This is a genomic window from Paraconexibacter antarcticus (assembly GCF_024220175.1).
In the GTDB taxonomy this organism is placed as follows: domain Bacteria; phylum Actinomycetota; class Thermoleophilia; order Solirubrobacterales; family Solirubrobacteraceae; genus Paraconexibacter; species Paraconexibacter antarcticus.
In genome coordinates this window covers 3,459,487-3,514,149 of sequence record NZ_CP098502.1, presented here as the reverse complement: position 1 = coordinate 3,514,149, position 54,663 = coordinate 3,459,487, and the positions used below count along the sequence as shown (strand labels likewise).

Here is a 54,663-nt window from a genome sequence, read left to right as displayed (position 1 = left end):
GCGAGTTCAGCCAGGCCCTCGGCAACATCGGCGGCGCGGTCGCGAAGGCCGTGACGCCTCCGCCGGCACCACCGGCGCCTCCGCCGGCACCACCGGCGCCACCGGCGGCGCCCGCACCGCCGGCCGTCGGGCCGCCGGCGCCGGCGGACGGCCAGGCACCGGACGCGCACGCCGTAGACTGACCGTCCGATGTTCGACGCCCTCTCCGAGAAGCTCCAGGCGACCCTGGCCGACGTCCGTGGCCGCGGCACGCTGACCGAGGACGACATCAAGAAGGCCATGCGGGAGATCCGCCTCGCCCTCCTGGAGGCGGACGTCAACTTCAAGGTCGTCAAGGAGTTCACGAACACCGTCCGCGAGCGGTGCATGGGCGCCGACATCGTCGGCCAGCTGAACCCCGGCCAGCAGGTCGTGAAGATCGTCCACGAGGAGCTCGAGGCCCTCATGGGCGGCCAGAGCGGGGACATCGTCTTCTCGCCCCGCCCGCCGACGGTCATCCTCATGGCCGGCCTGCAGGGCTCGGGCAAGACGACCGCCACCGCGAAGCTCGCGAAGTTCCTCCAGAAGGAGCACGGCTCGTCCGTCGGCGTCGCGGCCTGCGACGTCTACCGGCCGGCCGCGGTCGACCAGCTCGTCAAGGTCGGCGGCCAGGTCGGCGCGACCGTCTACGAGCAGGGCACCGACCGCGACCCCGTCGACATCGCGCGCTGGGCGCTCGACCAGGCCAAGCAGGACGGCAAGGACGTCCTCATCGTCGACACCTCGGGCCGCCTGCACGTCGACGAGAAGCTCATGGAGGAGCTGAAGAACATCCGCACCGCGGTGCGGCCGCACAACATCCTCCTCGTCGTCGACGCGATGACCGGTCAGGACGCGGTGAATGTCGCCGAGCAGTTCGGCGCCGCCGTGAACTTCGACGGCGTCATCATGTCCAAGCTCGACGGCGACGCCCGCGGCGGCGCGGCGCTGAGCGTCAAGGCGGTCACGGGCAAGCCGATCCTCTTCGCGTCGACGGGCGAGAAGCTCGACCAGTTCGAGCGGTTCCACCCCGACCGCATGGCCCAGCGGATCCTCGGCATGGGGGACGTCCTCTCGTTCATCGAGAAGGCGGGCGAGCAGTTCGACGCCGACCAGGCCGCCGAGATGGAGCGCAAGCTCCGCCAGAACGACTTCACGCTCGAGGACTTCCTCCAGCAGCTGAAGATGATCCGCAAGATGGGCCCGCTGACGTCGCTGCTCGGGATGATCCCGGGCTTCGCCGGGCAGCAGCTGAAGGGGATGAAGGTCGACGAGCGCGAGATGGACCGCGTCGAGGCGATCATCCTCTCGATGACGAGGGAGGAGCGCCGCCGGCCCGAGCTCATCAAGGGCTCGCGGCGTCTGCGGATCGCGAAGGGCTCCGGCGTCAGCGTCCAGCAGGTCAACCAGCTCGTGAAGCAGTTCGCGCAGATGCGCAAGGTCATGAAGCAGGTCGGCAAGGGCAAGATGCCCGACATGGCGGCGCTCATGCGGCAGGGCCGCTAGGCGCTCCGGCGCGCGGCCCGCTACCCTCCCTGGTCGGTTTTCGTAGGTCATTCGCAGTCTTCGAGAGGAAACACGTGGCAGTTCGACTTCGCCTCACCCGCGTGGGTGGGCACAAGGATCCCGTTTGGCGCGTCGTCGTCTGCGACGGGCGCTCCCCGCGCGACGGGCGCATCATCGAGACGGTCGGGCAGTACAACGCCCAGACCGAGCCGTCGACGATCGTCCTCAAGGAGGACCGCATCCGCGAGTGGATCGCCAAGGGCGCCCAGCCGTCCAACTCCGTGCGCAAGCTCATGCGCACCCAGGGCATCTCCTAGCCCCATCCCCATGGAGGAGCTGCTCGAACACCTGGCCCGCCAGCTCGTGGACGATCCCGAGCAGGTGGCCGTCGAGCGCTTCGACGAGGAGGACGGCACGATCGTCCTCGAGCTGTCCGTCGGCCCGGACGACTACGGCCGGGTCATCGGCCGCGGCGGCCGCACCGCGAACGCGCTGCGCACCGTCCTCAAGGCGTCGGCCGTTCCCCAGCAGCGCCGCGTGCTCGTCGACATCGTCGACTGACGACCCGGTGAGCACCCCCGCATCCGAGTGGCTCGAGGCCGGGCGCGTCGGGCGCCCCCACGGCCTCGACGGCTCCTTCTATGTCACGGGGCCACGCCCGGCGCTCCTGCGCGCCGGCGAGGTCGTGCGCGTGGGGACGGGGGAGGACGAGGCGGAGATCGTCCGCCGCTCCGGCACCGACGCGAAGCCGATCCTGCGCCTCGCCGGCGTCTCCGACCGCGAGGCCGTCGAGGCGATCCGCGGGCAGGCGCTGCTCGTGCCGCGGGCCGCGGCCGCCCCGCTCGCCGAGGACGAGTGGTACGCGACCGACCTCGTCGGCTGCGCCGTCGTCGACCTCGAGGCCGGCGTGGAGGTCGGGCACGTCAACGAGCTGCTCGGCCTGCCCTCCTGCGAGGCGCTCGTCGTCCCGCGCACCGACGGCGGGCCCGACCGGCTCATCCCGCTCGTGAAGGACTGCGTGCGCAGCGTCGACGTCGCGAGCAGCCGCATCGACATCAACCTGGCGTTCCTCGGCGAGGACTGAAGACGTGAAGCAGCTCGATGTCGTGACCCTGTTCCCCGAATGGTTCGACTGGTTCCGCACCCAGCGGCACGTCGGCAACGCCATGCGCGACGGCCTGGAGCTGCGCTGCATGAACCCGCGCGAGCACACACCGCTCACCGGCGGCCAGGTCGACGACACGCCCTTCGGCGGCGGCGCCGGGATGGTCCTGCGCGTCGACGTCATGGACGCCGCCCTGCGGGCCTTCTACAACATGGATCCCGTCGACCTGAAGCTTCAGCGGCGGGTCATCGCGCTCACGCCGGGCGGCCGGGTCCTCGACGACGCCTACGTCGACGAGCTCGCTGCCGAGCCCGCGATCACCCTGCTCTGCGGTCGGTACGAGGGCTTCGACGAGCGGATCGTCCAGCACTACGCCTCCGACACGCTCTCGGTCGGGCGCTACGTCCTCAGCGGGGGCGAGCTCGCCGCGATGACCGTCGCGGACGCCGTCATCCGGAAGCTGCCGGGCGCCCTCGGCCACGCCGACTCGGCCGTCGAGGAGTCCTTCAGCGCCGCGCTCGGCGGCAACCCCGAGTACCCGCACTACACGCGGCCGGCGGACTACCGCGGCTGGTCGGTCCCCGACGTGCTGCTCTCCGGGCACCACGAGGAGATCCGCAACTGGCGGCGGGCGCGGAGCGCCGAGCGCGGGGAGTCCCGCCCGGGGGACTCGACTCCCTAGCGAGTTCCTCGGCTGCGCCGCGGAACGTCACGGTGACCGTGAGGCCGGCGGTCACCAGGGGTCGCGGCGCGCCGGCCGAGGTCGGTCCGCTACCATCACCAGTCCGCGCGCCGGCCCAGTGCGACCCCGCACGCCCGCGCTAAACGCCTTCCCCTTCTCCTCCTTATGAGCACTGTCATTGAGTCCCTCGAGCGCGCGCAGCTGCGCCGCGTCCCCGTGTTCCAGCCGGGTGACCGCGTCAAGGTCCACTTCCAGGTGATCGAGGGCACGCGCAAGCGGACCCAGGTCTTCGAGGGGATCGTCATCAAGCGCCAGGGCCACGGCGCCCGCGAGACGTTCACCGTCCGCAAGCAGTCGTTCGGCGTCGGCGTGGAGCGCACGTTCCCGCTGCACTCGCCGAAGATCGAGAAGATCGAGGTCGCCGCCCGCGGTGACGTCCGCCGCGCGAAGCTCTACTACCTGCGCGATCGCGTCGGCAAGAGCGCCCGCGTCCGCGAGCGTCGCTACACCGGGCCCGAGCAGGTCGTCGTCCCGGGTCTCATCCACGACCCGGCCGCCGAGGCCGCGGCCGCGGAGGCCGCCGCCGAGGCGCAGGCCGCCGAGGCTGCGGAGGCCCAGGCCGCCGCGGACGCCGCTGCCGCCGAGGCCGAAGTCGCCGAGGCGCCCGCCGCCGAGGCCGACGCGCCGGCCACGGACGCTCCCGCCGAAGACGCTCCCGCGGGTGAGCCGGTGGCCGAGGCCGAGGGCGATGCCCCGGCCGACGGTAACGCCGAGGCGTGACCAAGGGCGAGAAGTCCACGACGAGCTCGCTGGTCGAGCTCGTCGTCATCGTCGCCGTGGCGCTGGGCCTCGCGCTCGGCATCCAGGCGTTCCTCGTCAAGCCGTACCGGATCCCCAGCGAGTCGATGGTCCCGACCCTGACGGTCGGTCAGCGGGTCCTCGTCAACCGCATCGGCAACCGGTTCTCCGATCCGGAGATCGGCGAGATCGTCGTCTTCCACCCGCCCGTCGGCGCGTCCACGCAGACCTGCGGCGCCAAGATCCGGGTCGCCGGCCAGGCCTGCGACCAGGAGACGCCGAAGAAGGACTCGGTGAACTTCATCAAGCGCGTCGTCGCCGGTCCCGGCGACACGATCGCGATCGTCGACGGGCACGTCATCCGCAACGGCAAGCGCGCGAAGGAGCCCTTCATCAACCCCTGCACGGGGACCGATGAGTGCAACTTCCCCAAGCCGATCAAGATTCCCGCCGGGCACTACTTCATGATGGGCGACAATCGTGGCCAGTCCGACGACAGTCGCTTCTGGGGCCCTGTTCCCCGCGGATGGATCATCGGTGGCGCCTTCGCCACCTACTGGCCCCCGAAGCGCATCGGCATCTTCTAGCGACGTGACGCCCGCGGGCGCCGTCGTCCCCGGCAAGGCCCGCCGCGCGCCGAAGCCGAAGGGCCGCCGCAAGCGCCCGGCGGGCCGCCGGCTCTTCCAGCACGACCGCCGCCTCGGCGTCCGGTACGTCGCCGGAGCCGACGAGGCCGGCCGCGGCTGCCTGGCCGGGCCGCTCGTCGCCGCCGGCGTCCTCTTCGACCTCCACGCCCTCGGCGTCCGCGAGGTCCGCGCCCTCTCGCTGCTGAACGACTCCAAGCAGCACACGCCCGAGGCCCGCGAGCGGCTGTACCCGCTCGTCCTCCGCTGCGCGATGCGGTCGGTCGTCGTGTCCCGCAGCGCCGAGTCGATCGACGCGCGCGGCCTGCACCGGACGAACCTCGACGCCCTCCGCGACGCCCTCGAGCGCGTGAGCGACGGCATCCCCGCGGGCAGCGTCCTCTGCCTCGTCGACGGCTTCCGGGTCCCCGACTTCGGGCGCGAGCAGCGCGCCATCGTCGACGGCGACGCGACGAGCGCGGCCATCGCCGCCGCCTCGATCCTCGCCAAGGTCTCGCGCGACCGGTTCATGGTCCGCGCCGACGCGCTCCACCCGGGCTGGCACTTCGCCGAGCACATGGGCTACTCAACGCCCGTCCACCGCGACGCGATCCAGCGCCACGGCGTCTCGCCGCTGCACCGCATGAGCTTCCAGTCGACGGCGTACCAGCAGCTCGCCCTCTGAGCAGCGCGCCGGGCGGCCGGGGAGCGCGGCCCGGCGGCCGGAGAGCGCGGCCCGGCGGCCGCCGCGGTGGTCCCTCGTGCTTCGCGACGCTCCGGCACCCCGGCCGCGTCCCGCCGCCCGCCGGCATCAGAACGCGCCCTCGAGGTGGTCGAGCCGGCAGAGGCGGCCCTGCGGGTCGATGACGATGCCGATCGCGTCGAAGCGGATCTCGCGGGCGGCCGGGCGGTCGGTCACCTCGCTGAGGTAGGCCGCGGCCATCCGTCTCACCTGCGCCCGCTTGCGCTCGTGGAGCGCGTCCCACGGCGACCCGTGCCGGCTCTCGCGGCGCGTCTTCACCTCCACGAACACGAGCGTGCCGCCGACGCTCGTCACGAGGTCGAGCTCGCCGAAACGGGTGCGGTGGTTGCGCGCGACGATGACGTGGCCGAGCCGCTCGAGGTGGGCGGCGGCGAGGTCCTCGCCATGGGCTCCGAGGGTGCGGCGCAGATCGGTGGACATGCGTCGATGGTGCGGCGGACACCTGCGACAGCGCTACCCCGTTCCTGTTCGGAGACTGCGCGCCCGCACGCACGAAGAGCGCACAGGTGTGTGGTTGAGACGTCACAGCGGCCGGACCTAGCGTCCCCGCCGTGCTCACCCGCATCACGACCTTCGCCCTCATCGGCATCGATCCCCGTCGCGTCGACGTCGAGGTCGACATCCGGCCCGGGCTGCCGTCGTTCACGATCGTCGGTCTCGGCGACCGGTCCGTCCGCGAGGCCCGCGAACGGGTGGCGGCCGCCGTCGCCAACTCCGGCTTCGAGTTCCCGCAGAAGCGCATCACGGTGAACCTCGCGCCGGCCGGGCTGCAGAAGAGCGGCCCCGGGTTCGACCTCGCGATCGCCTGCGGCGTCCTCGCGTGCATCGGGTGCATCGCGCCCGACGCCCTCGCGGACATCGCGGTCCACGGCGAGCTGCGCCTCGGCGGCGAGGTCCGGGCCGCCCGGGGCACGCTCGTCGTCGCCGAGGGTGCCCGTGACGCGGGCCTGCGGCGGCTGCTCGTCGCGCCGGACCGGGTGGGGGAGGCAAGCCTCCTCGAAGGCGTCGACGGGGTCGGGGCCGCCAACCTGCGCGCCGTCGTCGAGATCCTCGCCGGCCGCGCCGCGCCGTCCCGTGCCGGTGAGGACGGGGACCGGGCCCGCGTCGTCGAGCTGCTCCCCGACCTCGCCGACGTCCGCGGTCACGCCGAGTCGCTGGAGGCCGTGACGATCGCCGCGGCCGGCGGGCACAACCTGCTGTTCAGCGGGCCACCCGGCACCGGCAAGACGATGCTCGCCCGCAGACTTCCGTCGATCCTGCCGCCGCTCGGGCCGCAGGAGGCCCTCGAGGTCACCCGCATCGCGTCGATCGCGGGCGTCGGCGTGACCGACGAGCTCCTGTGCACGCGGCCGTTCCGGGCGCCGCACCACTCGATCTCGATGGCCGGCCTCGTCGGCGGCGGGTCGATCCCGAGGCCCGGCGAGGTGACGCTCGCCCACCACGGCGTCCTCTTCCTCGACGAGCTCTCGGAGTTCCCGCGTGGCGCCCTGGAGGCGCTGCGCCAGCCGCTCGAGGACGGTCGGGTGCTCGTCGTCCGCGGCCAGCAGAGCGTCCTCTTCCCGTGCCGGACGATGCTCGTCGCGGCCACGAACCCGTGCCCGTGCGGCTTCGGCGGCACCCCGCGGTGCCGCTGCAGCGTCGCGGAGCACGACCGTCACACGCGCCGGCTCAGCGGTCCGCTCCTGGATCGGATCGACCTCGCCGTCCGCGTGGACCGGCCGACCGCCGGCGAGCTGCAGGCGCCGTCGCTGCGGACGTCGGCCTCCGAGCGCGACCGCGTCGCCGCCGCGCGCGAGCGGCAGGCGGTCCGGCTCGCGGGCACCGGCGTCGCCTGCAACGCCCACATGGACGCGCGCCTGCTCCGCCGGCACCTGCGGCTGGACGACGGCGCCGACCGGCTGCTCGCGCGGGTCTACGAGCGCGGGCTGCTGTCCGCGCGAGGACGCCATCGGGTGCTGCGCGTCGCCCGCACGGTCGCGGACCTCGCCGGCGCCGAGACCGTCGACGAGGCGCATCTGCTCTCCGCTCTCGCCCTGCGCGGGGACGCCGGCGCCGAGACGGAGGCGGCGGCATGAGCGCGCTCGAGCCCGTCACGACCCTGCCCTGCGACCCGTGCGCCCGCCGGGCCTGGCTCATCGCCGCACTGGCCGGCAACCTCGAGTACGCCTGGCGCTCGCGCCGCCCGCTCCGCGACGTCCTCGCCCTGCCCGACGAGACGCTCATCGCGTCGCTCGGCGGGGAAGGCGCCTCGAGCCTGCGCGAACGCCGGGAGGGCGTCGACACAGCAGGGCTCCGGGCCCGCTGGGCGGCGGCGGGCGTCGCGGCCGTCTGTCGTCATGACCCGCGCTACCCCGAGCGGCTGCGGACCGGTCCCGACGCGCCGGCGGTCCTCTTCGCCTCCGGCGACCCGTCGCTGCTCACCGGGCTCGCCGGCTCCGTGGAGGGCGGGCCGCCGGCCGTCGCGATCGTCGGCACCCGGCGACCGCTCCCGGAGGCCGAGGCCTTCTCCCGCTTCCTCGGCCGCGGGATGGCCGCCGCCGGCGTGACCGTCGTCAGCGGGATGGCGATGGGCATCGACGCGGCCGCGCATCGCGGCGCCCTGGAGGCGGGCGGCCCGACGGTCGCCGTGCTCGCCTGCGGTCCCGAGCGGGCGTACCCGTTGAGCGTCGCGGCCGTCCACCGCCGGCTCGTGGCGGAGCAGCTCGTCGTCTCCGAGCTGCCCCCGGGCACGACCCCGTGGCGCTGGGCCTTCCCGGCGAGGAACCGGATCATCGCCGCGCTCGGCCGTGCGACGGTCGTCGTGGAGGCGGCCGAGCGCTCCGGGTCGCTCATCACCGCCGACTTCGCGGCCGACCTCGGACGCGACATCGGCGCGGTCCCCGGCCGGGCGGGGAGCCCGCGCACGCGCGGGTCCAACCAGCTGCTCGCCCAGGGCGCTGCGGTGATCCTCGAGCCCGCCGACGCCCTGGACCTCGTCCTCGGCGAAGGGCGCGCCCCGCTGCCGGCCGTCCCGCCGCGCCTCGAGCCGCGGCTGCAGGCCCTGCTCGCCGCGGTCCTCGACGGGGAGAGCCCCGCGGCGAGCGCGCCGACGCCGGAGGCGGCGGACGCGGCGCGGGTCGGACTGCTCGAGCTCGAGCTCCTCGGACTCGTCCGGCGGGCCCCCGGCGGCGGCCACGTGGCGGCATCATGAGCCACCGGACGCGGACCACTACCCTGCGGCTCGTGCCCGACCTGCCGCCCCGCGTTCCCGTCTGCCTCACGATCGCGGGGTCGGACTCCGGGGGCGGCGCCGGGATCCAGGCGGACCTGAAGGCCTTCGCCGCGTGCGGCGTGCATGGGGCGAGCGCGATCACCGCGATCACCGCCCAGAACACGCTGGCGGTGACGGGCGTCTGGCCGGTGCCGCCCGACGCGATCGTCGCCCAGATCGCCGCGGTCGTCGACGACCTCGACGTGGCCGCGGTGAAGATCGGCATGCTCGGCAGCGCCGAGAGCACCGCAGCCGTCGCGCGCGGCCTCGCGCTGCTCGATCCGGGCGTCCCGGTCGTCGTCGACCCGGTGATGGTCGCGGAGTCCGGCGCGCGGCTGCTGGACGAGGGCGCGGTCACGGCGCTCGTCGAGCTCATCCTGCCGCGGGCGACCGTCGTCACGCCGAACCTGCCGGAGGCCCGGGTCCTCGCCGGGCACCCGCGCGCCGGCGACCCACGCGCGGACCACTCGCACGCAGACCACCCGCGCGCGGACCGGGAGGGCGCCGAGGAGGGCACCCGCCGCCCCGCCGCGGCGATCCCCGCCGCAGCGACCCCCACCGCAGCGACCCCCGAGGCGGAGGCCGCGGAGGCGGAGGAGCTCGCGCGCGCGATCCACCGGCTCGGCCCGAGCGTCGTCGTCGTCACCGGCGGTCATCGGACCGAGGCGATCGACACGGTCTTCGACGGTACGACGGTCACGCGCATCCGCGGCGAGCGCCACGCCGACGGGGCCGCGCACGGCTCCGGCTGCACGCACGCCTCGGTGCTGGCGGCGCAGCTCGCGCTCGGCCTCGGGCCGGTGCCGGCGGCCCGGGAGGCGAAGGCCCGGGCGTCCGCCGCGGTCCGCGACGGGCTCCGCGGGGTCGGGGCCGGCGCCGGTCCCGTCGACGTCCTCGGCCTGGCCGCGCGGCGGGGCGCGCCCGCTCGGCCCGGCGACCTGGCGTCGTAGCGCTCCCCTGGGGCCGCCCGGCGCCCGAGCGGGCGCAGAACCGGTGGGCGGGGGCGGTGCCCTTTGCCATACTCGATCGGGTGAGGTTCCTGCGGATGAAGCCCGGGCATGGTGAGGTCGTCCTCGCGGAAGGCGACCTGGATGTCGCCGCGGACGAGCAGCGTCTCGTGGACGAGTTCCGCGCGCAGCTCGACCAGGGCATGTGGGCCGCGGTGCCGCAGACCGCTGCCTCCGGACGCCGCGAGGCGCGGATGGTCAAGGCCTTCGACGAGATCCCGCGCGACGCCGAGCGAGTCATCTTCTTCCCGCGCGCCGCCGGAGGCGCGTAAGCTCGAGACCCGCCCGTTACGCCCGCCGCCGCGTCGCCCGTGCTCCTCGCCTTCAGCGCCACCCTGATCGTCATCGTCGCCCTCCTCTGGGAGGTCGCGTGGCCGCAGACGCGGGAAGCCCTCGACCGGCGCCGCGCCCGTCGACAGATCGTCCCGGACGACGGCTTCGACCCCGGCCGCGAGCGCCGCGCCGAGCAGCGCGCCCGGCAGCTGCTGCGCTCGTGCGTCAACGAGGAGGAGTGGGCGATGTACCGCGACCTCGGGTTCATCCGCGTGTGGGGCCGCCTCGCCGAGGGCCCCGAGCCCGGTGCGAGCACCCAGACGGACGCGGGCGCGCCGTACGCCTACCTCGTCTACCCGCACAAGCCGATCGTCGCCTTCCTGCCCCAGACCCGGCACCTGCTGAACGAGTACTGCGTGGAGTTCCCGGACGAGACGCGCCCCTACGGCAGCCCGCGGCTGCCCGACAGCGACGACGTGCTCGCGAAGTGGATGGCCCTCACCGGGGACGAGCGGCGTCTCATCGACAGCGCGAACATGCACCTTCCCGGCCGCCAGGTCGACCCGAAGCAGGCCCGCCGCGACCTGTGGCGCCTGAGCGAGTGGGAACGCGCGCGCCTGGCTCGCGAGCGCCGCAGCGCGAGCGGCACGAGCGCCGCCTAGATGAGTGATTCCACGCCTGGGTTGGGGGCGTGGGTTTGGAGGGGACATAAGCAGGCAGGTCGAAGTCGGCGGTGCTCACAACACCCATCGCCGACCCTGGGGGCCTCGATTGGACGCCGACCTCGACCTGCTGCTCATCACAGTGTTCTGCATCGCCGACGATCTCCTTCCTGAGAAGGCGGCGAACGCCAGGCGCAGGCTCAGCGACGCGGAGGTCATCACGTTGCTCGTCGCACAGTCGATGATGGGCATCACCTCCGACCGGCGGTTCTTGCGCGCCGCCGGCCGGCAGCTCACCGGCTTGTTTCCGTCGTTGATCGGCCAGTCGGGCTGGCACAAACGCCGCGCCCGGCTGGTCGATGAGCTGGAACACGTCCTCTCCGTGCTCGCCCGCGAGTGCCCGGGGTACTGGGATGACGTCGTCGTCATCGACTCAACCCCGGTGGAAACCGCGCGCTCGCGCGAGACCGTCAAGCGCGCCGGCGCGGGCCGCCTCGGTGATGCGATCGCCGACGCTGCCGCCTACGGCTACTGCCCCAGCCACTCCCGCTGGTTCTTCGGCATGCGCCTGCACGGCGTCTTCGGCCTGGACGGCACGCCCAGAGCGCTACGGCTGCTCGGGGCCGACCGGCCCGAACGCGACGTCGCCCTCTCGATGCTCCCCGGCGCGCTCCGTGGCGGCGAGACGATCATCGGCGACAAGAACTACTCCGGCCGCGACTTCGCCGCCGCGATCGGGCAGATGGGAGCCCTGCTACTACGGCCCCCACGCAAAGACGAACCCCAGACCGCGCCACGGCTGGCCAAGGTCCGCCAACGCGTGGAGTCGATCTTCTGGACCTGCAAAGACCTGCTCAGCCTCGAACGCCATGGCGCCCGGACCCTGCACAACCTCCGCGGCCGCGTCCTGCAACGCATGCTCGCCCTCACCGCCGGCATCTACCTCAACAGCCACCTCGGCCGCCCGACCCGCGCCCTGGCCAACTACACCAGCTGACCAGACCGCGGAATCAATCATCTAGGCCCGGAGGCGCACGAAACGCACGGATGACGTGGTGTTCGTGCGGGTCGGGCCCCCAAGGAGGAACCGTCCGCGCCGGCGGCCGGGATACGCCATCCGACGGGTAAGGTCCCCGGACGATGAGCACCAACGGCTTCGATCCCAAGCACCGCTCCCGCGCCCTCACCGAGGGTCCCCAGCGCGCGGCGGCCCGCTCCTACTTCCAGGCCATCGGCTTCGACGACGAGGCGATGTCGAAGCCGATCATCGGCGTCGCGTCGACGTGGATCGAGACGATGCCGTGCAACTACCACCTGCGTGCGCTCGCCAAGCAGGTCAAGGACGGCATCCGCGCCGCCGGCGCCACGCCGATGGAGTTCAACACGATCGCGATCTCCGACGGGATCACGATGGGCACGAGCGGGATGAAGACGTCGCTCGTCTCCCGCGAGGTCATCGCCGACTCGATCGAGCTCACGGCCCGCGGCTACCTCTTCGACGGCGTCATCGGCCTCGCCGGCTGCGACAAGACGCTCCCGGGCGTCGTCATGGCGCTCTGCCGCCTCGACATCCCGAGCATGATGTTCTACGGCGGCTCGATCCTCCCCGGCACCTACCAGGGCGAGGAGATCACGATCCTCAAGGTCTTCGAGGCGGTCGGCGCGCACGCGGCGGGCAAGATCACCGACGAGGAGCTCAAGGCGATCGAGATCGCCGCGAGCCCCGGCCCGGGGGCCTGCGGCGGCCAGTTCACGGCGAACACGATGGCGATGGCCTTCGAGGCGCTCGGCATCTCGCCGATCGGCTCGGCGATGGTCCCCGCCGTCGACGCGACGAAGGCGAAGGTCGCCTACGCGTGCGGCGAGCTCATGGTCGACCTCCTCAGCCGCGGGCTGAAGCCGTCGGACATCATCACCCGCGAGTCGCTCGAGAACGCGATCGCGACCGTCGCGACCGGCGGCGGCTCGACCAACGCCGTCCTGCACCTCCTGGCCGTCGCCCGCGAGATGGGCGTCCCGCTCGACATCGACGACTTCTCGGACGTCCTGAACCGCGTCCCGCTGCTCTGCGACCTCAGCCCCGGCGGGCGCTTCAACGCCGTCGACCTCCACAAGGCGGGCGGCATCGAGCTGACCCTCCAGCGCCTGAACGAGGCCGGCCATCTGCACGCCGACGCGATCACGGTGAGCGGCAAGACCGTCGGCGAGCACGCCGACGCCGCGGTCGAGACCCCGGGCCAGCAGGTCGTCCGGCCGCTCGACAATCCGATCAAGCCCCACGGCGGCATGGCGGTCCTGCGCGGCAACCTCGCGCCCGGCGGCTGCGTCGTGAAGCTCGCCGGTCACGACCGCCGCCTCTACACCGGGCCTGCCCGCGTGTTCGAGGGCGAGGAGGCCGCGATGGCCGCGGTCGCCGACGGCACGATCAAGGCCGGCGACGCGGTCGTCATCCGCAACGAGGGCCCGGTCGGCGGTCCCGGCATGCGCGAGATGCTCGCCGTCACCGCCGCGATCAACGGCGCCGGCCTCGGCGAGGACGTCATCCTCATCACCGACGGCCGCTTCTCCGGCGCGACCCACGGCTTCATGTGCGGCCACGTCGCGCCCGAGGCCGTCAAGGGCGGCCCGATCGCCGCCGTCGCGGACGGGGACATGGTCACGATGGACGTCGACGCCGGGCGCCTCGACGTCGACCTCACCGACGAGGTCATCGCCGAGCGCGTCGCGGCCTACGTCGCGCCCGAGGCCGTCGACTGCACCGGCGTGCTCGCGAAATACGCGAAGCTCGTGTCGAGCGCCAGCGAGGGCGCCGTCACGCTGGTCTGACGCGCGGGCGGGCGCGCACGCCCGCCTTCGCGAGCAGGCTCGGGCCGATGCCGCTCCCGCCGCCGATCCCGGCGAGGAACTCCGCCACGCCGGGATTGAAGTGCGACGGGCGCTCGAGCATCGCCATGTGGCCCGTCTCGTCGAGGACGACCACGTGGGCGCCCGGGATGAGCTCGCCGAAGCGCGCGGCGTCCCGCACGGGCACGAGCCGGTCCTCGGTCCCCCAGTAGACGAGCGTCGGGCAGCTGATCTGCCCGAGGCGGTCCTCGATGTCGTGGTCGGTGAGGGCGTCGAGCGCGTCGACGAACCCCGGTTTGCCGTTGCCCTGACGGATCTGCTCCGCCATCAGGGCGTTCGGCAGCCGCTCGGGATGGAGGACCGCGAGGTGCATGAACAGCCGTCGCAGCCGGGCCCGCCGGGCGACCCAGTCCGCGTGGGTGGCGACCATCGTGCCGCCGGCGACGACGAGCCGCTCGGCCCGGCGCAGGACGCCGAGGAACCGGTCGTTGCGGAAGGACCGGGCGTCGAGGCCGGCGGGGGAGACGAGGACGAGCGCCGCGACGCGTTCCGGTGCGCTCATCGCCATCTCGAGGGCCGCGAAGCCGCCCATCGAGTTGCCGACGACGCAGGCGCGGTCGAGGCCGAGCTCGTCGAGCAGGCCGACGAGGGTCGCCGCGTAGCCCGGGATCGAGATGCGGCCGGGGGTGCCGCCGGGGGCGGGGGAGGGGCTCGCGCCGAATCCGGGGAGGTCGACCGCGACGACGCGGTGGTGCCCGGCGAAGAACGGGAGGTTCTCCAGCCAGTTCTGCCACGACCCGGAGAGTCCGTGCACGAACAGCATCGGGAGGGCCTCCGGTGGCCGCTTCTCCACGGCGAACGGGCCGGGAACGGGGGCGCCGGGACCGAGATCCACGACGTTGACGGGCTCTCCGGCGACGTTCACCCAGCGCTGGTGCAGACGCCAGTCCACGTCGAGCCACGGCGAGCGTCCGTCCGGCCCGTATGCGCCGGGATCGGGGACCGGCGCTCCCGGGGCCACACTCGCCATGGCCTCTACGATAGTGCCCGGCATGCGCATCGCGATCGACATCGACTCGACCCTGCACCACTACTGGGACGTCCTCTCGGAGGCCGCCCAGAAGCGCTTCGGCATCGAGCTCCCCTACGAGGAGCAGTTCACGTGGGGCATCACGCGCCTGAAGCCCGAGCAGCTCGAGGTCTGCATCGCCGAGACCCACTGCGAGAAGAGCATCTTCAAGTCCAAGCCGTACGCCGGCGCGGTCGACACGATCAACCGCTGGCACGAGGCCGGTCACTTCATCCACATCACGACCCACCGGTCCGCGGACGCGCACGAGCCGACCGCCCGCTGGCTCGAGCACCACGGCCTCTCCTACGACGAGCTGTACTGCAGCGACGACAAGGTCGCCCGCTGCGTCGAGATCGGCATCGACCTCCTCATCGACGACAGCCCGGAGAACCTCCTGCGCGCCGTCGACTCCGGGATCGCCGCCGCGACGATCCTGCACCCGTGGAACCGTGACGTCGTCGAGGAGGAGGGCATCCTCGCCGCCGCCGACTGGCCCGCCCTCACCGTCGCCCTGGAGACGCGGCTCGAGCCGCTGCGGCGGCGCGCCGTCTCCTGACGCAGCTCCGCGGCGCTCGTGCGTGCGTTCCCGCGCCGGTCGCCGAGCGTGCGGTCGGCCCGCCGAACCGCCGGAATCGGCCGCAGAAGTGTGAATCCTGACGCACTTCCCGCCGGACCGGGCGTCCCGGCGTTGGTGGGACCCCGCGCCGATCCCTACGCTGTGCGGGGGATTTCACCATGCGGACGCGGACATTCATCATCGTCGGGCTCACGCTCGCCATCCTCCTCGGCGGCGCGGGCGCGATCTACGCGTACGACAACTCGCGCGGGGACACGATCGCGAAGGGCGTCACGGTCGGCGGCCTGGACATCGGCGGGCTGAGCGTCGCCCAGGCGCACCGGCGCCTGGAGACCCAGTACCTCGCCGCGCTCCGTCGCCCGATCGTCATCCACCACGACACCTCGACGTGGACGCTCGGCGCCCGCGAGGCCCGCATCGAGGCGAACATCGACGAGGTCCTCTCCGAGGCGCTGACCCGCAGCGGCCAGGGCAACATCCTCAGCCGCACCTGGCGGCGGCTCACCGGCGGCACCGTCGACACGACGCTCGACCCGCAGGTGACCTACTCCGACGCGGCGGTCCTGCGGATGCTCGACAAGGTCCGCCGGGCCATCGACCGCAAGCCGACGGACGCGAGCCTGTCGATCTCGCTCGCCGGCTTCAAGAAGGTCGACAGCCGCGACGGCCTGGAGGTCGACCGCCACACGCTCCACCAGCAGATCGACGCGGCGATCGTCTCGACGACGGCGAAGCGGACGTTCGTCGCGAAGACGATCCACCACAAGCCGAAGGTCACCACCGGCCGGCTCGCGAAGCAGTCCGGGACGATCCTCATCGTGAACAAGAGCACGTTCAGCGTGAAGATCTACAAGAACCTGAAGTTCGAGAAGGCCTACCCGATCGCGATCGGCGCGCCCGGGCACGACACGCCCGAGGGGACGTTCCACATCCAGGGCAAGCAGATCGACCCGGTCTGGTCGGTCCCGAACAGCCCGTGGGCGGGCGAGCTCGCCGGCACGACGGTCGAGGGCGGGACGGCGGCGAACCCGCTGAAGGCCCGCTGGCTGGGCGTCACCGACGGCGTCGGCTTCCACGGCACGAGCGACGACGCGTCGATCGGCTCGGCCGCGTCGCACGGCTGCATGCGGATGCACGTGTCCGACGTCATCGACATGTACCCGCGCGTGCCGGTCGGCGCGACGGTGTACATCTCCCACTGACGGCGCCGCGTGCGCGTCGCCGGCACGGCCGCCCCGGGTCAGGGCAGGGGCACGGTGGCCCGGATCTCCTCGACGGCGATCTCCTCCCACCCGCGCTCCAGGAGCAGGGAGTGGTGGGGGCTGTGGCGAAAGACGAGCGAGCCGATGAAGATGCCCTTCTCCTTGCGCCGCATCACCGCGTACCACATGGTCGTGGCGTCGCCCGTGCCCTGGATGCGGAACCACGGCCGCGACGGGATGCCGTCCTCGGGGGCCACGCCAGCCTCCACGAGCTGGTGCTGCGTCGCCACCTGACCGGTCGCCGTGTCGATGAAGAACAAGGCCATCCCGAGCGAGAATAGTGCGCCCCCGGCTCCGGGCGGCCTCTCCCCGGTCTGGAGCGAGGCCCTCCGCCTGTTCGACGCCGACCTGCGCCGCCGCGGGATGGCGGAGAAGACCCGCCGCGCGTACGGCACCGACGTCGGGCAGTTCGCCGCCTGGGCGGACGCCCACGGCCTCGAGCCGCAGACGGTCGTCCTGCGCACGCTCCGCCGGTACGCCCAGCATCTCTCCGAGGCGGGGATCCAGGCCGCGAGCGTGTCCCGCAAGCTCGCGGCCCTGCGCGCCCTCTTCCGCGTCCTGCGCGAGCACGGTCAGATCGCCGCGAACCCCGCCGACCTCATGGCGTCGCCGAAGGGCGAGAAGAAGCTCCCGCGGGTCCTGAAGCCCGCCGAGCTCGCCGCCCTGCTCGACCGCATCCCCGTGTCCACGCCGCTCGAGCTCCGCGACCGGGCCCTGCTCGAGGTCGCCTACGGCGCCGGGCTGCGCGCGGAGGAGCTCGTCGACCTGCAGGTCGCCGCCGTCGACTTCGACGGTGAGCAGCTCCGGGTCGAGGGCAAGGGCGGCAAGACGCGCTTCGTGCCGCTCGGCGAGCACGCCGCGGAGGCCATCACGCGCTACCTCGGCCGCGCCCGCCCGGCGCTCAGCCGCCAGGACGGGGAGAGGGCGCTGTTCCTCTCCAAGAGCGGCCGGCCGCTGTCGACGTCCGACGTGCGCCGGCGCCTGCGGGTGTGGACGCGGCAGGCGCAGCTGCAGGGCGGCGTCTCCCCGCACGCGCTGCGGCACTCGTTCGCGACCCATCTGCTCGACGGCGGCGCCGACCTCCGATCGATCCAGGAGCTCCTCGGGCACAGCAGCATCAGTACGACTCAGATCTACACACGTGTAGAGTCCGCGAGGCTGCGTTCGGCGTACGCCTCTGCCCATCCAAGGGCCTGATCGCAGCAGGAGAGCACACTTCGTGGAGACCAACGTCAAGGCCATCGAACTCAAGGACATGTGGCGTCGCTACAAGTCCTCGGGGGACGAGCGCGCGCGCGAGCGTCTCGTCGTGGCGTACTCGCCTCTCGTGAAGTACGTCTCGGGACGGATGGCGTCGGGGCTCCCGGCGCACGTCGACGAGGCCGACCTCATCTCCTACGGTCTCGTCGGGCTCATCAACGCGATCGAGCGGTTCGAGCTCGAGCGCGAGATCAAGTTCGAGACGTACGCCATCACGCGCATCAAGGGCGCGATCATCGACGAGCTGCGGTCGCTCGACTGGGTGCCGCGGTCCGTCCGCGCGAAGGCCCGCGAGATCGAGCGCGCCAACGCGAAGCTCGAGCACCGGCTGCAGCGGGCACCGACCGACGAGGAGATGGCCGCCGAGCTCGGCATAGAGGTCCAGGACTTCCTCGCGTCGCTCCTGCAGATCTCGAACTCGACGATCGCCGCGCTCGACGAGCTGTGGACCGTCGGCGACGCGTCGGGCGACCAGGTCTCGCTCCTCGACACGCTCCAGGACCCCGGCGCGCCGGACCCCGCGGCGGTCATGGACCAGACCGAGCTGAAGGACCGCGTGGCCGACGCGATCGCGCGTCTGCCCGAGCGCGAGAAGCTCGTCGTCGCCCTCTACTACTACGAGAACCTGACGCTCCGCGAGATCGGCGAGGTCCTCGGCGTGACGGAGTCCCGGATTTCGCAGCTGCACACGAAGGCCGTGCTGCGCCTGCGCTCACGGCTCACCGACGACGATCGCTGATCGCCGCCCCGCAGGGGCAAAAACGCGCCCGGATCCCGGCCGGTCCGGTGCTAGTCTCAGCCCCTCTGTGACCCGCAAGACCATCGTCACCAACATGGCCGTCATCGGCTGCGACGTGTGCGGCCGGACGCTCCTGCGTGGCGAGAACGCGGACGTCTTCCTCCACGGCGGCTCCCGCCGGACGGTGTGCGAGCTGTGCACGACGCGGGCGATGCACGAGGGCTGGATCCGCGAGGGCGTCGACGACGCGCTCTCGGGCCGGCGCAGCGGCGAGCGCACCTCCGCCCGGTCGCTGCTCGGCCGCCTGCGCTCCCGTGCGCGCGCCGACCGCGCGGGCGACGACCCGGTGCCGGAGGCCACGCCGGTCTACGACCCGGCGTCCTACGACCCCGATCACTACACCCCGGCCCACGGCGCCGGTGAGATGCCCGCCCCCGTCGCCGCGCCCGCGCCCGCGCCCGCGCCCGCGCCGGTCGCCCACGCGCCGATCACCGCCTCGCACGCGCCCGCCGCGCCCGCCCAGTGGCCGGCCGACGACGCCCCGCGGGACCGCGGCATCAGCGCCGTCCCGACGAACGCCGAGCGCAAGGTCGCCCGCGCGCTGGAGGTCTTCAACCTCGGGCCGCACACCCGCACCGTCTCCGGCGTCTCCCGCTCGCTCGGCGCGCCGATGGTCGCCTCGCGGCCGTCCGCGACCGAGGGCAGCGTCGTGACGATCGTCGTCGCCTGGGAGCTCAGCTGGTACCGCTACGAGGTCGACCTCGGGGACGAGGCCTCGGGCGCGCGCGTCACGGGGCAGGGCACCGAGCTCGCGGAGCTGCCCGCCGAGGACCGCGTCGCGAACGTCCGCGCGGACGAGGGCGGCTTCCTCCACCCGGCCGCCGAGCTCGCGTAGGATCCTGACCGAGATGCCCGGAGCCACCCGATGATCTACTGCGTCGTCCCCTCCCCCCTCGAAGACGAGCTGTACGACAAGCTCGTCGCGTACTACGCCGACGACCCGAACGTCGAGGTCATCGTCGACCGCCGCGAGAGCGAGCGGCGCACGAAGGGCGCGAAGGCGCCCGAGGGCACGCAGCGGACGGTCCGCGACCGGCGCCGGCCACGCGTGGCGGGGGAGTTCCCTCCCACCACCACGGCCTGAGCGTCGCGCTCAGCCCGCGGCGGGCGGCAGGCACGCCGGCGCGTCGCGGAGCGCCGCGCCGAGCGACCAGCGCGCCGCGATCCGCACCGGCCCCGGGCCGGCCGCGTCGACCGCGGTCCAGCCCCCGTGCGTCGGGGCGACGCAGGCCCGGCCCGCCGTGACGGTCCAGTACGGCGTGTACCGCAGCCGGACGACGAAGCGTCCCGCGCGCCGGGCGCGCAGCGCGAAGCGGTCGCGTCCGAGGGACGTCACGCGGCCCGGACCCCAGACGAGCGGGGCGTGGCCGCGGACGGCGTAGATGCGCCAGTGGCGGGTGCGGAGCACGGGGGTGAGGAACGGCAGCCCGTGGCGGACGAGCGCCGCCTCGAGGCGGCCCGTGCCGTCGAGCGGCACGTCCGGCAGCGCGACGTACGCGACCCCGGTCGTCGCGAGCCAGCGGTGGTACGCCGCGGCGGTGAGCGGCCCGTCGAAGAGGCCGTCGTACTTCACGTCGAGCTGGCGCTCCCAGCCGCGGGCGAGGAGGTAGCGGCGCCCGAGGAAGACGCTCTCCCAGTGCGCGCGCGTGAACGGCACCTCGACCCGGACGGGGGTGCTGTGGCGGGCGGCGAGGAAGCGCTCCACCGGGAGGTAGTACGCGGCCCGGACCGACGGGTCGTCGTCGGCCCGCAGCGACTGCACGACCGGCCCGGTGATCGTCCAGGCGGCGAGGCCCGCCCCTGCGACGGCGAGCGCGGCGACGAGGCGACGGTCGCGCAGCCGGGCCCGGCCGGGGCCGGCGAGCGCGCAGAGCAGCAGCGGCCCGGTGAACATGACCCCGAGGCGCACGACGTTGCTGCCCATCGGCGTAAGCGGCAGCAGCGATGCCAGGACCGCGAGGGCGTAGAGGACGCCGCCGGTGCGCAGCACCCGTTCCTGGCGGGGGAGGAGCACGACGAACGCCACCGTCGCCCCGGCCGCCGCGAGGAAGGACGTGAGCGCGAACGGCTGCACCCCGCCCTCCGGGAAGAGCACCGCGAGGGCGCCGACGAGGAGCAGCGGCGGCACGACGAGCGCCACGCTGCGCGCGCACGGCCGCCGCGCGGCGACCGCGAGGGCGACGCCGGCGAGGGCGAGGAAGAGGCCGGCGACGGGGCTCGTCGCCGCGCATGCTGCGGCGAGCAGCGCGGCGAGGCGCGGGCGGTGGCGGGCGGCGGCGAGCGCGGCGGCCAGCCCGGCGGTGACGCCGAGCGCGAACGTCAGCCGCCCGATCCAGAGGTCGCCCGACGCGGCGACGGCGAACCAGGCGGTCGCGAAGCGCGTCTGCGGGCCGAAGCGCCCGCGGACGAGGCCGGCGAAGAGGACGGTCGACGTGATGACGGCGAGCGCCCCGAGCGGCCGCAGGCCGACGAGCGCGGCCATCGCCGGGAACGTCAGGCTGTAGCCGGGGAGGTGGTGGCCCGCGTACCAGTTGTTGTCCCAGACCGCGAAGCCCGCGTGCCGGAAGAGGTCGACGCGGTAGACCTGGGCGGCGAGGTCCGGTGAGCGCGGGTCCACGAGCAGCCAGGCGACCGCGATGAGCGCGGCGAGCAGCGGCGCGCCGTCGAGGCCGACGGGCCACAGGCCGGTCGCACGCCGGGGCAGGGTGGGGGCGGCGACCATGCGAGGCAATCTACGCACGGCGGCGCCCGCCGCCGGTGAGCATTCAGGGAACCGTCATGGCTTGTTCAGGAACCGCGCCACGCCGTCCTCGGTCGCGCGCCGTAGCCTTGCGCGCGTGGACACGACCTTCACCCCGGCCCACCGCGGCGGCGCCGGCAGCCCGCTCGTCTGCCTGCACGGCTTCACCGACACGTGGCGCACGTGGGAGCTCGTCCTGCCGGCGCTCGAGCGCCGGCACGACGTCCTCGCGCCGACGCTCGCCGGGCACGCGGGCGGGCCGCTGCTCGGGGCGGGGCCGCTCGACGTCGCGCTCGTCGACGCGGTCGAGGCGGCGATGGACGACGCCGGCTTCGACACCGCGCACATCGTCGGCAACTCGCTCGGCGGCTACCTCGCCTTCGCCCTCGCGGCTCGCGGCCGGGCCCGGTCGGTCGTCGCGCTCGCGCCCGCGGGCGGGTGGGCGAAGGGGGACGGCACGGTCGGCGCGACGCTCGCGCACTTCACGACGATGCAGGACCTGCTGAGGCTCGCCGCGCCGCGGGCGGAGGAGATCGTCGCCACGCCCGAGGGCCGCCGCCGCGCGACGACCTTCACCGCCGAGCGTTGGGAGCACATCCCGGCCGCGCTGCTCGCCCACCAGATGCGCGGGGTCGCCGCCTGCGAGGCCGTCGGGCCGCTCGTCGCCTTCGCGAGCGAGACCGGGTGGCACGTCGACGCCGAGGCCGTGCGCTGCCCGGTCCGCGTCGTGTGGGGGACGGAGGACAAGCTCCTCGCCTGGCCGTCGGCGGCCGCCCGCTTCCGCGAGGAGTGGGTGCCGCACGCGGACTGGGTCGTCCTCGACGGCGTCGGGCACTGCCCGCAGCTCGACGTCCCGCTCGAGACCGCGGAGCTCATCGGCGGCTTCACCGCGGCATAGCGTCGCACTCAGGAAACCGTCAGGCGGGCGCTGGCAGCCTGCGGCGCATGAGCACTGCCACGCGCACGACGCCTGCCACGGGAACCGGCCTGTTCGGCCGCAACGTGCTGAACAAGGTTCCCGAGGTGACGATCTACTTCTGGATCATCAAGATCCTCTGCACGACGGTCGGCGAGACGGGGGCGGACAACCTCTCAAGCAGGTACAACCTCAGCGACGCGACGCTTGCGTATTACACGGGCGCGATCCTCGTCGCCGTCCTCGTCTTCGTCTTCGCCTTCAACAAGTACATCCCGCTCTTCTACTGGGCCGGGATCGTCCTCATCAGCGTCGTCGGCACGCTCATCACCGACAACCTCGTCGACAACCACGGGGTCGCGCTGCATACGACGACGATCATCTTCTCGATCGCCACGATCGCGAGCTTCGCGATCTGGTACGGCGTGGAGCGGACGCTGTCGATCCACTCGATCGTCACCCTCCGCCGCGAGGTCTTCTACTGGGTGACCGTCCTGTTCACCTTCGCGCTGGGCACCGCCGCCGGCGACTACATCGCCGAGACGAGCGGCCTGGGGTACTGGAAGTCGATCATCCTCTTCGGCGGCTCGATCGCGGTCATCACCGTCGCGCACCTGAAGTTCGGCCTCAACGCGATCTTCGCCTTCTGGGCCGCGTACGTCCTGACCCGGCCGCTCGGCGCGTCGATCGGCGACTACATGTCCCAGGCCAAGGCCGACGGCGGCCTCGCGCTGGGGACGAACACGACGAGCTACATCTTCCTCGGGACGATCCTCGCGCTCGTCGTCTACCTCAGCATCACGCGCGTCGACCAGACGCCGCCCGAAGCCGAGGCGCTCCCCGCCTGACCCGCCGGGTCAGCGGCCGGTCTCCGCGCCGACGGCCGCCAGGCGCCGCTCCAGATGGCGGCGCTCGGCGTCGTCGTGCGCGAGCTCCAGCGCGCGGACGTACGCGTCGCGCGCCTCGGTCGTGCGCCCGAGGCGGGCCAGCAGCTCACCCCGCGTAGCGTGGAGATAGTGGTACGCCTCGAGCCCGAGCCCGTCGGCGATCGCGAGGCCGGCGGCGGGGCCTTCGGCCTCCGCGACCGCCACGGCGCGGCTCAGCTCGACGACGGGCGAGGCCGTGACGCGGGCGAGCTCGCCGTAGAGCGCGGCGATCTGCGGCCAGTCGCGTGGCGTCTGCGCGTGGAGGGAGGCGATGGCGGCCTGGAGGACGTAGGGGCCGCGGCCGCGGAGGGCGAGCGCCCGGTCGAGCGCCGTCCGGCCCGCGGCGATGCCCGCGGCGTCCCAGCGCCCCGGGTCCTGATCGGCGAGGAGGACGAGGTCCGCGCCGTCGAACCGGGCGTCCCGCCGCGCGTGGTGCAGGAGCATGAGCGCCAGCAGTCCGTGGACCTCCGACTCGTCGGGCATGAGCTCCGCGAGCGCGCGGCCGAGGGCGAGCGCCTCACCGGTGAGGTCGGCGCGGCCCCCGTAGCCCTCGTTGAAGATGAGGTAGACGACCGCGAGCACCGTCGCGAGCCGGTCGGGCAGCAGGTGCGCGGGCGGGACGCGGAACGGAATGCCGGCCGCCTTGATCTTCCGCTTCGCGCGGACGAGCCGCTGGGCCATCGTCGCCTCGGGGACGAGGAACGCGCGGGCGATCTCGGGTGTCGTCAGCCCGCCGAGCGTCCGGAGCGTCAGCGCGACCTGCGCCGGCCGGTCGAGGGCCGGGTGGCAGCAGGTGAAGAGCAGCTCGAGCCGCTCGTCGCCGAACCGCGTCTCGTCGAACGGGTCCACGTCGTCCTCCACGGCCTCGGGGACGTCGAGCAGCTTCGTCTTCGCCGCGAGCGTCCGCTCGCGCCGCAGGCGGTCGATCGCCCGGTTGCGCGCGGTGGCCACGAGCCACGGCCCCGGGGCGGCGGGGACGCCCTCACGCGGCCAGCGCTCGGCGGCGATCGCGAACGCCTCCTGCGTGGCCTCCTCGGCGAGGTCGAAGTCGCCGAGGAAGCCGATGAGGGCCGCGAGCACGCGGCCCCACTGCTCGCGGAAGGTCTGCTCGAGCTCCGTCACCGCTCCGCGAGCGGACGGACCTCGATCGCGCCGCCCATGCTCGCCGCCGGGATGCGCGCCGCGAGCTCGATGGCCGCGTCGAGGTCGTCCGCCTCGAAGAAGCAGTAGCCGCCGATCGCCTCCTTCAGCTCGGCGAACGGGCCGTCCGTCACGAGCGTCGAGCCGTCCTGCACGCGGACGGTCGTCGCCATCTCCGGCGGCTGCATCCGGACGCCCGGCGTCACCCCCGGCGTCTCGTTCAGCGCCTGGTACGCCGCCAGCACGCCGCCCTGCTGCTCGGGGGTGAGGGCGTTCCACTCGGGGCTGCCGGGGAGCGGGGTGGTGCCCTGGTGGATCAACAGCATGTACTTCATTCGAGGCCTCCTCGGTGGTTGGTCGCCTCAGAGACGAACGGGGAGCGGCGTGATCGACACCTCGCCGGAAATTTCTCGGGTGAGGCGGATGAGAGCAGATCTCCAGGCCCTCCGCCGGGGGTGGTTCAATCGTGAGGTGCACGAGACGGCGGACGACCTCGCGGCGCTCCAGGCGCTCATCGACCGCAGCTACGCCGCTGCGGGCGAGCACCTGCTGAGCATCCGCACCCCAGAGCGCAGGCTGACCGCCGCGCAGGTGAGCGTGCGGCTGCAGGGCATGTGCCTGCTCGCGCTGGCGACCGTGACGGCGACGGGCGAGCCGCGCATCGGCCCGGTCGACGGCATCTTCCTCCGCGGGGCCTTCCACTTCGGCTCGGCGCCGCACTCGGCCCGCTTCCGCCACCTCGGCGCGCGCCCCGCGGTGAGCGCGACGTACCTGCCCGGCGAGGAGCTCGCCATCACCGTCCACGGCCGCGCGGTCCCGGTCGACGTCAGGTCCCCGCGGGAGTTCGCGTGCCCTGCTCGACATCTACGTCCCGCGGTACGGGCCGGAGTGGGAGGACTTCCTCGACTCGGGCCCGGTCTACGCGCGGATCGAGGCCGAGCGGATGTTCACCTACTCGATGCCGCCCGGGGGTTGAGGGCCGTGCCGCCGCCGCGGAGCCGGACCCCGCCGTGAGCCCGCACCGGCGCCACGCCGCCACGGGGAGCCACCGCCTCTTCGTCGCGGCCGATCCGTCCGCTCCGGTCGCCGCGCAGCTCACCGCCTGGGGCCGGTCACAGCGCACGCGGGGCGGCGGGCTGCGGGTCCTCGCGGCGTCGTCGATCCACCTGACCCTGGCCTTCCTGGGCGCGCGCCCGGCGGCCGACGTCGGGCCGGTGTCCGCGGCGGTCGCGGGCTCGGTCGCCGAGTGGACGGCGGCCGGGGGAGGCGGGGCGATCGGCCTCGAGCTCGCCGCGCCGGTGTGGCTTCCGCCCCGGCATCCACGGGTGCTCGCCGTCGAGGTGGGGGACCCCGACGGCGCGCTCGCAGCGCTGCAGCGCGCGGTCGCCGCCGGGCTGACCGCCGCCGGGCTGTGGGCTCCCGACGGCCGTGCCTTCCGCCCGCACCTCACCGTCGCCCGCCTGCCGGCCCGGGCGCGGGCGGACCCGTCCGGGCCGCTCGACCCGACGCCGGCGGCGGCGTTCACCGTCGATGCGCTGATCGTCTACCGCTCGTTCCTGCGGCCGGAGGGCGCGCGCTACGAGCCGCTCGAGCGCCTGGCGCTGAGCGGTCCCTGACGACCGCCCCCTCTTGATCCGGTCTTCAGGATCCGCTCGTACCGTCCATTACATGACCCGTCTGCTCGTCCTCGTTCCGATCGCCGCCAGCGCGCTGCGCTCCGGTGACGTGGTCGCGGACGCCTCCGGTCGCGGCGCCGTCATCCAGGACGTGCGCCACACCTGGCTCGGCTGGCTCGGCCTCTCGCCGCGGACCCTCATCCGCGGTGAGTGGACGACGGTCGCCGTGACGGGCTGGCCGGCCCGGGTCGCCATCGGCCGCTGATCGCGCGGCACGTCCTCAGTAGCTGAAGACGCTCGCTGCCTCGTCGCCGATCCACTCCCACAGCGGGGTGGCGCCGGCGAGCCTCGCGTTCGCGACGAGGTCACCCTCGGCGAGCTTCCGCGAGTTGAAGCAGATCGGGCAGACGAGGAGCTCGCCGCCGGCGTCGGCGTACTGCTGGAAGATCCTCGCCAGCGGCGGGCAGCCGTCGCACGCGACAGCGTCCGCGTGCCCGGGGAGCGCGAGCCGCACCGCCTCCTTGGTGAGGAACATCGCCACCGGCCGGCCCTTCGCCGCGGCGGCGCCGCCGACGAGGAACGCGACGGTCACGCGCTCGGCGTCCTCGAGGCCGGTGGCGAGGTTGATGACGACCTTGCTGCTCATTGCCGATCCCCCTGAAGCGATTGCGGATGCCAGGGCAAGCCTCGCCCGATACGCCGGTGGATGCAAGGCCGGGGCCGAGGGCCCCCCGGCCGCGGCCGCTCAGCCCACCGCGTACAGGTCGGCGACCTCGGGCGGCACCGGGGACGACGGCGGGTAGACGACGATGCTCTGGTCGTGGCCGAGCTCGGCGTACAGCTCGGCCGGGGTGGGCAGGCGGTGGCGGCGGTAGGTCTCCTCGGGGGTGAGGACCTCGTCGCTCAGCGGCTTGATGCCCATGAGCATCGGCCCGGCGATCGGGACGGTCGACGGCGACGCGATCGCGATGATCGCGAGCTTCATCCGCGGCGACGTCTCGGCGATGCGGAGCAGCGCCTTCATGACCGGGCGGATCGCGACGTCGAGGACGCGCGCCTGGTGGAGGTTCGCGAGGTCGCGCTGCCACCGCGGCAGCGTCGCGATGACGGCGACGCGGAAGAGCCTGCCGAAGAGCCAGAAGCCGGGCGCCATGATCGCCGGCGCGACGGGGTAGATCGCGTCGATGCGCGTCAGGTGGTCCATCGCCTCCTGCGTCGCCTCGGACGCGGCGAGCCGCGGGCGCATGCGGCGGAAGTACTCTCGCACCTCGTCACGGCTGCGCGGGACGCGGGCGGGGTCGATCGTCTGGGCGTGCGCGGCGGTCGCGCAGTCGGCCCAGTACTCCCGCTCCTCGGCCTCCGACAGGCGGCCGGGGCCGTAGACCTCGTACGTGTAGAGGATCGAGTGCCAGGCGGTCATGTGGATCCACAGCTGCTCGTCCGGGTTGTTCGGATCGGAGATGAGGCCGGACACCGGGTCGGGGCTCGCGGCCCGCGCGTGGACCTTCGTGAGGACGTTGCTCGCCTTGGCGATCTTGCCCGAGTCGGCGAAGAGGCAGGTCGCGAAGTACCGCAGCGTCCGGTCGTAGCGCACGCGCGTCTGGCTGTAGATCTTGCTCGAGCTCTTGACCGGCGCGATGAGGAACGGGTCGAGCTCCTCGACGACGACGGAACGGCTGAAGCCGATCGTCATGGCCGTGGGATAGGCCCACACGCGGCGGGTGACCGAGTCGGGCCCGAACCAGCCGTGGTCCTCCATCGGCTCGAGGTGCTTCGGGTTCGCGCGCCGGATGAGGGCGAGCATCCCGCCCTGCTTGCCCTTCACCGCCGCCGCGTCCCCGGGGCTGCCCGCGACCGGCGCCGCCGCCGTGTCGCCGGCGGTGCCCGCCTCAAGCTCGCGCATGAAGTCCTGCGTCTCGATGAGGTGCTCACGTCATCTCCCTTTCCCGAAGGCCCGATCGCTTACGTACGGTAGCGTACATACGCTTGCGTAGCTAGGAGGTGACACCACCGTTCGCGCGGGCCTGCGCCGCCCTCCGGACGAGGTGGTCGCGCTCGGCCACGTCGGTCGCCCGGCGGGCCGCCTCGGCGTACGCGGCGGCGGCCGCCGGAAGGTCACCCGCGAGCTCGTGCAGGTGCCCGCGCGTCGCGTGCCACCGGTGCCGCTCGCCGAGCACCTCGCGGAGCCGCTCGGTCTCGCGCAGGCCCGCGGCCGGCCCGTGCACCTCGCCGACCGCGACCGCGCGCCCGAGGACCGCTGCGGGGTCGTCGCGCACCGGGTCGTCCGTCAGCGCGACGAGCTCGTCGTACCAGGAGAGGATCTGCGGCCAGTCGGTCTCCTCGGCCCGCGCCGCGTCGGCGTGGAGGGCAGCGATCGCCGCCTGCACCTGGTACCGGCCCGGCGGCCGGTCGTCCGTCTGCCTCGCCAGCGCCGACTGCAGGACGCGGACGCCCTCGGCGATCTCGCGGGGGTCCCACCGCCCGCGGTCCTGCCGGTCGAGCGGGACGATCCGGCCGGCGGCGTCGAGCCGGGCGGGCAGACGGGCGTGGCCGAGGAGCATGAGCGCGAGCAGGCCGCGGGCCTCCGGCTCGTCGGTGGCCAGCGTGAGCGCCCGCGCGAGGCGGATCGCCTCGACGGCGAGGTCGACCCGGTCGGGCGGGCCGTGGTGCGCCGCCGTGTAGACGAGGTAGAGGACCCGGAGGACGACGGCGAGGTCACCGGGCCGGTCGAGCGGGCGCCCGCGCAGCGCCGCCTTGGCCCGGCTGATCCGCTGGGCCATCGTCGCCTCCGGCACGTAGAAGGCGTCCGCGATCTCGCGGGTCGTGAGTCCGCCGACGGCGCGGAGGGTGAGCGCGACCTGCGACGCGGGGGAGAGGCCGGGGTGGCAGCAGCAGAACAACAGGAAGAGGGTGTCGTCGCCCTCGTCGGATACCGCGCCCGGCTCCGGCTCCGGCTCCGGCTCGGCGGCCGCCGCCTCCTCGCGCCGGCGGCGGGCCGCATCGCTGCGCCGGGCGTCGACGAGGCGCCGCGTCGCGACGGTCGTGAGCCAGGCCCGCGGGTCGCGCGGCGGGTGCTCGGGCCACGTGCGGAGCGCCTCGACGAGCGCGTCCTGCAGCGCGTCCTCGGCGGTGTCGAAGTCCTCGCCACGGCGGACGAGGCCCGCGAGCACCCGCGGGACGAGGACGCGCAGCGCGCCCTCGTCCGGCGTCACGGCGGGGGAGCCCTCCACGCTCGTCAGCCGGCCGGCGAGCCGGACATGATCTCCCGCACGTCGATCCACTCGTAGAGCGGCTCCCCGGCCGGGCCCGGTTCCGAGGACACGTAGGCGGCGAGCTCGATCGCGCGCTCGCGGGACTCGACGTCGATCATGAACCAGCCGGCCACGAGGTCGCTCGTCTCGGGGTGCGGACCGTCGGTCGTGACCGGCGCGGCGTCCGGGCCGCCGTACCGCACCCAGGTGCGGACGGGCGTGAGCGCCTCCGCGCCGACGTACTCGCCGCGCTCCTTGAGCAGCGCGATGACGTGGTGCTGGAACGCGATGTGCGCCTCGACGTCCTCGGGCGCCCACCGGTCCATCGGCGGGAACGGGTGGTGCAGCTCCGGGCCGCCGCGGTAGTGCTTGAGGAGCAGGAACTTCGGCATGGGGGATCTCCTGGTGTCGGGTGCCGCGCCGGTCGCGGCGGTTCACTCGGTGAGCGGAGTCGTTCACAGCTTCTCGACATCGGACGGGGCGGCGTCGTCAGCCCGGTGACCGTCCTGGGGTGGTTCACGAGCCGGTCACCGCTCGCTCGGCGGCAGCCCGGACGATCCCGCGGCCGCGTCTCCCACGTCCAACCAAGGGGTACACCATCATGCTCGACCGGTCCCGCACACCGGGCAGCACCGAAGCAGCAGGTCCGCAGGTCACCCGCCGACACCGGCCCGCCGACGGCGCCCGCCGCGGGCTCACCGCCGTCGCCGGGCAGCGCCGGCGCCTCGTCGCCGCCGGCGTCGCCACGGTCGCCCTCGTCGGCGCGGCCGCCACCTACGCCTCGACCGAGCTCTTCGGTCACAACCAGGTCGGCACCGAGTACGCCGCGGGGATCCAGGTCTCCGACAACCAGATCCTGAAGCCGATCGGCGACCGCCTGCTCACCCAGTACGGCAAGTTCATGAGCTCGGCGGTCAGCCCCGACGGGCGGTTCCTCGCCGCCACCAGCACGGATCGGTCGGTCGTCCTCCAGGTCTTCGACCTCTCGACGTACAAGCTCGTCTGGACCGTCGGCAGCGCCGCCGGCGTGAACCAGAAGCTGACGACCAGGACCGTCGGCCAGGAGGGCCCGACGTTCTCGCCCGACGGCAAGACGCTCTGGCTGTCCCAGCAGGACGGGCTCAGCCGCTTCCCCGTGAACCCCGACGGCAGCCTCGGAGCGCCGACGGTCGTGGCGCTCCCGAAGGTGGACGGCCACTCCGCGCTCGTGGGGCAGACCGCCTACTCGCCCGACGGCTCGACGCTCTACGCGGCGGTCAACGGGCAGAACACCGTCCTCGCGCTCGATCCCGCCACCGGCGCGGTCGAGCAGACGTGGAACGTCGGCATCGCGCCGCGCCAGCTGAAGTTCGTCGGCGACAAGCTCTACGTGACGAACGAGGGCGGTCGCCAGGCCCAGGCCGGCGACACGACGATGGACTCCTACGGCACCGCGGTCCCGGCCGACGGCTACAAGGGGACCTCGACGACCGGCACCGTCAGCGTCATCGACACCGCCAGCCCGTCGGCGCCGGTGGGATCGATCCCGGTCGGGCTGCACCCGACCGCGATGTACGTCAAGGACCAGGCGCTCTTCGTGGCCAACACGAACGACGACACCGTCTCGGTCATCGACACGAGCAAGGACGCGGTCGTCCAGACGATCGAGACGCGGCCGTGGCCGTCGGCGAAGGTCGGCTACGCGCCCTCCGGGATCGCGATGACCGACGACGGGCACCTGCTCGTGACACTCGCGGGCGCGAACGCCGTCGCGGTCTACCGGTACCACGGCGACCCGCAGCAGCCGGTGAACGCGATCGGGCTGCTGCCGACCGACTACTACCCCGCCGAGGTGGCGACCGTCGGCGGCAAGGTCATCGTCACGAACACCCGCGGCATCGACGCCCGCGGGCCCAACCTCTCGTTCAACGCCGGTCCGAACACGACGCCCGCGGTGGGGCACGGCACGCACGGCACGACCGCGTCCCTCACCCGCTTCACCCTCCCGAGCGACGCGGAGATCGCCGACGCCACCGAGACCGTCTTCACGCAGAACGGCTGGGGGAACACCGACGTCAAGCAGGCCCGGGGCGACAAGCAGCACGCCGTGCCGGTGCCGTCGCGGATCGGCGACCCCTCCACGATCAAGCACGTCTTCCTGCTCGTGAAGGAGAACCGCACGTACGACCAGGTCTACGGCGACATCCCCGCGGGCAACGGTGACCCGAGCCTCGCGCAGTTCGGCGCGACGGTCACGCCGAACCAGCACGCGCTGGCCAAGCAGTTCGGGCTCTACGACAACACCTACGACGTCGGGACGAACTCCGCCGAGGGCCACAACTGGCTCATGCAGGGCGACAACCCCGAGTACACCGAGTCGTCCGCCGGCGAGTACGTCCGCTCCTACGACACGGAGGAGGACGTGCTCGGTCACCAGCGCTCGGGCTTCCTGTGGACGGCGGTGCAGGACGCGGGCAACTCCGCCCGCAACTACGGCGAGTTCCTCTACACCGAGGGCAAGCCGTCCGGGACGTGGCAGCAGTACTACTGCGCGTCCAGGAGCGTCGACGCCGGGGGCGACCCCGCGCAGCTGACGTCGCCGGAGCTGAAGGGCGACTACGGCTCGGTCATCCCGTCGCTCAACGCGATCACGAACCCGACGTCCCCGCCGTTCGACACGGCGATCCCGGACATCTACCGCTACCAGATCTGGAAGCAGGAGTTCGAGAAGAACGGGCCGGCGAACCTCAACATGGTGTGGCTCTCCAGCGACCACACGGGTGGGACGGCGGACCCGCGCGCGCAGGTCGCCGACGGTGACCTCGCGGTCGGGAAGATCGTCGACGAGATCTCCCACAGCAGGTACTGGAAGGACTCCGCGATCTTCGTGGTCGAGGACGACAGCCAGGCCGGGGCCGATCACGTCGACGGGCACCGCGCGCCGATCCAGATCATCAGCCCGTGGGCCGTGCACGGCGTCGTCGACAGCACGTACTACTCGCAGATCAACATGGTGCGGACCATCGAGCAGATCCTCGGTGCGCAGCCGCTGAACGCGAAGCTCGCCGCGGCGACGCCGATGTACGGCGCGTTCACGAAGAAGCCGGACGACACGCCGTTCACCGCGGTGCCGAACCAGGTGCCGCTGACCGAGGGCGTCGCCACCCCGCCGGCGTGCGGCGTGGACACGCTCGGCCAGTCCGGGACCCGGGCGGCCGCGGTGCGCCGCGCCCAGGTCCGGGCGGCCGTCGTCCCCGCCGACGCGCGGGCCCTGGCCGCCGCCTGGCGCTCGTGGCTCGCGAAGCAGCGCACGACCGGCAACGGCGCCGTCCCGGACTACGCAAACCCCGCGCAGATGAACCGGTACACGTGGTACGCGAGCCACCGCTGGAAGGTGCCGTACCCCGGCGACGCGAAGGTCTACGTGCCGTCGCACGTGCCCGGTGGGCGCATCCCGAGCTCGGACACGCGCTGACCGGTCCCGGGACAACCGCGCCTCCCCGCGAGGACACGACGGCCCGCCGGAGCACCGGCGGGCCGTCCGCGCGTGCGGTGCGCGCGCGGGGGCTCACGAAGGCCTTCGGGGACGTCGTCGCCCTCGACGGCGTCGACCTCGCCGTGTCGCGCGGTGAGATCCACGGTCTCGTCGGGCCGAACGGGGCGGGGAAGACGACGCTCCTCGGCCTGCTGCTCGGGCTGACCCGGGCCGACGGCGGCGACCTCGAGGTCCTCGGCCGTCCGGTCCGGCGGGGGCTCGCGCTCCCCGATGGCGTCGCGGGGTTCGTCGACGGGCCGGGCCTGTATCCCGCGCTCACGGCGCGGCAGAACCTCGATGCGCTGGCCCGCCTGCGGGGCGACGGGCCGGCGGGCGTCGCCGACGCGCTCGAGCAGGTTGGGCTCCTCGGGGTCGCCGACGACCGCGTCCGCGGCTTCTCGCTCGGCATGCGCCAGCGCCTCGGGCTCGCCGCCGCGTTGCTCTCGCGACCGCTCCTGCTCGTCCTCGACGAACCGGCGAACGGCCTGGACCCCGCGGGCAAGGCCCAGGTGCACCGGGTGCTCACGCGGCTGGCCGGGCAGGGCACGGCGGTCGTCCTCTCGAGCCACCGGATGGACGACCTCGCCGCGCTGTGCGGCACGGTCACGCTGCTGGCGACCGGGCGCATCGTCTTCTCCGGCCCGGTCGGCGAGCTCGCCGCCGGGGCCGACGAGCTCGACTACCGCCTGCGGACCTCCGACCCGGCGGCGGCCCGGGTGATCGCGGCGGGCACGCCCGGGCTCGGGGTCCTGCCCGGCGGCAGCGGCCCGCAGCGCGAGGGCGACGTCCTCCTCGTCCGCGCGCGGGGGCCGGTGCTCGACGACCTCGTCACGCGCCTGGTGGGCGCGGGCGTCGGCGTGCGCGAGCTCGCGCCGGTTGTGGCGCCGCTCGAGGCGGCGTTCCTCGCGCTGACGGCGGCGGCCGCGCGCGCGGACGGGTCGCACGGGGAGGGAAGGCGGTGAGCGTCGCGGAGGCGGTCGCGCCGCCGGGCCGGGTCGACGCGCGGCCACCCCGGGTCGGGCGCGGCTACCGCTTCGAGCTCGTCAAGCTCCTGGCCCAGTGGCCCGTCCGCGTCGCGCTCCTGGCCTGCTGGCTCGGCCCGGCGCTGCTCGTCGCGGTCATCAGCACGCAGAGCTCGCTGCCCGCCGACACCGTCTTCGGCCGCTGGATGGGGCAGAGCGGCTGGGCCGGCGCGCTCGTCGTCCTGACGCTCTCCTGCAGCTGGGTGCTGCCGCTGCTCACCTCAGTCGTCGCCGGGGACGTCTTCGCCGCCGAGGACCGGCTCGGCACGTGGCGGCACCTGTTCGTCGCCGTGCGATCGCCGCAGCGGATCTTCGCCGCGAAGGCGCTCGCGAGCCTCACGGTCATCCTCCTGCTCGTGACGGGCCTCGCGGCCTCGAGCATCGCCGGCGGGCTCGCGGCGGTCGGCAGCCGGCCGCTCGTCGGGCTCGACGGCCACCTGCTCGCGCCGGGGGACGCCGCCGGCGCGGTGCTGCTGGCGTGGGTGCTCGCGCTCGCGCCGACGCTCGCCTTCGCCGCGGTCGGGCTGCTCGGCTCGGTGGCGCTCGGGCGCTCGCCCCTCGGGCTGCTCATGCCGGCGCTCCTCGCCCTCGCGCTGCAGATCGCGCAGCTCCTCCCGCTGCCGGTCGTCGTGCGCGTCTCGCTGCCGAGCTACGGGTTCATCGCCTGGCGCGGGCTCTTCACCGACCCCGTCCAGACGGGCCCGGTCCTCGCCGGCGTCGCGGTCGGCCTCGCCTGGGCGGCCGGCGCCTCCGTCCTGGCGTACCTGCTCTTCCTGCGCCGTGACTTCACCGACCTCGCCTATGACGGGGCGGGTCGCCGCCTGCTCCTGCGCGCGGTCCTGCCGCTCGTCGCGCTCCTCGCCGTCACCGCCGGGCTCGTCGCGGGCACGACGCCGGCGTCCGGGTCCGGGATCGACCGGGCGAAGCTCGACCGCTCGCTCGCGACGGCCTGGGCCCACCTGTACCGCCTGCAGACGGCCGAGCTGCACCGCCCGGCCGTGACGGAGGCGCAGCTGCGGGCCGGCGCCGCCTGCGACCGGGGCGGCGTCCGGGCCCGCGACGTCGGTCCCGGCAACGACTGGCGCTGCGTCGTCACGTGGCACCTTCCCGGGTCGGCGGCGACCGGCTCGGCGATCTACCAGCTCGAGGTCACCCCCGACGGCCGGTTCGTCGCCGACGGGGACGGGCCGCAGGAGGTCAACGGCTTCTTCCAGGTCCGCACCGCCACCGGCGACGCCCCGAACCCGCTCTGGCAGTTCGACGGGACGGTGGACCTGCTGACCCCGCCGGCCTGAGGCCCCTCGACCCGAGCGGGAGGGGCCGCGGGCGTCAGCGCGACCGGTCGCGGATCCGGTGGTAGCGCTCGAGGACGACCTGTCCGCCGAACGTCCGCGTCTCGACGAGGTCCAGGAGGATCGGGTCCGTGACCGGCGGCAGGTACGGCGTGCCGTCGCCGACGACGACCGGGTGGCGGAAAAGGCGCAGCTCGTCGACGAGGCCCGCCTCGATTGCGGGCGCGGCCAGGCCGGGCCCCCCGATCGCGACGTCCTTGCCGGTCGCGGCGAGCGCCGCCTGCACCTCGTCGGCGACCGCCCCCTCGGCGAGCCGGGCGTTGCCCTCGACGCGGTCGAGCGTCCGGCTGAAGACGACCTTGGGGAGGGCGCACCAGACGTCCGCGAACGCGCTGCGGTCCTCGTCGGTGCGCAGCGACGGGTCGGTCTCCCAGACGCGCATGGTCTCGTAGAGCCGGCGGCCGAGCAGGTAGGCGCCGAGCCCGCTCACCTGCTCGAGGTGGAACCGGAACAGCTCGTCGGTCGGGGGCGTCCACCCGAAGTCGCCGTCGCGGTCGTTGACGAACCCGTCGAGCGAGACGCTCATCGAGAAGATCAGCATGGCCTGCCCGCTAGTGTCCTGATTGATTAGTTCTGTTGCAGCGGGGGCATGGATACTTCATGCCTATCGCTGCCGCCCGTGAGATCGTGTTGACCGACCAGGAGCGCGCCGTTCTGGAGGGCTTCGCGCGGCGCCGCAAGAGCGCCCGGGGGTTGGCGCAGCGCTCACAGATCGTGTTGGAGGCGGCGGCCGGGCGGACGAACACGGAGATCGCGCAGCGGTTGCGTGTGAGCCGGCCGACGGTCACGCGGTGGCGCAACAGGTTTGTCGAGCGGCGCGTGGACGGGCTGCTGGATGAGCCGTGTCCGGGGCGCCCGCGGACGATCACCGATGAGGATGTGGAGGCGGTGGTGGTCAAGACTTTGGAGTCCACGCCCAAGGACGCCACGCACTGGTCGACGCGGTCGATGGCCAAGGAGGCCGGCCTGACGCAGAACGCGGTCCTGCGGATCTGGCACGCGTACGGGTTGCAGCCGCACCGCCAGGAGAAGTGGAAGCTGTCCAAGGATCCGTTGTTCGTCGACAAGGTCCACGACGTCGTCGGCCTCTACCTCAACCCGCCCGAAAGAGCTGTCGTGCTGTGCGTTGATGAGAAGTCCCAGATCCAGGCACTGGACCGCACCGCCCCGATCCTGCCGATGCGCCCCGGGACCCCTGAGCGCGTGACCCACGACTACAAGCGCTTCGGGACCTCAAGCCTCTACGCCGCGCTGGACGTGAGAAGCGGGCAGGTCATCAGCGCACTGCACCAGCGCCACCGCGCCGTCGAGTTCAAGAAGTTCCTTCAGCGCATCGACAAGGCCGTCCCGGCCGACCTGGACGTGCACCTGGTCCTCGACAACAGCAGCACGCACAAGACCCCGGCAATCCAGCGCTGGCTCAAAGCGCACCCCCGGTTCGTGCTGCACTTCACCCCGACCAGCAGCAGCTGGATCAACCTCGTCGAGCGCTGGTTTGCCGAGCTGACCCGCAAGCTGCTGCAGCGCTCAGCTCATCGCTCAGTTCGCAAGCTGAACATGGACATCACCAACTGGGTCGCGACCTGGAACGAGGACCCCAAACCGTTCACCTGGACCAAGAGCAGCGACGAGATCCTCGAATCCATCGCCATCCGCTGCAACGAAACTAACCGATCAGAACACTAGCGGACGACGTCCCAGACCTGCTTCATCACGCCGTTCCCGTACACGTCGTGCTCGACGAGGGCGAGGCGCTCGGTGTCCTTGTCCGCGGCGCTGAACAGCCGCTTGCCGGCGCCGAGGAGGAGCGGGAAGACGAGCAGGTGGTACCGGTCGACGAGCCCGGCGTCGGCGAGCGCGGCGCCGAGCTCCGCGCTGCCGTGGACGAGCAGCGGCGGCCCGTCCTGCGCCTTCAGCGCCGCGACCTCGTCGAGCGAGCGGAGGATCGTGGCCGGCCAGCGGTCGTCCTCGGCCTCGAGCGTGCGCGAGACGACGTACCGCGGCAGCGCGTTGTAGCGGGCGAAGTCGTCCATCGTCGGCCAGACCGGCGCGAACGCCTCGTAGCTGTGGCGGCCGAGGAGCAGCCCGCCGGCCTCCTCCTGCTCGCGTCCCTTCAGCTCGTACGCCGCGGGATCGAACTCGACGTCCTTGAAGGTCCAGCCGGCGTTGCGATAGCCGGCCTCGCCGCCGGGCGCCTCCATGACGCCGTCGGCGGAGACGAATGCGGTGACGATGATCCTGGTCATTGGTGCTCCTGGTCGAGGTGGCGGCCCGGGGACGCCTGGCGGTCGCGGTGAGGACGGCGGCCGCGAGGCCGAACTCATCGGCGCCGGGGCGGGAGCGTCCCACACCCGGCCGCGCCGCCGGGCGGGCCGGCCTCAGCCGTGCGGCACCGTGCGCGGGCTGGCTCACGTGACGCCGGCCTGATCGGTCCAGCGCACGCGGTACCGGCGGCCGGCCGTGCGCCGGGTCCGGCTCCGCCACCACCCGCGCGAGGACGTCCGCACGTGCTTGAGCGTGTGCCACTGATGCTCGCCGCGGTCGAGGACGTCGATCGTCACCGTCGTCGCCGCGGCGGCGGGCCGGACGAGGCCCCAGAGGGAGACGAGACCCCGGCCCGAGCGGCGCGCGACGAGCGGGAGGCGGAACCCGGCGTACGCCGGCTTCGCCGCGCCGGCGGAGGTCCGCAGCCCGGACTCGAAGCCCGAGTACCGGGACGCGGCGGGCCCGGGCCGGGGGTCGTCGTCGCGCAGCAGGTACTGCGCGAAGGTGTCCACGCGCGGCTGCTCGTAGGCGAGCTGCTCGCTCCGCGCGCGGTAGGCGGCCTGGCGGGTGAGGGAGACCCCCACGTACGGGTCGGGCCGGGACTGGATGCCGAACTCGGTGAGCGCGATCCGGGTGCCCGGCGTGAGGGCGCGGGCGCGCTCGGCGCGCGCGAGGAACGTGCTCAGGCGGTGCAGCACCCCGATCGTCACGTCGTCGCGGTCAGGCGGGACGAACGACGGGCCGGCCTTCGTCGTGTACGGGTGGTGCGCGACCGCGGTCACCGAGAGGCGTCGGCAGGAGCGTCGCCGGTGGTAGGCGCTCGTGAGGCAGAGCGCCTGGCGCAGGAACCGCAGCGGCGCGACGACGTGGGAGGTGCCACGGGGGGCCGTCTCGCCGAAGAGCAGCGGCTGCCGGGAGCGCCCGGCCGCCTTCAGGCCGCGGCGCGCCGCGACGTACAGCCGGCGATAGATCGCGCCGGACGCCGCGTGGCCGTGGACGAACTGCGGCATGAGGAACGCGGGGTGGTTCGGCTCGTTCCAGACGGAGAAGCGGTCGACCTCGGCGCCGAAGCGGCGGGCGACGGCCTCGAAGAACCGCTGGTAGTGCTGGGGGCTTGGCCGCGTGACCTGGTCGCGGCGGGCGGCCGTCGCCCAGCGGGGGACCGGGCCGGTGACGGTCAGCAGCACCCGGAGGCCGGCGGCGGCCGCCTGGTCGATCGCCGGCGCGTAATGGCCCCAGTCGTAGGCGGCGGGGTCGCGCTCGTGGAAGCCGGGCACGCTGCGGCTGCCGGGGTCCGGGGCGACGTCCTTCCAGTACAGGACGATCCGCAGGTCGCGGACCCCGAGGGAGCGGAGCTCGGCGAGCGTGCGGGTGCGGAGCGCCTGGTCGGGCCCGAGGAGCTCCCGCGGGGCCTCGAACAGGGTGCGCTGCGTGCGGGACGCGTCCGCGAGCGCCGGCCGGCCGAGGCCCGCCCCGAGGAGGATCGCGGCGAGGACGAGCGCGAGCGCGGGCGCCGCGGCGCGGCGCCCGGTCCGGATGGAGGTGACCGGTTTCACCGCAGGTAGCCCGCGAGCTTGCGGCGGACGTACGTGTAGCCCGGTCGCGGCGTGCCGTCGGGGTCGGTAAGGCCGGCGTCGAACCGGGCGTCACGGCCGGTGCCCGTCCAGTTGTAGATGTACAGGCGGTCGATGCCGCTGCGCCGGAAGCGATTCGCGAGGCTGAACATCGTGCTCAGCCGGTGTGCGGCCCGGGTCGGGCTGTACGGGAAGCTCGTCCCGAGCTTCACGAGGCCGCCGGTCTCCGTCAGCCAGATGCGGGCGTGCGGGCTGTAGTGGTGCGCCTGGCGGATCATCGAGCGCGTGTAGGTCGTCCGCCGGCGGTTGACGTCCCCGTAGTTGTGCAGGCCGATGATCGTCGCGCGGTGGCGGTAGGTCGGCGAGAGATGGCGGAAGAAGCTGCGCATGTACTTCTCCACGCCGCGCTGGTCCAGGACGTCGAGCGCGACGACGCCGCAGCTGCGGCAGCGCCCCTTGACGGCGCGGTACATCTCGCGGAAGAAGTCCGCCGCCCGGGTGGGGCTGCGGTACGTCGGCTCGCTGGCGTGGTTCGCCTCGTTCCAGACGCCGAAGTCGCGGACGCGGAGGTGCCGGAAGTACGGCACGAGCCGGCGGACCTGGGTGCGGTACTCGCGCACGCTCGGCAGGTGGCCGCGCTTGGAGCGGTAGTCGTCGGTCGAGAGGTGCAGCAGCACCTGCGCGCCGGCGGCACGCGCGTGCTTGACGTAGTTGCGGGCGAGCAGCCGCTGGTCGCGGTGCTCCATGACGTTCCACGGCACGAAGTACCGGACGTGGTGGATGTGCAGGCGCTGGTAGGCGCTCTGGTCGAACATCGCGGCCTGCTGCTCGGAGATCCCGACCCGGATCGGGATGCGGGCGTCGGCCTTGCCGGCGGCGACGAGGGTGCAGAGCAGGGCGGCGGCGAGGAGCAGTCTGAATCGGGACATGAGGGGTGGCGCCGCTGACCGGGGCGCACGGATGGACGCGCCGGGCGGACCGGCCGTGCATCCACTGTGGCCACGCCCCGGAGCGCGCGGCGTGGGGGTCGACCCCCATCCGGCGGTCAGGGCTCGACGAGGCCGCGGCGGATCGCGTACCGGGTGAGCGCCACCCGGTCGCGGAGCCCGAGCTTGTCCAGGACGTTGCTGCGATGCCGCTCGACGGTCTTCTCGGAGATGTGGAGGAGGTCGGCGATCTCGCGGCCGGAGAGCCCTTCGGCGATGAGCTTCACGACCTCGGTCTCGCGCCCGGAGAGCGGGTCGGGGAGTTCGGCGTCGGGGCCGCGCTCGAGGTACTCGCGGACGAGCGCCGCGACGCCTCGCGGGTAGAGGAACGGCTCACCGCGCAGGGCCCCGCGGCACGCCGCGACGAGGTCCTGGTGGGCGGCGGACTTCAGGACGTAGCCGGACGCCCCGGCGCGCAGCGCCTCGAAGAAGAACTGCTCGTTGTCGTGCATCGAGAGCATGAGGATCTTCAGGTCCGGTCGCTGCTCGCTGAGCTGGCGCGCGGCCTGCAGCCCGGTGAGCAGCGGCATCGACACGTCGAGGACGGCGAGGTCGATCGGCTGGCTGAGCACCTCGCGCACGGCCGCGGCGCCGTCGGCGGCCTCGGCGGCGACGAGGAAGTCGGGCTCGGCCTCGAGGGTGAGCCGCAGCCCGTGGCGGACCAGCGCGTGGTCATCGGCGAGGAGGATGCGGATGAGGCTCATGCGCGGACGGGGTCGAAGCGGAGGTCGACGCGGGTCCCGGAGCCCCCGGGCCGGGCGCCGATCGTCAGGTCGGCGCCGAGCAGGACGGCGCGCTCGCGCATGGTGCGGATGCCGCCACTGCCCTCGGCGCCGGAGGCGGGGAAGCCGCGGCCGTCGTCGGCGACGGTCAGCGACACCTGGGCGCCGTCGGCCGCGAGCGTGACCCAGACGGTCTGCGGCGCGCCGTGGCGGATCGCGTTCGTGCAGCTCTCCTGGGCGACGCGGTAGATGACGATCTGGGCGTTGGTCGTCAGCGGCGGGAGGTCACGCTGCAGGTCACGGACGACGCGCACGCCCGTCGTCTGCGACAGGCGCTCGAGCATGTTGACGAGGGCGGGCACGAGGCCGAGGGCGTCGAGGCCCTCCGGCCTGAGCTCGCGCGCGAGGCGCCGGACGTCCTCGATCCCGACCAGGAGCCCGTCGTGGATCGTCCGGAGCTGCCGCGCAGCGTCCTCGTCCGCGGTGTCGGCGCTGCGCGCGGCCTGGAGCGCGATCGCGGTCAGGTGCTGCCCGATCTGGTCGTGGAGCTCGTCGGCGATCCGGCGCCGCTCGTCCTCGCGCTCGTCGAGCATGCGCCGTGCGCTGTCGCGGCGCTCGTCCTCCAGGCGGTCGAGCATGTCGTTGAACGCGGCGGCGAGGACGGAGACCTCCGAGGCCGGGCCGGGCGGCGGGATCCGGGCGCCGGGCCGCAGCGGGTCCACGCGTCGCATGAGCTCGGTGAGCCGCTCCAGCGGCCCGAACGCGCGGCGCATGAGGACGAGGTCGACGAGCACGAGCACGATCAGGCCGCCGACGAGGGCGGGCACCCGCCCGTTCGCGGGTTCGAGGATGAGCACGACGCAGGCGACACCGAGCACAATCGCGTTCGGGATGAACAGCCGCCAGAAGAGCGGGACGTAACGCGGCACGACGGGGACGCTACCGGGGTGCGGCACGGGCGCCCGTCGTCCGGGCGGACTGTCCGGCAGCGGACATGCCGCCGGTCGGGCGCGGACGGCGCGGGGTCCCCGGGGCGATGCCCAGATCATCCCGCTCCGCGCGGCTCGCCGCCGCCGTCACCCTCGCCATGTTCGTCGCCGCGCCGCTCGCGCTCGCGGCCGACCCCGTCGGACTCGGCGTACGCAACCCGCGCGGCGGCAGCACCGCCACGCACGAGACCGAGATCATCGCCGCGACCGGCAAGGACGCCTACGGGACGCGGCAGTCCAACACCGGCGCCGGCGGCGGGGCGATCTACGGGTGCCGCTCGAGCCTCGACCTCGGGGCGCTCGGCGACCCGGCGCGATCGACGCCGTGCCTGCGGGTGAACAACCTCCGCGGCGGCAAGGCGTTCGACTTCGCCTTCGACTCCGGCCCCATCGGCGGCGTCTTCCAGTCCGGCGCGAGCCTCCTGACCCCCAACCCGCGTGCCGCGCCGTTCGTGACGAACGCCACCGCGGTCGCCATCGGGCTCAACGCCGACCGCCTCGACGGCCGGCACGCGACCGACCTCATCGCCGAGGCGCGCAGTCCGCCGGCCTCGACGCCGCCACGGTCGGCGGCCTGTCGAGCAAGGCGCTGATCGCCGCCGCCCAGACCGGCGGCGTCACCTGTGCGGCCGACATGGTCGTCGCCGCCGACGGCTGCATCGAGAAGGCCGCCCGCACCGCGGCGACGTTCGCCGACGCCGCCGCCGTGTGCGGCAAGGCCGGCCGGCACCTGCCTCCGGTCGCGACGCTGGCCTACGCGCGGACGGTCGACGGCGTGGATCTGGGGACGGGCGAGATGGCCGCGGACGTCAGCCCGGGGCAGACGCTCACGCTGCCGGCCCCGCTCGGCAGCCTGACGTCCACGACCTCGTACGCGACTGTCGCCGACGACGGCACGATCGCCGCCCGGGCGGTCACGGCCACCGCCCCGTATCGCTGCGCGTCGCGCTGACCCCCGCCGGGAGGCCCGCGCGCCGGGTCGGCGCATCCATCGGCGCGCGCGCCGGTTGCGGGGGCGATGCCTCCGTCGGTCGCGAACCTCCTCGATCTCGACGCCGGCCTCGGCGCGGTCCTCGCACCGCCCGAGGCGCAGGCGGCGCGAGCCAGCCTCGACGTTCGCGTGCTGCGCGTGCCCGCGGGCGCGTGGGCGCCGCCCCCCGGCACCGGAGGGCGGGCGGCCGCTCGGCCTGCTCCTGGTCGGCGGCCAGGTCCTGCGCCGCGTCGCGTTCGGCCGCCGGGCGGCGGCCGAGCTGCTCGGGGCCGGTGATCTGCTGCGGCCGTGGTGCGCCACCGACCCGCCGTTCGCCGCCGACTGGCGGGGGATCTCACCGGCCCGGCTCGCGGTGCTGGACGGCCGGGTGACCGCACGGCTCGCCCGCGTTCCGGCCCTGCTGATCGCGTTGCTCGAGCGCGAGCTGCCGCGCTCGCGCCGAACCGTCAAGCGGTGCGTCATCGGCCAGCTCGGCACCACCGAGGAGCGCCTGCGGGTCGAGCTCTCCCGGCTTGCCGCCCGCTGGGGCAGCGAGCGAGCGGACGGGACCGCGCTACCGCTGGCGCTCACGCACGAGACGCTCGGGCACCTCATCGGCGTCCGCCGTCCCGCCGTCACCACCGCCCTGAGCAACCTCACCCGAGCCGGGGAGAAGGAACCGCTCCCCGGGGCCGGGTGGCTGCTGCGCTTCACGCGCGGCTGACGCTCCGGTCGCGACCGGCGTGGGCAGGGTGCGGTCGGGCCCGCGGATGAGCGCGAGCACGTCGGCGCTGCCGAGCCAGCCGGTCGGGGCGCCTGCGGTGGAGCGGTCGAAGATCGGCAGGGACTCGACGCCCGTCTGGGCGAGGGCGTCGAGGAGCTCGTGCAGCGCGTCGCCCTGGTGCACGGTCGGGGCGGGGCGGAGCACTGTGCCGGCGGTGAGGTGGGCCACGTCGTCGGCGTCGAGGTGCTGCTCGACGTCGGTGAGCGTGACGATGCCCTCGAACTGCCGGTCGGGTCCCATCACGGCGAGCGTGCTCGTGCCGGTGTCGGCGAATCGGCCTGCGAGGTCGGTGAGCGCGCGGTCCCACCGCACAGGCGCCGGGCCGCCCGGTGCCGGAGCGGGGACGCGCAGGCCGGCGAGCAGGCGCTCACCGGCGGGGGCGTCGATGTCGATGCCACGGCGGCGGAGCTTGAGGGTGTAGATCGTGTCCTTCGTGATGGCGTCGGCGAGGGCGACCGTGGTGGCGATCGCGAGCATCGCGGGGAGGATGACGCCGGGGTCGCCGGTGAGCTCGAAGAGGATGAGGACGGCGGTCATCGGTGCTCGGGCACACGCGGCGAAGACGGCGCCCATGCCGACGACGCCGTAGGCGCTGGAGGCGGCGATGAGACCACCGCCGAGGAGCGCGTGCGCGGTGCGGCCGTAGGCGGAGCCGAGCATCGCCCCGATGAACAGCGACGGGGCGAAGACGCCGCCGGAGCCGCCGATGGCAATCGTCGTGCTCGTCGCGACGGCCTTGGCGACCATCAGCAGCAGCACGAGCGCGAGGGCGTCGTGGCCCTCGACGACCCGGGAGAGCACCGGGTAGCCGACGCCGTACATCTCCGGCAGGGCGAGCAGTAGCAGGCCGAGCAGCAGGCCGCCGGCAACCGGGCGCGCCCACGCCGGGCCGCGCCACAGGCGCTCGGCGAGGTCCTCCGTGCCGTAGAGGATGCGGACGAAGCCGAGCCCGGCCAGGGTCGCCAGGACACCGAGACCGGCGAACAGCGCGTAGTCGGCGACGGAGGCGACGTGGACGGCGGGCAGGGTGAGGAACGGCTTGTCGCCGAACGCCGCGCGCCCGACGGCGGCGGCCGCGACCGAGGAGACGACGGGTAGGCCGAACGACGATGCGTCGACGCGCCGGAGGATGACCTCCATCGCGAAGAACACGCCGGCGATCGGCGTGTTGAACGTTGCCGAGATCCCGGCGGCGGCGCCGCAGGCCACGAGTGTGCGCAGGTGTCGCTCGGGCAGGTCGGCGAGCTGGCCAAGGGCCGAGCCCAGCGCCGAGCCGATCTGCACGATGGGCCCCTCGCGGCCGACCGACCCGCCGGTCCCGATGCAGGCGGCTGACGCGAAGGCCTTGACGACCGCCACGCGCGGGCGGATCCGGCCACCCTGCCGGGCGACCGCGAGCATGACCTCGGGAACGCCGTGCCCGCGTGCCTCGGGGGCAAACCGGGCGAGCAGCGGGCCGTAGAACAGCCCGCCGAGGACGGGGGCGAGCAGCAGGAACCACGGTCCGAGCCAGTGCGCGTGCGTGCTCGCGACCCGCCCGAGCCCGGCGTAGTCCTCCCGGCCGGTCACCAGGCGCGTGATGCCGATGATGAGCTCGCGGAACAGGACGGCCCCGACGCCGCCGCCGAGACCGATGAGGAGCGCCATCGCGATCAGGGGCCGGTCGCTCGTCCGCGCCCAGGCGGAGAGGCGCGCGCGGGGCGTCGGCAAGGAGAGGGAGGCGTCGAGCACCCCGGACACGATACTTACTGTGTAAGGAGTTCGTCACCCGTCCCGGGCGCGACCGCTCCGCGGCCCGCGTGTCGGGTTGTGCAGGTGTAGGCCCACGCTCGGACAAGCCCGCCGGCCGGACCTCACGGGCGCTCTCGCCGCGCCCACAGCCCGACCCGGCGACGGTGCATCGCCGCCGTCTGCGCGGTCCTGTTGCTCTCCGCGGCGCCGGCGTGGGGGCTCGCCGCCGGACCGGGACCGGTGGCCCCGATCGCATCGAGGGCACGCGGGGCTCCGACGTCCTGAACGGCCGGGGCGGCGACGACCGCCTGCTCGGCCTGCGCGGCGATGACCGACTCGTCGGCGGCACGGGGGCCGACGTACTCGGAGGAGGCCCGGGGCGGGACGTGCTGGCCGGCGGGCCGGGGCGCGACATCCTGCTCGGCGGCGCCGGCGCTGACCGGATCAGCGGTGGGAGCGGGCGCAACCTCCTTGTCGGCGGCTCGGGGCGGGACCGTCTCACGGGCAGCGGCGGCGACGATCGCCTGCTCACGGTCGACGGCCGCTCGGACCTCGTCTCCTGCGGCCCGGGCGTCGACCGTGTCATCGCCGACCCCCCCCGATCGCGTCAGCGCCGACTGCGACCACGTTACCCGGCGCAGGCGCCGATGAGCAGGCGCCCGGGCGTGCGCGCCTTGGACGGTCCCGCGTGCCGGTGATCCCGCGGCATCGTGGCCCCGGCGCCACCGGAGGGGACGGCGCCCGCTGCCCGACCGCCGGCTCGGTGCTCGTCGACCTCCTGCTCGGCGTCATCGTCGCCATCTGCACCGGCACCGCGCTGCTCCTGCTCGGCGCAGTCGTGGTCCTGGCGGTCTCCACGAGCGCCCTCCTGCTGTCCGGCGAGCAGGGGGAAGCGACGGCCGAGCGGCCGTCTGAGCCGATCGCTCCCGAGGGCTCTACGGGCCGGCGGGACCGGACGCCTCGTCGCCGATGACGAACCAGACCCTGGTGGGGGAGACCTGCACGCCCCAGGACGAGGCGAGGCTCGTGAGGATGTGCAGCCCGCGCCCGCCCCGGTCGTCCGGCCGCCTGGGTGCGACCCGCACCTCGTGGCCGTCGTCACGCACCTCGACCCGGACGCCCTGCCTGTACCGGCGGGCGTGGACACTGATCGTGCCTCCGACGGGTCCGTAAAGCACGCTGTTGGTCACGACCTCGCTGATTGCGAGCACGAGGCTCCGCCGCTGGGGCGGTGGCAGGAACCGAGCCCAGTCGATGGCGATCGCGCGGATGTAGGCGACCATCGCGGGGTCGGCGCGGATCTCGAGGTGCAGGTCGGTCACGTGCGTGGTGCCGGCAGATCGGCACGGAGGATCCCGCCGTGTCCGCGGTCCGGAGGATCGCGACCTTACACCGTATGCACGCTCGCGTGGGAGGTCGCCGGACGAGTGCTTCCCGGCGCCCCGCGTCTACGGGTCCTGCTGGTAGGTGTAGACGACGCGGCGCGTGCCCCGGCGGCACGTCACGCTGGCGTCGTACTCGATGCTGCTCTTCACGCGCCGCTCGGTGCAGCGGTAGTGGTACCGCGCGACCGTGCGGTACGTGCCGAGCTTGCGGTGCCGGGTGCGGCAGGCGTGATGTGCCTTCATGACCCTGACGCCCGTGGTGCAGCTGACGTGCGTGACCTTCAGCGACGTGTAGTAGCCGACGCCGGGATACCGGGGCAGGGAGCGGCACGTCCTCGTGCTCGCCGCGGTGGCGTGGGCGGCGCCGGCCGGGCCGGCCGCGACGGTCGCCGGTGCGGTGATCGCGAGGCCGGTCAGGACGGCGGTCCCGAGACGGGCGGGACGGTGCAGGGGCATGGGTCGGCTCCTTGGTTCGTGGTTCGGTCGGGGTGGTGAGTGGGGCTCTGAATGTCGTGAAGGAGGGCCTCCCGGTGGCACGCTCCAGCGTGTCACCGAAAGAGCAACCACGAGGAGGCCCGCTCACATGTTGCATGCTGGATTGGATCTCAGCCGCAAGCGGCTGGACTATTGCCTGCTCGCCCCGGATGGCGAGCAGATCGAGGCCGGCGCGACGCCGCCGGACGCTGACGGGCTGCGCGGGTTCGCGCGCGGCGTAGAGACCCGGCATGGGCCGGTCCTAGTGCGGGCGGCGATCGAGTCGATGAACGGCGCCCGGTTTGTCCATGACGAGCTTGAGCGGCTCGGATGGGAGGTCGAGGTCGCCGACGCGCAGAAAGTCAAAGGCCTCGGCCCGTTGGCGTGCAAGACCGACCGGATCGACGCGTGGGTGCTCGCCGAGCTCTCACGGCGTGACCTGGTCCCCGCGGTGTGGCTTCCGGGGTTCGAGCAGCGCCAGGAACGCGAACGCGCGCGCTGGCGCCTGTTCTTGGTGCGCAAACGCAGCTCGCTGAAGCACCGCATCCACGCGCAGCTGCTCGCGTTCGGCCATACCTGCCCGGTGTCGGACCTGTTCGGCGCCCGCGGCCGCAAGCTCCTTGCGCGGCTCGAGTTCCCCGAGCCGTGGCACTCAGGGGTCCTCGCCGCGGTGCAGATGATCGACGAGCTCGACGCCGAGATCGCCGCGATCGACAAAGAGCTCAAAGCGCTCGGGGCCGATCACCGGTACATCCCGCTGCTGATGAGCGCCCCGGGGATCGCGTGGATCCTCGGGTACACGATCGCCGCGGAGATCGGCGACATCACCCGCTTCTCGAGCCCGAAGAAGCTCGTCGGCTACACCGGCCTGTGCCCACGCGTCTACCAGTCCGGCAACACCGACCGCCGCGGCCCCTTGACCCACGCCGGCCCGAAGTACCTGCGCTGGGCCTTGATGGAAGCCGCCGTTCACGCCTGCCGCCATCAGGTCTACGCCGCCCGCTACCAGGCCAACAAGAAGCGCCTGGGCAAACAGCGCGGCGCCAAGGTCGCCCAGGTCGACATCGCCCGCCGGCTCGCCGAGGCGATCTGGCACATGCTCACCCGCAACACCACCTTCGCTCCGGCAGGCGCCACGCGCGCTCTGGCCGCATAGACGGCCCTCTCTGAGCGCCCCGGGGATCGCGTGGATCCTCGGGTACACGATCGCCGCGGAGATCGGCGACATCACCCGCTTCTCGAGCCCGAAGAAGCTCGTCGGCTACACCGGCCTGTGCCCACGCGTCTACCAGTCCGGCAACACCGACCGCCGCGGCCCCTTGACCCACGCCGGCCCGAAGTACCTGCGCTGGGCCTTGATGGAAGCCGCCGTTCACGCCTGCCGCCATCAGGTCTACGCCGCCCGCTACCAGGCCAACAAGAAGCGCCTGGGCAAACAGCGCGGCGCCAAGGTCGCCCAGGTCGACATCGCCCGCCGGCTCGCCGAGGCGATCTGGCACATGCTCACCCGCAACACCACCTTCGCTCCGGCAGGCGCCACGCGCGCTCTGGCCGCATAGACGGCCCTCTCTGAGATGCGCCACCGGAGCGATGCCCCTACAGCACCTGGTCCTCACACGATGAGGCGATAGAGAGTTGAGCCCCTGCTCCACGACCGACCCAGAGGACAACGACCCAGAACCCACACTTGACACCTCACCCTCCTTCATAGAGAGCGCGCGTGGTGGGGGCGCCGCGCGGGGCTCAGGGAGCAGCCCGCTGCAGGTCGGGAGTGGGATCTCGCGGCGAGCCGCCGCGGTACCAGCCGGGAGCCGTCCAGATCTCGTAGTGGAGATGGCATCCGTCGGCGTTGCCGGTCTGCCCGACCTCGCCGACGGCAGCTCCCGCTGCGAGGTGCTCCCCCGGGGCGGCGCTCGCGGGGTGGCGCAGGTGCATGAGGACGTGGTCCTCGCCGGTCCTGCTGTCGTGCAGGACGACGTAGTTGCCGGCCTGCGCCTCGAAGGCCACGCGGGCCACCGTGGACCGGACGGGAGCGACGAGCGGCGTGCCGCAGGCAGCGAACAGGTCGACGCCCTGATGGCGGCCACGACGGTCCCCGAACCACGTTCCGGGGCCGCCGGCGTGGTGCGGGCCGGCGATCGGGAAGCGGGACGGGTCCGCGCTCTGCGCCGCGGCGGCCGCGAGGGCCGCCGCCTGCGCGGCGAGCGTCGCGGCCTCGGGGCGCGAGAGCCGTCCGTCCACCGTCAGGCCCGAGGCCCGCTCCTGCCGGCGGAGGCTGCGCTCGGTCTCGGTGCCGAAGTGCCCGTCGGCCGGTGTGGGAGTGCCCAGGGCGGTGAGCAGGGTCTGGAGCCGTCGCACGTCCTTGCCGTGGGCGCCGCGTCGCAGCGTGCGCTGCCCGAAGGCGAGGGTGCCGGCGCGGGCGCGCATCCCGCGGGCCTCGCCCGGGGAGACGGCGCCGTCGACGGGGACGTGGACGCGCCGCTCGTACCGCCGCACCGACCGGTCGGTGGCGCGGCCGAAGCGCCCGTCGACGTGGACCGCGAGGTGCAAACGGCGCAGCGTGCGCTGCAGCTCCCGGACGTCGGCGCCGTGATCGCCGCGGCCGAGCGCCCGCTGGCCAAGCCGTCCGGCCGCTCGCGCCGGTGGGGAGGGGGCGGCGAGGAGCGACATCGCGGTGAGCAGCGACGCGGCCGCCGGGACGAGCGTTCGACGGTGCGCCTGGGTCCGCATCGGAGACATCTCGGCTACCCACACCCGAAGCGGGGCAACGTTGTCGGGCGCCGGCGGGGTTCGTCAGCGTGCTTGCCGGACGGTCGGGCGCGTGTCCGCCGCCGGACACCCGTGCGACCGCCGAGGGAGCTCAGGTGGATGCGCCGCGCATCGACCCGCCGGCGAAGCCGTCGAGCATCGCGTCCAGGCCGGCCGTGAAGGCGGCATCGGACCTCAGCGGCTCAAGCTCCTTCAGGCGCTCGCGGAGGATCGGGAAGTCCGCGCGGGGCAGTGCCCGCAGCGGGCGTCGTCCGCTCGGCGTGCTCGCGTCGACCGTGAAGCCCGTGACCTCGGCCATCGCGTAGCCGCGCGCGAAGCTTGCCAGCGTGCGGTACATCGCCAGCGCCTGGTCGGGCGCCGCCCCCGCGGCCACGAGGTTCTGCAGGAGCCGCTCGACCGGCGCGAGCGCCGCGGCCGAGCGCAGCGGGCGCAGGCCGACGAGGCTGAACGTCGCCGGGTGGGTGAGCGCGATCGCCCGCAGCTGCGCTGCGAAGTCCCGACAGCTCTCGCGCCAGTCGGCGCCGGGCTCAGCGTCGACCTCGGACATGAGGAACTCGCCGAGACCGTCGAGAACGGCGTCGCGGTTCGAGACGTGGTTGTAGAGCGACATCGCCTCGACCCCGACCTCGCGGCCGAGCCGTCGCATGGTCAGCGCTCCCGCGCCGTCGCGCTCGATGAGGGTTCGCGCGGCGTCGAGCACCCGCTCGCGGCTGAGTCCAGCGCGTCTGGTCGTCGGTCCGTCCGTTGGCATCGGCTCCAGCGTACGGGGCGTCGCAGGCGCGAAGCCACCGGTTCGTGGGACGTCTGTCAGGGGGCGTCCCCGCCGGACTTCCTGAGCGCGGTGCGGACCACGACGGTGATGAGGACGATCGGGATCACGGTGACGATGAAGGCGTCCCCGCTGCGACCGAATCCGATCGCCCACAGGACGATCCACAGCATGAGCGCGACGGTGGTGGCGACGATCAGTGACATACCGCGGACCTTACAGAGTAAGGATGCGCCTCTCGGCGGCTCGCCGAGAACGCTTGAGGCCGCAGGCCGAAAAACGCCGGTGCTGGCCCGCCGATGAGGAGCTGGTCAACGAGATTCGTCAGGAATCAGGGACGATCCCGGATGCTCTTCGCGCGGAGCGCAGCTAGCGTGGCCGCGCATGGGGCGAACTCGGCGGTGGGGTTCTCGGCGGGGCGCGGGTGCGGCGATCGCGAGCTTCGCGATCGTGACCGGCGTGGCCGGGGCGGGTGGCTTGATCGTGGCGCCGGGGGCGGCGCCCCCGCACACCAGGCGTGGCTCGTCGCCGCTGCCGGCGGGTGACCGGCGCGGCCCGGCTCCTCGGAGCGGAACCCGGCCCGGCGGAGGCGGCGTGGCGCCGTACCGGAGGGACGCCGGCCCTCCTCGCCGCGGGGGGCCGGATCGGAGCCCCCTGCCGCCGTCGGCCGCCTGGTCGTCGAGACCTTCGTCGCCGGCCTGCCCGCGCCTGAGGCCACGGTCGCCGAGGCCCTCGCGGTGGTGCGCGTGGGTGAGCTCGCGACGGTCCGGGCGGTGGCGGACATCGACGGCGGTGATTTCGACGGGGCCGTCGACAGCCTGCGCGCGCTCGGGGTGGCGGCGGAGCTTCCCGACGGCCGGATCACGCTGACGCCGCCGGTGCTGGCGGACGCCCTCGCCGCGGCGCCGCCCCCCCCGGGCGCCGTCGCGCGCTGCACGCCCGCGCCTTCCGGGTGCTGGCGGAGCGCGGGCCGGAGCCCGACGCGGTGCCGCATGCCGTCGCCGCCGGGCTCGTGGGCGACGCCGAGGCGATCACCGTGGCTGCGGCGGCCGGACGCGACGCGCTGGCCGGGCGCGACACCGGGTCCGCGGTCGCCCTGTTCGATGCCGCGGTCACCCTGAGCGGCCCCCGCCCGGCGCCCGAGCTGCTCGCCGCCCGGGCCGACGCGCTGTTCGCCGCGGGGCGTGCGGCCGAGGCGGTCGACGCGTACGCCGACGCCCTCGAGCGGCTCGGGGACGCGCCGGAGCGCCAGGACGTGCTGGTGCGTGCCGCCCGGGCCCTGACGTACGCGTGCCGGTTCACCGAGGCGTGCGTCACCTACGACGCCCTCCTCGGTGACGGGGAGGTCGACGGGCTGCTCGTCCTGGAACGTGCCCATGCGATCTGGGAGCGGGACGGTCCGCGGGCGGGGCTCGCCGCCCTCGACGCGCCGCACGCGGCCGATCCCGGGCTCGCTGCCGTCCTCGACGCGGCGCGCGGGACCTACCGGCTTCCCCTCGGTGACCCGGGTGGGCTCGACGCGCTGGATCGCCTCGTCGCGGCGGTCCGGCATCCGTTCGCCGGCCGGCCGCCCGACCCGGCGGCATCGTTCAACGCCTTCCTCATGCACGCGAGCGCGTGCACACACGTCGAGCGCTTCGACGAGGCCGAGGCGTCGATCCGTGACGGCATACGCATCCTCGGACGGGCGGGTGGTGCAGGCGCAGCCGGAGCCCTCGCCCTGCTGGAGGTGGCGGCGCTCGTCCAGCGCGGGTATCCGCGCCAGGCGCTGGTCGCCGCCGAGGCGGCCGAGCGCGACTACGACATCGATCCGATCATGACCCCGTACGTCTGGCTCTCGCGCGCGCGGGCGCTCCGGTGGACGGGGGCTCTGGACGACGCGGCACGCGCCGCCGACACCGCACGCGCGCGCGGCGCGATCGACGCCGGGGTGGCCGCCCGGGGACACCGCCCTCGTCGAACACACCTACCGGCAGCTGCAGCGCGCCGCGGAGCTCCCGGGGACCGGCCCGCGGGGCTGGGCGGCCGAGGCCGCCGCGGTCCTCGCCCTCGCCGGCGGCGACAGCGCGGCCGCCGAGGAGCACCTCGAGCGCGCGCTGATGCTCTCGGTGCCGTCCGCCCTGGACCGCGCCCGCGTGCTCCTCCGCCACGGGAGCCTGCTCCGTCGCTCCCGGCGGCAGCTCCGGGCCCGGCCGGTGCTCGCCGAGGCGGTGCGCATCGCGGAGGCCCGCGGCGCCCTACCGCTGGCCGCGCTCGCCCGCGAGGAGCTGCAGGCGGCCGGTGGCCGACGCCACCGGACGGGCGCGGGCGCCGGGCTCACCGCGCAGGAGACCCGTGTCGCCCGCGGCGCGGCGACCGGGGCGACGATGCGCGAGATCGCCGACGCGCTCTTCGTCTCGCCCCGCACCGTCGAGACCCACCTCGCCAACATCTACCGCAAGCTCGGTGTGGCCTCGAAGAACGAGCTCCGGCGCCGGCAGGCCGAGGTCGGGCTGGACCGCGAGTGACGGGCCGGCTCCCGGGCCGGCGCGGCCCGGACGTGAGCCCCGGCCACGGGCCTACAGCTGGGGCGCCGGCCCGGGGAGCGGTTCGCAGTTGTCGTCCGGCGCGGGGGCCGGGCCCGCGAGGCTGTGCGCGGACAGGTGCCAGACGCCCTGGGGGTCGCGCGCGAGATGACCGGCATCCCGGAGGCGGACGAGCGCGGCGGTGACCGTCGGGCGGCGCAGGCAGACGAGGTCGGCGAGGCAGGCGTGGGTGAGCGCCAGCGGGATGCTGACGCCGTCGGGATGGACGCGGCCCCAGCGCTCGGCCAGGTGCCAGAAGAGCAGGAGGAGGCGGTCCTCCGCCCGGCGCGCGCGGATGATCGTGTGCAGGACGGTCTGGGCGTGGCTGCGGCGCACCGCCATGCCGACGAGGGCGCCGGTCACCGCCGGCCAGCGGGCGGCGGTCGCGGCGAAGCGTGGGTCCAGCAGGGCGACGGACGCGCGATCGAGGACCCGCCATCCGGCCTGAGGCCCGATGGCGCCGGCCGAGGCGGTGTCGTCCCATGGCCGGATCACGTCGCCGGGACCGAGGAGCTCCTGCGCCCGCAGGTCGCCGATCGTGACGGTGCGCGTGAGGAGCCCGTCGACGATGAGCAGTCCGATCCAGCCGCGGAAGCGGGCGGCGTCCGTCGGCGGGGTCCACGGCCCGCGGGGGAGGACGACGTCGTTGGCCCGGCAGGCGAGCGTCGCGTGCTCGAGCTCGTCCGGGTCGAGCTCGAGCTCGTCGAGGTGCTCGAGGACGAGGGTCGGGCCGGGCACGCGGCGGCGCGCGGGGCCTCGGGTCGGCCGCGGGGGCGCGGGGGCGGTCGAGTCGGCGGGAGTGAGACGCATGCGCTTCCGTTCGGGTCGGGCTGGGAGAGGTCGCTCGTCCCCCGCGTACCCGGCGCGCGCAGGGACCCGATGGGGGCTGACCACCATCGGGTCCGAGATGCTAGATCAGGGCGGTCCGGCCCCGCCGAGGCACAGGCGGCCTCGGGCGGGGCGGACGAGCCACCGCGGCCGCCGGGCCTCGCCGGCCGGCCGCGGTGCGGTGCGTCCCTCGGTCATTGTCCGTGGCGGATCCCCGGCTCGCCCCACGCGTACTCGATCGGGTCCGTGAGCCGCGCGCCCGGGACGTTGGCCGCCTTCGAGAGCTTCCCGAGCGGGAGGACGACCCGGCCCCAGGTGCTCTCGAGCATGATCGCGAACGCCGTGTAGAACGCGAGGATCGCCGAGGCGATGAGCACCCACGCACCCGTGTGGATCCACCCGGAGCTGCCGTCGAGGTAGCCGACGGCGAGGAACGCGGCGCCCACGGCGAGCGAGGTCAGCACGGCGACGAGCCCGATGCTCTCAGCGAGCGCGGCGATGGCGCCGGCGGCCGTGATGGCCGCGAGGGTGAGGAACCAGAAGCCGAGCTCGGGGAAGGCGCCGTGAGGAACGGTGATCGCGCCCGCGGCGACGAAGCCGAAGAGGATGCCGTAGGCGATCCAGAACGAGCCCCACATCCCGTGCATGGCGGTGGCGAGGCCGTCCCGCGCGCGGAAGGACCACAGGCCCGCGGCGAACTGGGCGACGCCGCCGAAGACCGCGGCGTACGGGAACAGGTACACGGGCGAGCCGTTGTCCCCGTACCAGCCGGCGAGGTTCGCGGCGACCATGAACGTCGCGGCCGCGAAGCCGAACAGCCCGAGGATGGACGGCGCGGCCACCGGCTGCAGCATGACGCGCGAGTTCGCCCGCCA

The 54,663-nt window shown here is 73.9% G+C and carries 62 protein-coding genes (2 of these 62 cut by a window edge); 38 read left to right on the top strand and 24 right to left on the bottom strand.

Going from position 1 to position 54,663, the window contains the following annotated elements; translation table 11 throughout:
- The 9 genes from NBH00_RS17205 to rnhB form a co-directional block, all read left to right on the top strand.
- Positions 1-182, top strand: the end of a protein-coding gene (locus NBH00_RS17205; RefSeq protein ID WP_254569825.1) for an SPFH domain-containing protein. The gene continues 814 nt to the left of window position 1, outside the view; 182 of the gene's 996 nt are visible here — the last part of the coding sequence; its start codon lies off the left edge, out of view; it ends in the stop codon at positions 180-182.
- A gap of 7 nt (positions 183-189) precedes the next feature.
- Entirely contained in the window at positions 190-1,524 is a 1,335-nt protein-coding gene (gene ffh / locus NBH00_RS17200) for a signal recognition particle protein (protein ID WP_254569824.1), read from the top strand.
- A 74-nt stretch (positions 1,525-1,598) separates the two neighbouring features.
- Positions 1,599-1,841, top strand: a complete 243-nt coding sequence (rpsP, locus tag NBH00_RS17195; RefSeq protein WP_302182646.1) for a 30S ribosomal protein S16 — start codon at positions 1,599-1,601, stop codon at positions 1,839-1,841.
- 10 nt (positions 1,842-1,851) lie between these two features.
- Entirely contained in the window at positions 1,852-2,085 is a 234-nt protein-coding gene (locus NBH00_RS17190; RefSeq protein WP_254569822.1) for a KH domain-containing protein, read from the top strand.
- Between the two features lie 7 nt (positions 2,086-2,092).
- Entirely contained in the window at positions 2,093-2,608 is a 516-nt protein-coding gene (rimM, locus tag NBH00_RS17185; protein WP_254569821.1) for a ribosome maturation factor RimM, read from the top strand.
- A 4-nt stretch (positions 2,609-2,612) separates the two neighbouring features.
- Positions 2,613-3,311, top strand: coding sequence for a tRNA (guanosine(37)-N1)-methyltransferase TrmD (trmD, locus tag NBH00_RS17180; protein WP_254569820.1), 699 nt, complete (start codon positions 2,613-2,615; stop codon positions 3,309-3,311).
- Positions 3,312-3,476: 165 nt separating this feature from the next.
- The gene (gene rplS, locus NBH00_RS25560; protein WP_367401260.1) at positions 3,477-4,091 is read left to right on the top strand and encodes a 50S ribosomal protein L19; all 615 of its coding nucleotides are present in this window, start codon (positions 3,477-3,479) and stop codon (positions 4,089-4,091) included.
- Positions 4,088-4,696 carry a signal peptidase I gene (lepB, locus tag NBH00_RS17170; protein ID WP_254569819.1) on the top strand — a complete coding sequence of 203 codons (609 nt, stop codon included), beginning with the start codon at positions 4,088-4,090 and terminating at the stop codon, positions 4,694-4,696. Before rplS ends, lepB begins: the two co-directional genes overlap by 4 nt.
- A 4-nt stretch (positions 4,697-4,700) precedes the next feature.
- Positions 4,701-5,417: a ribonuclease HII gene (rnhB, locus tag NBH00_RS17165; RefSeq protein ID WP_254569818.1), complete on the top strand. Its 717-nt coding sequence runs from the start codon at positions 4,701-4,703 to the stop codon at positions 5,415-5,417.
- Between the two features lie 126 nt (positions 5,418-5,543).
- On the opposite strand, the gene NBH00_RS17160 is transcribed toward rnhB, so the two are convergent.
- Positions 5,544-5,915, bottom strand: coding sequence for a YraN family protein (locus NBH00_RS17160; protein ID WP_254569817.1), 372 nt, complete (start codon positions 5,913-5,915; stop codon positions 5,544-5,546).
- A 131-nt stretch (positions 5,916-6,046) separates the two neighbouring features.
- Here NBH00_RS17160 and NBH00_RS17155 point away from each other — a divergent pair, with 131 nt between their 5' ends.
- The 7 genes from NBH00_RS17155 (at position 6,047) to ilvD (ending at position 13,513) form a co-directional block, all read left to right on the top strand.
- A complete protein-coding gene (locus tag NBH00_RS17155; protein WP_254569816.1) occupies positions 6,047-7,570 on the top strand; it encodes a YifB family Mg chelatase-like AAA ATPase in 1,524 nt (507 codons plus the stop codon).
- Entirely contained in the window at positions 7,567-8,685 is a 1,119-nt protein-coding gene (gene dprA / locus NBH00_RS17150; protein WP_254569815.1) for a DNA-processing protein DprA, read from the top strand. The genes NBH00_RS17155 and dprA overlap by 4 nt, the downstream gene beginning before the upstream one ends.
- On the top strand, positions 8,682-9,695 hold the full coding sequence (gene thiD / locus NBH00_RS17145) for a bifunctional hydroxymethylpyrimidine kinase/phosphomethylpyrimidine kinase (protein WP_437126592.1): 1,014 nt from the start codon (positions 8,682-8,684) through the stop codon (positions 9,693-9,695). The genes dprA and thiD overlap by 4 nt, the downstream gene beginning before the upstream one ends.
- A 95-nt stretch (positions 9,696-9,790) precedes the next feature.
- Positions 9,791-10,024 (top strand): hypothetical protein, encoded by a 234-nt coding sequence (locus tag NBH00_RS17140; protein WP_254569813.1) that lies wholly within the window; start codon positions 9,791-9,793, stop codon positions 10,022-10,024.
- Positions 10,025-10,063: 39 nt separating this feature from the next.
- Complete coding sequence (locus tag NBH00_RS17135; RefSeq protein WP_254569812.1) at positions 10,064-10,687, top strand: hypothetical protein; 624 nt, start codon at positions 10,064-10,066, stop codon at positions 10,685-10,687.
- Positions 10,688-10,796: 109 nt separating this feature from the next.
- Complete coding sequence (locus tag NBH00_RS17130; protein ID WP_254569811.1) at positions 10,797-11,684, top strand: transposase; 888 nt, start codon at positions 10,797-10,799, stop codon at positions 11,682-11,684.
- A gap of 143 nt (positions 11,685-11,827) precedes the next feature.
- Positions 11,828-13,513 (top strand): dihydroxy-acid dehydratase, encoded by a 1,686-nt coding sequence (gene ilvD, locus NBH00_RS17125; RefSeq protein WP_254569810.1) that lies wholly within the window; start codon positions 11,828-11,830, stop codon positions 13,511-13,513.
- On the opposite strand, the gene NBH00_RS17120 is transcribed toward ilvD, so the two are convergent.
- Positions 13,500-14,561, bottom strand: a complete 1,062-nt coding sequence (locus NBH00_RS17120; protein ID WP_254569809.1) for an alpha/beta fold hydrolase — start codon at positions 14,559-14,561, stop codon at positions 13,500-13,502. The two genes, ilvD and NBH00_RS17120, sit on opposite strands and share 14 nt — an antisense overlap.
- A 22-nt stretch (positions 14,562-14,583) precedes the next feature.
- Between NBH00_RS17120 and NBH00_RS17115 the strand changes: the two genes are divergently transcribed.
- Together NBH00_RS17115 and NBH00_RS17110 are read left to right on the top strand one after the other, a co-directional pair.
- The gene (locus NBH00_RS17115; protein WP_254569808.1) at positions 14,584-15,159 is read left to right on the top strand and encodes a 5' nucleotidase, NT5C type; all 576 of its coding nucleotides are present in this window, start codon (positions 14,584-14,586) and stop codon (positions 15,157-15,159) included.
- Between the two features lie 179 nt (positions 15,160-15,338).
- The gene (locus NBH00_RS17110; RefSeq protein WP_254569807.1) at positions 15,339-16,382 is read left to right on the top strand and encodes a L,D-transpeptidase family protein; all 1,044 of its coding nucleotides are present in this window, start codon (positions 15,339-15,341) and stop codon (positions 16,380-16,382) included.
- 38 nt (positions 16,383-16,420) lie between these two features.
- Here NBH00_RS17110 and NBH00_RS17105 read toward each other — a convergent pair whose 3' ends face one another.
- Positions 16,421-16,708: a hypothetical protein gene (locus NBH00_RS17105; protein WP_254569806.1), complete on the bottom strand. Its 288-nt coding sequence runs from the start codon at positions 16,706-16,708 to the stop codon at positions 16,421-16,423.
- Here NBH00_RS17105 and NBH00_RS17100 point away from each other — a divergent pair.
- The 4 genes from NBH00_RS17100 to NBH00_RS17085 all read left to right on the top strand — a co-directional run bounded on the left by NBH00_RS17100 (position 16,692) and on the right by NBH00_RS17085 (position 19,585).
- The gene (locus NBH00_RS17100; RefSeq protein ID WP_254569805.1) at positions 16,692-17,639 is read left to right on the top strand and encodes a tyrosine recombinase; all 948 of its coding nucleotides are present in this window, start codon (positions 16,692-16,694) and stop codon (positions 17,637-17,639) included. The two genes, NBH00_RS17105 and NBH00_RS17100, sit on opposite strands and share 17 nt — an antisense overlap.
- Positions 17,640-17,661: 22 nt before the next feature.
- A complete protein-coding gene (gene whiG, locus NBH00_RS17095) occupies positions 17,662-18,441 on the top strand; it encodes an RNA polymerase sigma factor WhiG (RefSeq protein ID WP_254569804.1) in 780 nt (259 codons plus the stop codon).
- 67 nt (positions 18,442-18,508) lie between these two features.
- The gene (locus tag NBH00_RS17090; protein WP_254569803.1) at positions 18,509-19,336 is read left to right on the top strand and encodes a hypothetical protein; all 828 of its coding nucleotides are present in this window, start codon (positions 18,509-18,511) and stop codon (positions 19,334-19,336) included.
- A gap of 30 nt (positions 19,337-19,366) precedes the next feature.
- Positions 19,367-19,585 carry a hypothetical protein gene (locus tag NBH00_RS17085; protein ID WP_254569802.1) on the top strand — a complete coding sequence of 73 codons (219 nt, stop codon included), beginning with the start codon at positions 19,367-19,369 and terminating at the stop codon, positions 19,583-19,585.
- A 9-nt stretch (positions 19,586-19,594) separates the two neighbouring features.
- On the opposite strand, the gene NBH00_RS17080 is transcribed toward NBH00_RS17085, so the two are convergent.
- Complete coding sequence (locus tag NBH00_RS17080; protein ID WP_254569801.1) at positions 19,595-21,223, bottom strand: hypothetical protein; 1,629 nt, start codon at positions 21,221-21,223, stop codon at positions 19,595-19,597.
- A 115-nt stretch (positions 21,224-21,338) separates the two neighbouring features.
- Here NBH00_RS17080 and NBH00_RS17075 point away from each other — a divergent pair, with 115 nt between their 5' ends.
- Both NBH00_RS17075 and NBH00_RS17070 read left to right on the top strand, forming a co-directional pair.
- Positions 21,339-22,139: an alpha/beta fold hydrolase gene (locus NBH00_RS17075; RefSeq protein ID WP_254569800.1), complete on the top strand. Its 801-nt coding sequence runs from the start codon at positions 21,339-21,341 to the stop codon at positions 22,137-22,139.
- Between the two features lie 47 nt (positions 22,140-22,186).
- Positions 22,187-23,005 carry a COG4705 family protein gene (locus tag NBH00_RS17070; RefSeq protein WP_254569799.1) on the top strand — a complete coding sequence of 273 codons (819 nt, stop codon included), beginning with the start codon at positions 22,187-22,189 and terminating at the stop codon, positions 23,003-23,005.
- A 9-nt stretch (positions 23,006-23,014) separates the two neighbouring features.
- Here the strand turns inward: NBH00_RS17070 and NBH00_RS17065 are convergent, their stop codons facing one another.
- Positions 23,015-24,205: an RNA polymerase sigma factor gene (locus NBH00_RS17065; protein ID WP_254569798.1), complete on the bottom strand. Its 1,191-nt coding sequence runs from the start codon at positions 24,203-24,205 to the stop codon at positions 23,015-23,017.
- Positions 24,202-24,558 (bottom strand): YciI family protein, encoded by a 357-nt coding sequence (locus tag NBH00_RS17060; RefSeq protein ID WP_254569797.1) that lies wholly within the window; start codon positions 24,556-24,558, stop codon positions 24,202-24,204. The genes NBH00_RS17065 and NBH00_RS17060 overlap by 4 nt, the downstream gene beginning before the upstream one ends.
- Before the next feature lie 88 nt (positions 24,559-24,646).
- On the opposite strand from NBH00_RS17060, the gene NBH00_RS17055 reads away from it, so the two are divergent.
- From NBH00_RS17055 to NBH00_RS17045, 3 genes are read left to right on the top strand one after another with little or no spacing between them, the layout of a single operon-like run.
- Positions 24,647-25,237 carry a pyridoxamine 5'-phosphate oxidase family protein gene (locus NBH00_RS17055; protein ID WP_254569796.1) on the top strand — a complete coding sequence of 197 codons (591 nt, stop codon included), beginning with the start codon at positions 24,647-24,649 and terminating at the stop codon, positions 25,235-25,237.
- Positions 25,234-25,839 carry an RNA 2',3'-cyclic phosphodiesterase gene (thpR, locus tag NBH00_RS17050; protein ID WP_254569795.1) on the top strand — a complete coding sequence of 202 codons (606 nt, stop codon included), beginning with the start codon at positions 25,234-25,236 and terminating at the stop codon, positions 25,837-25,839. Before NBH00_RS17055 ends, thpR begins: the two co-directional genes overlap by 4 nt.
- Positions 25,840-25,891: 52 nt before the next feature.
- Positions 25,892-26,104: a hypothetical protein gene (locus NBH00_RS17045; RefSeq protein ID WP_254569794.1), complete on the top strand. Its 213-nt coding sequence runs from the start codon at positions 25,892-25,894 to the stop codon at positions 26,102-26,104.
- A gap of 15 nt (positions 26,105-26,119) precedes the next feature.
- Here NBH00_RS17045 and NBH00_RS17040 read toward each other — a convergent pair whose 3' ends face one another.
- From NBH00_RS17040 to NBH00_RS17025, 4 genes are all read right to left on the bottom strand, one after another.
- The gene (locus NBH00_RS17040; RefSeq protein ID WP_254569793.1) at positions 26,120-26,485 is read right to left on the bottom strand and encodes a DsrE family protein; all 366 of its coding nucleotides are present in this window, start codon (positions 26,483-26,485) and stop codon (positions 26,120-26,122) included.
- A 99-nt stretch (positions 26,486-26,584) separates the two neighbouring features.
- Positions 26,585-27,742, bottom strand: a complete 1,158-nt coding sequence (locus tag NBH00_RS17035; RefSeq protein WP_254569792.1) for an oxygenase MpaB family protein — start codon at positions 27,740-27,742, stop codon at positions 26,585-26,587.
- A 91-nt stretch (positions 27,743-27,833) separates the two neighbouring features.
- Positions 27,834-29,051: an RNA polymerase sigma factor gene (locus NBH00_RS17030; RefSeq protein ID WP_254569791.1), complete on the bottom strand. Its 1,218-nt coding sequence runs from the start codon at positions 29,049-29,051 to the stop codon at positions 27,834-27,836.
- A 23-nt stretch (positions 29,052-29,074) separates the two neighbouring features.
- Positions 29,075-29,482 carry a YciI family protein gene (locus tag NBH00_RS17025; RefSeq protein ID WP_254569790.1) on the bottom strand — a complete coding sequence of 136 codons (408 nt, stop codon included), beginning with the start codon at positions 29,480-29,482 and terminating at the stop codon, positions 29,075-29,077.
- 209 nt (positions 29,483-29,691) lie between these two features.
- On the opposite strand from NBH00_RS17025, the gene NBH00_RS17020 reads away from it, so the two are divergent.
- The 3 genes from NBH00_RS17020 (at position 29,692) to NBH00_RS17010 (ending at position 34,921) form a co-directional block, all read left to right on the top strand.
- The gene (locus NBH00_RS17020) at positions 29,692-32,544 is read left to right on the top strand and encodes a bifunctional YncE/alkaline phosphatase family protein (protein WP_254569789.1); all 2,853 of its coding nucleotides are present in this window, start codon (positions 29,692-29,694) and stop codon (positions 32,542-32,544) included.
- Positions 32,545-32,621: 77 nt separating this feature from the next.
- Entirely contained in the window at positions 32,622-33,566 is a 945-nt protein-coding gene (locus NBH00_RS17015) for an ABC transporter ATP-binding protein (RefSeq protein WP_254569788.1), read from the top strand.
- Positions 33,563-34,921, top strand: a complete 1,359-nt coding sequence (locus NBH00_RS17010; RefSeq protein WP_254569787.1) for an ABC transporter permease — start codon at positions 33,563-33,565, stop codon at positions 34,919-34,921. The genes NBH00_RS17015 and NBH00_RS17010 overlap by 4 nt, the downstream gene beginning before the upstream one ends.
- 34 nt (positions 34,922-34,955) lie before the next feature.
- Here NBH00_RS17010 and NBH00_RS17005 read toward each other — a convergent pair whose 3' ends face one another.
- Entirely contained in the window at positions 34,956-35,519 is a 564-nt protein-coding gene (locus NBH00_RS17005; protein WP_254569786.1) for a dihydrofolate reductase family protein, read from the bottom strand.
- Between the two features lie 59 nt (positions 35,520-35,578).
- On the opposite strand from NBH00_RS17005, the gene NBH00_RS17000 reads away from it, so the two are divergent.
- Complete coding sequence (locus NBH00_RS17000) at positions 35,579-36,664, top strand: IS630 family transposase (RefSeq protein WP_254569785.1); 1,086 nt, start codon at positions 35,579-35,581, stop codon at positions 36,662-36,664.
- On the opposite strand, the gene NBH00_RS16995 is transcribed toward NBH00_RS17000, so the two are convergent.
- The 5 genes from NBH00_RS16995 to NBH00_RS16975 form a co-directional block, all read right to left on the bottom strand.
- Positions 36,661-37,224, bottom strand: coding sequence for a dihydrofolate reductase family protein (locus NBH00_RS16995; RefSeq protein WP_254569784.1), 564 nt, complete (start codon positions 37,222-37,224; stop codon positions 36,661-36,663). The two genes, NBH00_RS17000 and NBH00_RS16995, sit on opposite strands and share 4 nt — an antisense overlap.
- Positions 37,225-37,386: 162 nt before the next feature.
- Positions 37,387-38,799, bottom strand: coding sequence for a hypothetical protein (locus tag NBH00_RS16990; protein ID WP_254569783.1), 1,413 nt, complete (start codon positions 38,797-38,799; stop codon positions 37,387-37,389).
- Positions 38,796-39,746 carry a glycosyl hydrolase gene (locus NBH00_RS16985; RefSeq protein WP_254569782.1) on the bottom strand — a complete coding sequence of 317 codons (951 nt, stop codon included), beginning with the start codon at positions 39,744-39,746 and terminating at the stop codon, positions 38,796-38,798. Before NBH00_RS16985 ends, NBH00_RS16990 begins: the two co-directional genes overlap by 4 nt.
- Before the next feature lie 116 nt (positions 39,747-39,862).
- A complete protein-coding gene (locus NBH00_RS16980; protein WP_254569781.1) occupies positions 39,863-40,507 on the bottom strand; it encodes a response regulator in 645 nt (214 codons plus the stop codon).
- Positions 40,504-41,454 (bottom strand): HAMP domain-containing sensor histidine kinase, encoded by a 951-nt coding sequence (locus tag NBH00_RS16975; RefSeq protein WP_254569780.1) that lies wholly within the window; start codon positions 41,452-41,454, stop codon positions 40,504-40,506. The genes NBH00_RS16980 and NBH00_RS16975 overlap by 4 nt, the downstream gene beginning before the upstream one ends.
- A gap of 107 nt (positions 41,455-41,561) precedes the next feature.
- Here NBH00_RS16975 and NBH00_RS16970 point away from each other — a divergent pair, with 107 nt between their 5' ends.
- Positions 41,562-42,107, top strand: coding sequence for a hypothetical protein (locus NBH00_RS16970; protein WP_254569779.1), 546 nt, complete (start codon positions 41,562-41,564; stop codon positions 42,105-42,107).
- A gap of 41 nt (positions 42,108-42,148) precedes the next feature.
- Positions 42,149-42,466 carry a hypothetical protein gene (locus NBH00_RS16965; protein ID WP_254569778.1) on the top strand — a complete coding sequence of 106 codons (318 nt, stop codon included), beginning with the start codon at positions 42,149-42,151 and terminating at the stop codon, positions 42,464-42,466.
- A 592-nt stretch (positions 42,467-43,058) separates the two neighbouring features.
- Here the strand turns inward: NBH00_RS16965 and NBH00_RS16960 are convergent.
- The gene (locus NBH00_RS16960) at positions 43,059-44,999 is read right to left on the bottom strand and encodes a chloride channel protein (RefSeq protein WP_254569777.1); all 1,941 of its coding nucleotides are present in this window, start codon (positions 44,997-44,999) and stop codon (positions 43,059-43,061) included.
- A gap of 164 nt (positions 45,000-45,163) precedes the next feature.
- On the opposite strand from NBH00_RS16960, the gene NBH00_RS16955 reads away from it, so the two are divergent.
- Both NBH00_RS16955 and NBH00_RS16950 read left to right on the top strand, forming a co-directional pair.
- On the top strand, positions 45,164-45,697 hold the full coding sequence (locus NBH00_RS16955) for a calcium-binding protein (RefSeq protein ID WP_254569776.1): 534 nt from the start codon (positions 45,164-45,166) through the stop codon (positions 45,695-45,697).
- Complete coding sequence (locus NBH00_RS16950) at positions 45,688-45,972, top strand: hypothetical protein (RefSeq protein ID WP_254569775.1); 285 nt, start codon at positions 45,688-45,690, stop codon at positions 45,970-45,972. The genes NBH00_RS16955 and NBH00_RS16950 overlap by 10 nt, the downstream gene beginning before the upstream one ends.
- Here the strand turns inward: NBH00_RS16950 and NBH00_RS16945 are convergent.
- Positions 45,935-46,321, bottom strand: a complete 387-nt coding sequence (locus NBH00_RS16945; protein ID WP_254569774.1) for an ATP-binding protein — start codon at positions 46,319-46,321, stop codon at positions 45,935-45,937. The genes NBH00_RS16950 and NBH00_RS16945 overlap by 38 nt on opposite strands.
- Positions 46,322-46,447: 126 nt before the next feature.
- The gene (locus NBH00_RS16940; RefSeq protein ID WP_254569773.1) at positions 46,448-46,840 is read right to left on the bottom strand and encodes a hypothetical protein; all 393 of its coding nucleotides are present in this window, start codon (positions 46,838-46,840) and stop codon (positions 46,448-46,450) included.
- Positions 46,841-46,982: 142 nt separating this feature from the next.
- Here NBH00_RS16940 and NBH00_RS16935 point away from each other — a divergent pair, with 142 nt between their 5' ends.
- A complete protein-coding gene (locus NBH00_RS16935; protein WP_254569497.1) occupies positions 46,983-48,014 on the top strand; it encodes an IS110 family RNA-guided transposase in 1,032 nt (343 codons plus the stop codon).
- A gap of 10 nt (positions 48,015-48,024) precedes the next feature.
- Positions 48,025-48,417, top strand: a complete 393-nt coding sequence (locus tag NBH00_RS16930) for a transposase (protein ID WP_367401338.1) — start codon at positions 48,025-48,027, stop codon at positions 48,415-48,417.
- 184 nt (positions 48,418-48,601) lie between these two features.
- Here NBH00_RS16930 and NBH00_RS16925 read toward each other — a convergent pair whose 3' ends face one another.
- The 3 genes from NBH00_RS16925 to NBH00_RS16915 all read right to left on the bottom strand — a co-directional run bounded on the left by NBH00_RS16925 (position 48,602) and on the right by NBH00_RS16915 (position 50,602).
- On the bottom strand, positions 48,602-49,588 hold the full coding sequence (locus NBH00_RS16925; RefSeq protein WP_254569772.1) for a peptidoglycan-binding protein: 987 nt from the start codon (positions 49,586-49,588) through the stop codon (positions 48,602-48,604).
- Positions 49,589-49,718: 130 nt separating this feature from the next.
- Complete coding sequence (locus NBH00_RS16920) at positions 49,719-50,378, bottom strand: TetR/AcrR family transcriptional regulator C-terminal domain-containing protein (protein WP_254569771.1); 660 nt, start codon at positions 50,376-50,378, stop codon at positions 49,719-49,721.
- Positions 50,379-50,434: 56 nt separating this feature from the next.
- Complete coding sequence (locus NBH00_RS16915; protein WP_254569770.1) at positions 50,435-50,602, bottom strand: hypothetical protein; 168 nt, start codon at positions 50,600-50,602, stop codon at positions 50,435-50,437.
- Between the two features lie 1,893 nt (positions 50,603-52,495).
- Between NBH00_RS16915 and NBH00_RS16910 the strand changes: the two genes are divergently transcribed.
- Positions 52,496-52,903, top strand: coding sequence for a helix-turn-helix transcriptional regulator (locus NBH00_RS16910; RefSeq protein ID WP_254569769.1), 408 nt, complete (start codon positions 52,496-52,498; stop codon positions 52,901-52,903).
- Positions 52,904-52,954: 51 nt separating this feature from the next.
- Here NBH00_RS16910 and NBH00_RS16905 read toward each other — a convergent pair whose 3' ends face one another.
- Positions 52,955-53,770, bottom strand: coding sequence for a helix-turn-helix domain-containing protein (locus tag NBH00_RS16905; RefSeq protein ID WP_254569768.1), 816 nt, complete (start codon positions 53,768-53,770; stop codon positions 52,955-52,957).
- Positions 53,771-53,982: 212 nt separating this feature from the next.
- Positions 53,983-54,663 carry the 3' portion of an acetate uptake transporter family protein gene (locus NBH00_RS16900; protein ID WP_254569767.1) on the bottom strand. It continues 66 nt past the right edge of the window, so 681 of the gene's 747 nt are visible here — the last part of the coding sequence; its start codon lies beyond the right edge, outside the window; its stop codon occupies positions 53,983-53,985.

Coding starts and splice junctions, on each gene's coding strand:
- ffh (WP_254569824.1), top strand. CDS start 190: ATGTTCGACGCCCTCTCCGAGAAGCTCCAGGCGACCCTGGCCGACGTC.
- NBH00_RS17190 (WP_254569822.1), top strand. CDS start 1,852: ATGGAGGAGCTGCTCGAACACCTGGCCCGCCAGCTCGTGGACGATCCC.
- rplS (WP_367401260.1), top strand. CDS start 3,477: ATGAGCACTGTCATTGAGTCCCTCGAGCGCGCGCAGCTGCGCCGCGTC.
- NBH00_RS17160 (WP_254569817.1), bottom strand. CDS start 5,915: ATGTCCACCGATCTGCGCCGCACCCTCGGAGCCCATGGCGAGGACCTC.
- dprA (WP_254569815.1), top strand. CDS start 7,567: ATGAGCGCGCTCGAGCCCGTCACGACCCTGCCCTGCGACCCGTGCGCC.
- thiD (WP_437126592.1), top strand. CDS start 8,682: ATGAGCCACCGGACGCGGACCACTACCCTGCGGCTCGTGCCCGACCTG.
- NBH00_RS17140 (WP_254569813.1), top strand. CDS start 9,791: ATGAAGCCCGGGCATGGTGAGGTCGTCCTCGCGGAAGGCGACCTGGAT.
- ilvD (WP_254569810.1), top strand. CDS start 11,828: ATGAGCACCAACGGCTTCGATCCCAAGCACCGCTCCCGCGCCCTCACC.
- NBH00_RS17120 (WP_254569809.1), bottom strand. CDS start 14,561: ATGGCGAGTGTGGCCCCGGGAGCGCCGGTCCCCGATCCCGGCGCATAC.
- NBH00_RS17115 (WP_254569808.1), top strand. CDS start 14,584: ATGCGCATCGCGATCGACATCGACTCGACCCTGCACCACTACTGGGAC.
- NBH00_RS17110 (WP_254569807.1), top strand. CDS start 15,339: ATGCGGACGCGGACATTCATCATCGTCGGGCTCACGCTCGCCATCCTC.
- NBH00_RS17100 (WP_254569805.1), top strand. CDS start 16,692: ATGAAGAACAAGGCCATCCCGAGCGAGAATAGTGCGCCCCCGGCTCCG.
- NBH00_RS17105 (WP_254569806.1), bottom strand. CDS start 16,708: ATGGCCTTGTTCTTCATCGACACGGCGACCGGTCAGGTGGCGACGCAG.
- NBH00_RS17085 (WP_254569802.1), top strand. CDS start 19,367: ATGATCTACTGCGTCGTCCCCTCCCCCCTCGAAGACGAGCTGTACGAC.
- NBH00_RS17080 (WP_254569801.1), bottom strand. CDS start 21,223: ATGGTCGCCGCCCCCACCCTGCCCCGGCGTGCGACCGGCCTGTGGCCC.
- NBH00_RS17070 (WP_254569799.1), top strand. CDS start 22,187: ATGAGCACTGCCACGCGCACGACGCCTGCCACGGGAACCGGCCTGTTC.
- NBH00_RS17060 (WP_254569797.1), bottom strand. CDS start 24,558: ATGAAGTACATGCTGTTGATCCACCAGGGCACCACCCCGCTCCCCGGC.
- NBH00_RS17055 (WP_254569796.1), top strand. CDS start 24,647: ATGAGAGCAGATCTCCAGGCCCTCCGCCGGGGGTGGTTCAATCGTGAG.
- NBH00_RS17045 (WP_254569794.1), top strand. CDS start 25,892: ATGACCCGTCTGCTCGTCCTCGTTCCGATCGCCGCCAGCGCGCTGCGC.
- NBH00_RS17040 (WP_254569793.1), bottom strand. CDS start 26,485: ATGAGCAGCAAGGTCGTCATCAACCTCGCCACCGGCCTCGAGGACGCC.
- NBH00_RS17035 (WP_254569792.1), bottom strand. CDS start 27,742: ATGCGCGAGCTTGAGGCGGGCACCGCCGGCGACACGGCGGCGGCGCCG.
- NBH00_RS17025 (WP_254569790.1), bottom strand. CDS start 29,482: ATGCCGAAGTTCCTGCTCCTCAAGCACTACCGCGGCGGCCCGGAGCTG.
- NBH00_RS17020 (WP_254569789.1), top strand. CDS start 29,692: ATGCTCGACCGGTCCCGCACACCGGGCAGCACCGAAGCAGCAGGTCCG.
- NBH00_RS17005 (WP_254569786.1), bottom strand. CDS start 35,519: ATGCTGATCTTCTCGATGAGCGTCTCGCTCGACGGGTTCGTCAACGAC.
- NBH00_RS17000 (WP_254569785.1), top strand. CDS start 35,579: ATGCCTATCGCTGCCGCCCGTGAGATCGTGTTGACCGACCAGGAGCGC.
- NBH00_RS16995 (WP_254569784.1), bottom strand. CDS start 37,224: ATGACCAGGATCATCGTCACCGCATTCGTCTCCGCCGACGGCGTCATG.
- NBH00_RS16985 (WP_254569782.1), bottom strand. CDS start 39,746: ATGTCCCGATTCAGACTGCTCCTCGCCGCCGCCCTGCTCTGCACCCTC.
- NBH00_RS16980 (WP_254569781.1), bottom strand. CDS start 40,507: ATGAGCCTCATCCGCATCCTCCTCGCCGATGACCACGCGCTGGTCCGC.
- NBH00_RS16970 (WP_254569779.1), top strand. CDS start 41,562: ATGCCCAGATCATCCCGCTCCGCGCGGCTCGCCGCCGCCGTCACCCTC.
- NBH00_RS16965 (WP_254569778.1), top strand. CDS start 42,149: ATGGTCGTCGCCGCCGACGGCTGCATCGAGAAGGCCGCCCGCACCGCG.
- NBH00_RS16940 (WP_254569773.1), bottom strand. CDS start 46,840: ATGCCCCTGCACCGTCCCGCCCGTCTCGGGACCGCCGTCCTGACCGGC.
- NBH00_RS16925 (WP_254569772.1), bottom strand. CDS start 49,588: ATGCGGACCCAGGCGCACCGTCGAACGCTCGTCCCGGCGGCCGCGTCG.
- NBH00_RS16920 (WP_254569771.1), bottom strand. CDS start 50,378: ATGCCAACGGACGGACCGACGACCAGACGCGCTGGACTCAGCCGCGAG.
- NBH00_RS16915 (WP_254569770.1), bottom strand. CDS start 50,602: ATGTCACTGATCGTCGCCACCACCGTCGCGCTCATGCTGTGGATCGTC.
- NBH00_RS16910 (WP_254569769.1), top strand. CDS start 52,496: ATGCTCTCGGTGCCGTCCGCCCTGGACCGCGCCCGCGTGCTCCTCCGC.
- NBH00_RS16905 (WP_254569768.1), bottom strand. CDS start 53,770: ATGCGTCTCACTCCCGCCGACTCGACCGCCCCCGCGCCCCCGCGGCCG.